This is a genomic window from Citrobacter sp. wls613 (assembly GCF_005281195.1).
GTDB lineage: Bacteria > Pseudomonadota > Gammaproteobacteria > Enterobacterales > Enterobacteriaceae > Citrobacter > Citrobacter gillenii.
Map to the genome: position 1 here is coordinate 134,008 of NZ_SZXN01000082.1, position 40,629 is coordinate 174,636.

Below are 40,629 nucleotides of genomic sequence, written 5' to 3' on the forward strand. Positions count from 1 at the left end.
TCTTTAGCCCTCGGGACGTTTGGGCTGGGCATGGCCGAGTTTGGCATCATGGGTGTGTTAACCGAGCTGGCGCGAGATGTAGGAATTTCCATTCCTGCGGCGGGCCACATGATTTCGTTTTACGCCTTCGGCGTGGTGCTGGGTGCGCCGATTATTGCGATCTTTTCCAACCGCTTTTCGCTGAAACATATTCTGCTGTTTCTGGTCACGTTGTGTGTAATAGGTAACGCCATCTTCACCCTCTCCTCATCCTATTTTATGCTGGCGGTCGGCAGGCTGGTTTCCGGTTTTCCGCACGGCGCATTCTTTGGCGTCGGGGCCATTATTCTGACTAAACTCGCACGCCCGGGGAAAGTCACCGCCGCTGTCGCTGGCATGGTCAGTGGGATGACTGTCGCCAACCTGATTGGCATTCCCGTCGGTACCTGGCTGAGTCAGGCATTTAGCTGGCGCTACACCTTTTTGCTGATCGCCGTGTTTAACATTGCAGTCATTGCGTCGATTGCCTTCTGGGTGCCTAACATCAGTGACGAAGCAAAAGGCAAACTGCGAGAGCAATTTCACTTTCTGAAAAGCCCGGCACCGTGGCTTATTTTCTCCGCTACGATGTTTGGCAACGCCGGCGTGTTCGCCTGGTTTAGCTATGTGAAGCCATACATGATGTATATCTCCGGTTTTTCTGAAGCGCTGATGACCTTCATCATGATGCTGGCTGGATTAGGCATGGTGCTGGGCAATCTGCTGAGTGGGCGGATTTCGGGCCGCTATACGCCGCTGCGCATTGCGGTGGTGACCGACTTTGTGATTGTGCTGGCCCTGGTGATGCTGTTTTTCGTCGGCGATATGAAAGCCGCGTCGCTGACCTTCGCCTTTATTTGCTGCGCGGGTCTGTTTGCGCTGTCGGCCCCGCTACAAATTTTGCTGCTGCAAAATGCGAAAGGCGGCGAACTGCTGGGTGCCGCCGGTGGGCAAATGGCCTTTAACCTCGGTAGCGCGGTTGGCGCATACTGCGGCGGCATGATGCTAACGCTGGGTTTTGCCTACAACTACGTAACCCTCCCAGCGGCCCTGCTGTCGTTTTCCGCCATGTCATCGCTGCTGCTGTATGGACGTCTGAACCGCCCTACGGGCATAAATTGTATGCCGGATAAGCGCCATCCGGCATAGCAAAATTACCCCTGCGGCCACAGCCAGGCCGCACCGCGAACCCCACTGGAATCACCGTGCAACGCCTTGCGTAAAGGCGTTGCACACTCACCGCCAAAGACGAACTGTTTAATCAATGACGGAACGGTCTGATACAACCTGTCGACATTACTCATCCCGCCCCCCAGCACGATGACGTCCGGGTCAAGGATGTTCACCACATGAGCCAACGATTTTGCCAGGCGCAATTCATAGCGGCGTAACGCCTGCTCCGCCAGCGCATCACCTTCGCTCACCAGCCGAATAATATCGCTACCTTTCAGTTTATTACCGCTCAAGCGATGATAATCCGTGGCGAACCCGGTCCCGGAGATGAAGGTTTCAATACAACCTTGCTTCCCGCAGTAACACGGTACTTCCTGCCGATAGCGCAGTTCATCTTCGTCCATCCACGGCAGCGGATTATGCCCCCACTCACCCGCAGTACCGTTGCCGCCGATATGCGCCCGACCATTGAACGCCACCCCGGAGCCGCAGCCGGTACCGATAATCACCGCGAACACCGTTTGCGCGCCCGCCGCAGCGCCGTCTACCGCTTCAGAGACCGCCAGGCAGTTAGCATCGTTAGCCAGACGGACCTCCCGGTTCAGACGCACGCTTAAGTCTTTGTCAAAAGGCTGCCCATTGAGCCAGGTTGAGTTGGCATTCTTCACCACCCCCGTGTAAGGGGAAATCGATCCGGGGATCCCCATACCAACGGTTCCGGTCTGTCCGGTGGCTTTTTCCGCCATATCCACCAGTGCGGCAATAGTTTCTATGGTTTGCCGGTAGTCATCACGCGGCGTGGGCAGGCGATGGCGGAAAAGTTGCTCCCCCGCATCACTCAGCGCGATAACTTCTGTTTTGGTACCACCTAAATCGATTCCTATACGCACACGCTGGTCCTCATTTTTTGGGAATATCAACAGAGTAGAGGCGAGCATGGTGTTAGGCAATGCACGCCCGCCGACAATTCGTTATTATGCCCGCTGAATTTAACGACAAGGCCGTGGAAATTATCATGCTGTGGTTCAAAAATTTAATGGTTTACCGTCTTAGCCGCGATGTTTCTTTGCGCGCCGAAGAGATGGAAAAACAGCTTACCTCAATGACGTTTACCCCTTGTGGTAGCCAGGATATGGCAAAAATGGGCTGGGTTCCGCCGATGGGATCGCACAGCGACGCATTGACGCATTCTAACAATGGCCAAATTATTATCTGCGCCCGCAAAGAAGAAAAAATTCTGCCGTCGCCGGTGATCAAGCAGGCGCTGGAAGCCAAAATCTTCAAGCTGGAAGCTGAGCAGGGTCGCAAACTCAAGAAGACCGAGAAAGACTCGCTGAAAGATGAAGTGTTGCACTCCTTGCTGCCGCGTGCCTTTAGCCGCTTTAGCCAGACAATGATGTGGATAGACACCGTTAATGATTTGATCATCGTCGACTGTGCGAGCGCTAAGAAAGCGGAAGATACGCTGGCACTGCTGCGTAAAAGCCTGGGCTCATTGCCGGTAGTCCCTCTGACCCTGGAAAACCCGATAGAGCTCACGCTCACTGAATGGGTCCGTTCCGGGACGACTGCGCAGGGATTCCAGTTGCTGGATGAAGCCGAACTGAAAGCTATGCTGGAAGACGGTGGTGTGATCCGGGCGAAGAAACAGGACCTGGTGAGTGATGAGATCGCCGTGCACATTGAAGCCGGAAAAGTCGTCACCAAGCTGGCTCTCGACTGGCAGCAGCGCATTCAGTTTTTGATGTGTGACGATGGCTCGATTAAGCGTCTGAAGTTCTGCGATGAGCTGCGCGACCAGAACGAAGATATCGACAGAGAAGATTACGGTCAGCGTTTTGATGCCGATTTCATCCTGATGACCGGTGAACTGGCAGCGTTGATTAAAAGCCTGGTGGAAGGATTAGGCGGCGAAGCGCAGCGCTAAGCGCACCCGTCTTGCCGGATAACGCCACAAGCGGCTTATCCGGCATATTACGCTTACAGGTAACGGCAAAGATAGGACGTCGGCTCTGCGACCTGCAGATGAAATTCACTGTGCCCAGGCACGTTAAACGTCTCCCCGGCAGCATACACTTTCCACTCAGTTTCGCCCGGCAGCAATACATTCAATGCCCCGCTCACCACCGTCATCTCTTCAGGTGCCGCCGTGCCAAAGGTGTACTCGCCTTCCACCATCACACCCACGCTGGCGCGGCCAGTACTGCTGCTGGTAAAACCAATCGATTTTACTTTGCCGGAAAAGTATTCATTACTTTGAAGCATACCACTGGCCCTATCTCGTTATTAAGTTAACAACCAATATAGGGGCCTGACGTTCCCTCTGTCACGCAAAATTACGCCAGAAGTTCCGAAGCCAGACGGGCTATCAGCACATTCGACAACAGTACCGGAACGTCGAGTGATTTTTGCAGTACATCACGATGACGCTGATTAAACCCCAGGCAGTCGAGCATAATCACGTCGGCACCTTGCTCAAGAAGTTGCTTTCCAGCATCAATCAGTTGTTGTTCAGTGCCATCAATGGGATTGGCCACGGCATAGACTGGCGGCGTTTGTAGCACCTGCCATTTCTGCGTCTGGGCGGCGAGTAATTCAGTGACGGGTACAATCACACCAACCTGATGCCCGTCGACAATCGACGCCACCAGAGGGGGAATAATACGTAAGGGCTCCAGCAGGATGCCGTTTCGGATCGTCAGACGAGTAATGACCGCAGTGCTCATCAATAAAATGACGTCAAAACCCTGATTATCCAGCACCTCAACGATACCTTGCAGCGCGCGTTCCACTTTCTGGCGCGAAACGTGCGCCAACTGTTGGTCACTGAGCAGCGTTAATAACACATCGTCGCCCGGCGAGATGGCGTACTCGGCCATCACCTCTTCCCGCCGCATCTGCCCTAGCAAACTATGGTGGGTAATGTGTTGCTCATCGATATATTCCGTCAGGAGCGGTAATACCTCACACATCGGCACAACGCCAATCGTGAGGATAGCCAACGACGTACTCATGTGTTGCTCCACCGTCTTCTTACTTTGCTGTGAATTCCCGGATAAATGCCGGGCACTGACCTGCGCTACAAATGTTCAAAAGCGTAGCAGCAGATAAGCAATACATTGTGTAAAGATTCCAAATCATTCTAATAATTTATTGTTATCGTTTACTTTTCATTTTTCGCACTCTCCAGAGACGTACGAAAAATGTGACACAGACAGCGTCCGACCTCAGGTTTTCTGCGGATCCTCATAGCGTTTTTTGGCATCCATTGCTTCCTGCGCGGACGGATGTTCGCTAATCAACGAATTCGGCTTCGGGTGGTCAGCGCGGAGTTGATACCAGGTGACCGTCTGGCCTGGCGTACCTTTTTCAACAGTAACAATCGTCGCTTTACGTGGATAAGGGGGGTTTGTCGGCATAGCGCTTCCTTTTGAATGGATAAGCGTTAAGTATAGACCCCACCCTGCAACCGCGGCGCAGCCTGGGGCATCATCGCCAGGATATCAGCCACAACCTGAGAGGGTTCGTGCGTTGCATCAACAATAAAGTGCGCCGCTTGACGATACAGCTCGTCGCGTTGCTCAAGCACTTCCTGCACCTCTTCGGTCAGCGGTTTACCGGTTAAGGTTGGGCGCAATCCTTCTTCAGGCGCGGCTTCCAGGCGACTCACCAGTACCGAGACCGGCGCGCTTAAATAAATGACCATGCCGTTATTTCGCATGTAGTGACGGTTATATTCGGTAAGAATAATGCCGCCACCGGTCGCAATAACCGTTGAGGGGCCGGTCACGGCCTGCAAAGCGGTCGTCTCCTGAGCGCGAAATCCTTCCCACCCCTCTCTTTCAACGATTTCGGCAACGGTCATTTGCACATGTGATTGCAACCAGCGATCGGTATCAACAAACTGGAAGTCGATAGCTTTCGCCAGCGCCATACCGGTTGTCGTCTTACCACACCCCCGCGGGCCAACAAGAAAAAGAGGTTGCGTCATCGAAGAAATTCCCCAGAGAGCCGCCCACAAGCGGGATCTGATGCTGTTAAAGTTATAATCATACCATCAAACTAGTACATCACAAAAACGTAAAGAATAAGTTCCACTACAGACTAAAAAGCCCATTAATTCTCACTATAACAAGATTTCACAATGATGAAAGTGTAAAAAATAAATTACAGTCGTTATTTTCTACGCTGAACTTCCAGCCACCACTTATCCAGTTCAGCAGCAAAATGCTGTCGGTCGCGCGGTGAAAGCGTGTCCGGACCTCCGGTCTGGATCCCACTGGCACGGAGTGTATCCATAAAATCACGCATCATCAGACGTTCGCGGATGGTGGCTTCGGTATAGCGTTCGCCACGAGGATTCAGCGCCGCGGCCCCTTTTTCAATCACTTCAGAAGCCAGCGGTATATCCGCCGTTACCACCAAATCGCCTGCGCTACACTGGCGCACAATCTCGTTATCGGCAACATCAAACCCGGCAGGAACACGTAATGTACGGATAAAACGCGAAGGCGGCACGCGCAAACTCTGGTTGGCGACCAAAATCAGCGGCATCTGCATACGCTCTGAAGCCCGGTACAAAATATCTTTAATCACATTCGGACACGCATCCGCATCCACCCATATTGTCATAACACCTCCTGGTTCCTGTGCAATCTCACATTGTCTCGTGCTTTTACTTTCCGGCAAAGTGCTGTTTCTCCTTCTGAACATATCCATTCCGCGCTAAGCTTAACTTTCCCAGGTATACCCTAAGTAATTCAAAAGTATGACGGGTATAAAACAATGAATATCACGCATAGGGAGTGACAAGATGGACAAGAAAATTGGTTTTATCGGCTGCGGCAATATGGGCAAAGCCATTCTTGGAGGCATGATCGCCAGTGGTCAGGTTCTCCCCGGACAAATCTGGGTCTATACCCCCTCTCCTGATAAAGTCGCCGCATTACACGACCAGTACGGCATCAACGCCGCGCAGTCGGCGCAGGAAGTCGCCCAAATTGCCGATATTGTCTTTGGTGCTGTGAAACCCGGCATCATGGTTAAAGTGCTGAGCGAAATCACCTCCAGCCTGAACAAAGATTCACTGGTCGTCTCTATTGCCGCTGGCGTCACGCTCGATCAGCTTGCCCGCGCGCTGGGTCATGACCGTAAAATTATCCGCGCGATGCCCAACACACCGTCGCTGGTTAATGCGGGCATGACCTCCGTAACGCCAAACGCGCTGGTGACGCCGGAAGATACGGCTGACGTATTAAATATTTTCCGCTGCTTTGGCGAAGCTGAAGTGATTGCGGAATCGATGATTCACCCGGTCGTCGGCGTCAGCGGTTCTGCGCCGGCCTACGTGTTTATGTTTATTGAAGCGATGGCTGATGCGGCCGTCCAGGGCGGCATGCCCCGCGCGCAGGCGTATAAATTCGCCGCACAGGCGGTGATGGGGTCAGCAAAAATGGTTCTCGAAACAGGAAAACATCCTGGAGAACTGAAGGATATGGTGTGCTCACCAGGTGGAACAACCATTGAGGCCGTGCGCGTTCTGGAGGCCCGTGGTTTCCGTTCTTCAGTCATTGAAGCGATGGTTAAGTGCATGGAACAGTCGGAAAAACTAAGCAAATCCTGAGTGGGCAACCGGACGTCAGGCCGCCGCTTCAGTGCGGTTACGTCCGGAATTCTTTGCTTTATAAAGCGCCATATCCGCCGATTTCAGCCATTCTCGATAGTGTTCCGTTTCTGAAGTCAGCGGTGCGACGCCGACGCTGATACGCAGAGCAACCTGCGGAGCACAGGACAATCGCAATAGGCTGAGTCGTTCGTGGACACGAGACATGGCGGCGATGGCGCTGCTCGCCGGGGTACCGCACATAATCACAGCAAATTCATCGCCACCAAAACGCCCTATGACATCGCTGCCGCGCAGCGTCATCTGCAACTGACGCGTTAGCGCGACAATAGCCTCATCGCCAACGTCATGGCCCCAGGTATCGTTAATACTTTTGAAGTGGTCGATATCGATAATCAGTAACGTGGCGTCGCGCTGATAACGGCGGCAGTTATCAAATTCATTGCGCAGCAAAAGCTCCCAATGACGTCGGTTATACACACCGGTCATACCATCTCGCGTGCTCATCACCTGCAACCGACGCTTGTGCTCAGCCAGTTTGATGACCGTCTTATAGCTCACCCACGCAAACAGCAGCGGATACAACACCAACACCGGCAGCGACAACATCACACTCAGTTGCGTACTGCTAAACACCACGGGGATGTCCGTCAGTTGCAGGGTGACCAGACATGAGACAATCGTCAACACCAGACCGGCGATGAATAACCGTATTCCCCCTGCGCCCATCAGGTTGATACAGATAATCATCAGTAGGGCCGTCGACGGTAGCAGGTTTACCCCCATCAGCCCTATCCACATTCCGGTCAGAATCGCATCGGCTTTTAAGTTGGTGAATTCGCTATGCATCGGGTCATCTGCTTTGCCCGCCAACTGCCATGCCAGATGCGGCCAGACAAAAGCCCATCCTACCAATAAAAGCCACCAGCCTCCGGTGATCGGCTGAGACACCAGGACCGACGCGATAGGGAAAAACATCCCGCCCAATCCCACCGCGCGCGGCAGCCTGATCCGTCGGGCAAATCGCAGTCCGGAGCGCTGATGGTCATTTTGATGAAGCGATAAAACCGCTTCATTTGGGACGACCTTTTTTTGATAGAAACTTTCATCATTCATCGTATTTAGGAACATTCTGAAACAAATTTCCCAAATTATAGAAAGGAGGACGTGCGCGGGAGTATGATATTTCGGGTGAGCGAATTTCGCTGCTCACCCTTATGTACTACGCAATTACGCTGCTTTTTTCAGGCAGGCACTCATAAATTTATTGCGATCATCACCTTTCAGCGACTGTTCCGTTGCCTGAACATTACATTCACGCATCTTCTGTTGCTGTGGCGTCAGGCTTTTTTCCTCGGGGGCCGATTTACTGTTTTTCAGGCAATCACTCATATAGCTCTTACGCGCATCCCCTTTTAAGGTCTGCGCAGTGGCCTGCTGGTTACAGGTGGTCATTCGTTGTTGTTGCGGGGTTAGCGTTTTCTCGGCGGCGCCAACAGTCGCTAAAAAAAGCAGACCAAAAAGCAACGTCATGACTAATGATATTTTCATAGCACCTTCCTTTTCTGAACGACGAGACACAGATAAGTCTGGCTGCTAACGATAAAAAAACCACCCGACAGCAAAAGTAATGCCGCCGGGCGTGTACTTATTTCAGCCCTAAGGCCGATTTCATGGTGTAGAACAAATCGGTCTGGTCGGTCAGGCCAACCACATTCGCCGCATGCGGCCCATAGGCAGCAATACGCAGTTGGCTGCCCGTATGCTCCTGAGATTCTTCTTCAGAGTTGCCGTAGCTGATGACCATCACCGCGCCATCTTTGGTGTTCAGCGCCTGAGTCAGGCCCGGCGCTTTGGTATCTGGCGCCACTATCTGGCTGGCATGCGCGTGATCGGCGGTTACCACCACCAGCGTATTACCGTCTTTCTTCGCAAAGGCCAGCGCGCGCTGTACGGCTTCGTCCAGATCAACCGTTTCGCCAATCTGCCCGCACGGGTTAGCAGCATGATCCTGTTTATCGATTGACGCGCCTTCCACCTGCAGGAAGAAGCCTTTTTCATTTTTGCTTAACAGCTCAATCGCTTTATCCGTCATCTGTGCCAGCGTAGGCACCGTGTCGTTGCGTTTGGCATTTGGCGTACAGGTCACAGCCGGCTTATCAATGTTGCCATGATACGAGGCTTTTGGTCCTTCCCAACGCACCGGCATATTACCTTCAGAGAACAACCCCAGCAGCGGTTTATCCTGACTGGCGTCAGTGATTGCCGCAAGCGATGTTGCGTCGCTCACCAACTGATAGCCGCGCATCTGCGCCTGCTTACGCAGCGTCTTGCCCTGCCATTCACCCGCAGCAGCGGTTTCAGCAAACGTTTTTGCCCCGCCCCCCAGCGTGACGTCGGCACGGGCATTCAACAATTGTTCAGTGATTGACCCTTTACCGCCGTTTTCCAGCGCATTAGTCGGGCATTTTTCACGGGTCACGCTCGGACCGTAGCATTTACGTGACGTCACATGCGCAACCAGCGCAGCCGGAGTGGCATCCTGTAATTCAGCTGTAGAAACGTTGCCGGTAGCCAGACCTACGGCTTTTGCCATTTCCAGAATCGTGGCGTGATCTTTTTCATGGATATCAACGCCCAGCGCACCATTATAGGATTTCACCCCGGTGGTCCACGCCGTTGCCGAAGCCGCTGAATCTGTCACGTAATCGGGTTTACCCGTTTTCTTATCCAGCGAATAGTGGGTGTATTGTCCAGTCAGGGGTAGCGCATCAATCCCTTTAAAAAAGCCGCCCGCGCCTTCGGCATAATTTCGCGCTGCAGTAATTTCTGAGTCACCCATACCATCGCCGATCAGCAAAATAATATTTTTAGCCGGTTTATTAATCAGTGAATCACGCAGAGCGGCCGTTTGATCGCCGGCTAATCGGCGAGCGCCACCCGGCGTGGTGATATCCCCCTGAGCGGCGCGATTATCCATAACCGGCACAGCAGATGATTCTGCATAAATAACCGGGGTAAACAGCAAAGGTAACAGGGCAATAGCGAGTGCGCTTTGTTTCACTTTATTTTCTCCATGTATAAATACGGTAAAATTAAAACAAAGCGACTATAAGTATTTGATGTGACACTTTTATGATGATTCAACGTCGTGAGGCGCTACGCAAACCTCAATACGCTTTGGGTACCCTCTCGCCGACGTCATGCAAGGTTGTTAAACAGGCTGGCATGCGGCTTACGCCTGCCAGCGCGCCCTCAATATGACGAATCAGTGTTTGCTGCTCATGCGTCGCCATCGTATGCAGCATTTCCATGATAACGCGCTCTAAGGTTTCTACCTGAGCGGCGAGGTCCTGTGACTCTTCTTCTTTTTGGGCGAGCTTAAGTAACAACTCAGTGACGAGATTTTTCATTTGTGTATTCCCTTAACAAAATATGGGTCACGGTAGCATTATGGCTCCCAACTGCCTAGAGGATGAAAGTTGTATTTTTAGCAGAAATAAAACGTTTTGCGAAAACAATCACACCGCAAAATAAGATGAATTGGGAATTACGACAGAATTATTCAATATAAAAGGGTGAGAAGCTTAATAATCACCCAGTAATATAATACAAACTTATGGATAAACCCCGCTGACAGCCAACGGGGTTTATTCGCCATTCAGCGCGTGCGACGCCGACGTCGTAACGCGACAGCCAGTTGCCAAATGTTGATCAGCACAATGCTCGCGGTCGCGATAAACACCCAGCGAAAACCCGCCATGGCCGACACGGTGGCTCCCATTAACGGTCCGGCGACGTTGCCCAGATACATAAACGACTGGTTATAGCCAAAAATACGCCCGGTTACCTGGTCGCTGGAGTATTTCACCAGTAGCGTTTGCACGGCAGGAAGCATTGCGCCATCGGCAAAGCCTAGCAGGAAACGCAATACCCCCAACTGCAACGGCGTTGTGACCCAGGACATGGCGAAAAACAGCACCACGGCAAAGATAAGCGTCGCCATGAGGATCCGTTCAGTTCCCACCCGATCGCCTAATTTGCCCAACCGGGGGGCTGAAATCAGCGCCGATATGCCAGGCACCGAGGCAATCAGCCCGCTGAGAAAGGCAATATTGCCGCTGTCTGGCACCATCGATTTAATAAACAGTGCCAGAATGGGACCGATTGATCCGTTGCACAACTGGATAACCAGGGTAGTAAAAAACAGGCTGATCACCAGCGCCGGATAAGGCAGCGAGGCGAACACAGCCTTGCCGCTTAAGCGTTCACTTTTTTTAATCGTTGGGCGCACACCCTCTTTAATGAAGAATAGCGTGACCATGAAACTGACCACCAGCAGCCCGGCGGTAATACAAAATACCGCGCGCAAGCCCACATGGTCGGCAATAAAACCGCCCATCAGCGGCCCACCAATCACCCCGCTAATCTGTGCCGTAGAGAGCGTACTTAGCGCCCAACCGCTGCGCTCACGCGGAACCTGCGACGCCACTAACGCCATCGCATTGGGGATGTATCCCGACGTTAATCCCATCACACCACGCAGCAGGAAAAGCTGCCAGACATTAGTGGCAAAGGCCTGCAATAAAATCGCAATCGCCATCCCCAGCGAGGCGCGCAGCAGCATCAGCTTACGCCCTTTACGATCGGCTAAACTGCCCCACATCGGCGAAACAATGGCGGAAATCAGAAAGGTGACGCTAAACGTTAACCCGGACCACATCGACAGCGCTTCATGCGAGGTCACCCCAAGCTGGGAAACATAGAGCGGTAAAAAAGGCAGGATTTGGCTGATCGCCAGTCCGGTAAAAAAGCACCCGAACCAAACGGAAATAAGGTTAACTCTCCAGGATTCCATAGGGACTCATAACGATAAGTAGCTGAAAACTGCGAGCAGCTTAACAAATTACGTGTCCGGACAAGGGCCCAGAGGTGCGATACCTCACAGTTTAGTATTTTATCTCCCCGCTCATCATATTTGTGATATTCATCACACATAACCCCTATTTATTGCAGGGGAATATGCTTTGAGGCTCCAGCGCAGATTTGTGAGTTTCCTTTCCCTGGCGACGCACGAAAACATTCTGCCAGAAGCCGAGGAATCCTGCGTTTTGTCGTGGTAATGTATGTGCTTTGCATTCATGGAATGGGTTTTTAAGATGGCAAAGTTGCGGGTAGGAATCGTATTTGGTGGTAAATCAGCAGAACATGAAGTGTCATTGCAATCGGCAAAAAATATTGTCGATGCCATCGACAAGACTCGCTTTGATGTTGTGCTGTTAGGTATTGATAAAGAAGGGCAATGGCACGTCAGCGATGCCAGCAACTATCTACTTAATGCCAACGACCCGGCGCGTATTGCGCTGCGTCCTTCGGCAACCAGCCTGGCGCAGGTACCGGGAAAACAAGAACACCAGTTGATTGATGCGCACAACGGTCAGCCGCTGCAAACCGTCGATGTTATTTTCCCGATTGTGCACGGTACGTTGGGCGAAGATGGTTCCCTGCAAGGTATGCTGCGCGTGGCAAATCTCCCGTTCGTCGGTTCCGACGTGCTGGGCTCAGCGGCATGCATGGATAAAGACGTGACTAAACGTCTGCTGCGCGACGCCGGATTAAACATTGCCCCCTTTATTACGCTCACCCGCGCTAATCGTAATAGCATCAGCTTCGCAGAGGTTGAATCGCGCCTGGGCCTGCCGCTGTTCGTCAAGCCGGCTAATCAGGGCTCGTCCGTTGGGGTCAGCAAAGTCACCAACGAAGCTCAATATCACCAGGCCGTGGCGCTGGCATTTGAGTTCGACCATAAAGTGGTGGTGGAACAAGGGGTCGTTGGTCGTGAGATCGAATGCGCGGTGCTGGGGAACGATCATCCGCAGGCCAGCACCTGTGGCGAGATCGTTCTGAACAGCGATTTTTACGCCTATGACACCAAGTACATTGACGATAACGGTGCCAAAGTTGTGGTCCCGGCGGCCATTGCGCCGGAGATTAACGACAAGATCCGCGAGATAGCGATCCAGGCTTACCAGACGCTGGGTTGCGCTGGCATGGCACGCGTAGATGTGTTCTTAACCGCGGAAAATGACGTGGTGATCAACGAGATCAACACGCTACCGGGCTTCACCAATATCAGTATGTATCCAAAACTGTGGCAGGCGAGCGGCTTAGGTTATACCGATTTGATCACCCGTCTGATCGAACTGGCGCTGGAGCGTCACGCGGCAAACAGCGCGCTGAAAACCAGTATGTAACCCCCCGCCAGGGTGCCCGATAGCTATTGGGCATCCTGCGTTTCGTCATCTTCCGCGCGGCGGCGGATAATCAATCCGGCAAGCCAAAAGCTAATCACCCAGGTAACCAGCCCCACCGCATAGGTTTGCCACCCCTTCGCTTCAAATCCCAGTAATCCCACCACCCCGTTGAGAATAAAGATAAGCCCAATAGCAAACGCGTAGTAGTGCCAGTCGCGGCGAAGTTTTACAGGCAGGTTCATAACAGCTCCGGGGATCACAACGTTATAAAGACGCATCCTCGCACATTTCTCTCTGGCGGTCTGTGGCGTAGGCAGAATTTCTTAGATGTAATCTAATTTCACTTAAGGTTACATATTTGTGACGACAGGCAAAAAAACGAAATCCAGGAATAATCCCTGGCTGAAATTACCATCATTCTGATATTGACAATCCCGATCACCTGTCAGACTCACTGTCAGTTACTGGCATTACGTCAAGAAAAGCAGGTTGTTGCTGGAGGTCTTTATGGCTGATTTTACGCTCTCAAAATTCCCGTTTAAGGGCAAGCATCGGGATCCCTCCTCGCTGACCGGCAACATTGTCTATGCCGTCTTTGTGCTGTTTTGCTTTTGGGTCGGGGCGCAGGTATTAACCCTACTGGCTCACGCACCCGGTATTTATGAACAGCTAATGCAACTGCAAATGCAGGAGAGCGGACGCCCGCACATCGAGATCGGGTTGGGCGTAGGAACAATTTTTGGTTTGATTCCCTTCCTGGTCGGCGGTCTGATTCTTGGCACCATCGCAGCCGTGTTGCACTGGCGCCAACGCCATCACAAAGATGACTGACCCATACATTTTGCCCGTCGCTCATCCACCCGTTTCGCAAACCACGCGGTGGTCAGATTACGGGTAATCTTTGGACTTTCGAGCTGAATACCCGGCAGCATTTCGCGGGGTAAGGTTTTGCCCGTTTTCGCTTCCGCTAGCTTATACACGTTCTTGTACAACGCGGTCTCTTCAAACGCGAGGCTGTCACCTTTTTGCAACTGCCGATGGATATCACTCTCGCTCATGTCCAGCTTCCCGGCCAGCTTACGTACCGCCAGCTCTGTTTTGCCCGGATCGTTGCTGTCGTAGCGAATCAAATCACCGTCCAACGCCAGTTTCACGCCGCTGGCCTTAGTCACCGCGTTCTGGAAAGCCGCATTACGACTGGCGTACCAGCCCGCATTAAAATCAGCGAAACGGAAGATAGGCGCACTATAGTTCGCCGGGTAATTCAGCAAATGATAGGTCCCGAACCACAGCCCACCACGACGGGTGAAGACTTCCTGACGTACCGTCCCCGCCATTTTCCACGGATAGCCTGAAGCGTGTTGTTCAGCAAACGCGATGCTGACCTGCATCGGACCGCCTGTATGCACCGGATTAAGCGAACCGAATAGCGTCTGCCCCATCGGCACCATATTGATAAAATCATCAAAAATAGCGCTAAGCTGCTTTTCCGTTTTTACCGAATCCAGACGCTCGCTGTAGGTTTTCCCGGTCGGCGAGTTAATCTTCAGCGCGGTGTGCACCACAAACAGCGGAATATGCATGCGCTCAGCGCGGCGGTCGATCTCTTTCCAGGCTATTTTATTTAAGCCCGGTACCGCCGGGTCCGCCTGATAGTTAGACTCCTGCTGCGCTACCGCCAGCACCGAACAGACATTCTCAACCGTCGGTGCCAGCTTCTGGCTTTCAAACGTCCTGGCCAGATCCTGCGCCCAGGCGTCTCTGTCCTTCACGCTGGCCGGCATCTTCTGACGGACCACGCTCGCCACATCGACGGCTTTCTCCCCTTTTTTTAACGGCTGCGAAGACTGGCTACTGCATCCCACCAGCACCAACGCCGCCAGACAAGACCAGGGGTAAAGACGGGAAACCGTCGACATAACATCTCCTTTTGTTAGCTAAGCGTATGGGTTACGGCCTGAATATCCTGACCATCCAGCTCACGTTCGAAGCTGCGCAGACGCTTATAGATAGACATTAATTCCACTAACGTCGTCCAGGAGTTAATCAGATACTGGAACGATCCGCGCACCTGACCAAACACGTTGGTGATTTGCGTCATCAGACCGAGCGTAATCGTACCGGCAACAATTGACGGAAACAGCAGGAACAAACCGAAAACGTTATCCACCTGCAGGTAAAGAATACGGGCGATATTAAAGTACATATAGTGAAAATAGAGGCGGAAATAGTTCTGACGCACCGCGTGAAACAGCTCGCGCACGGTCGGCGGCGTTGCGCGATTAGCATCATCTTCGCCGTAGACCAGTTCTTTACGGTAAGCAGCTTCCACGCGCTGGTTTTTAAACTCCAGACCCGGGAGTTTGATCCCCACCACCGCCAGCAAGCCGGTGCCCATCAACGACCAGACAATGGCAGCAATCACCAGACCATAGGGAACATGGCCAACAATCGGCAGATCAGGGACATGCGCAGACAGCGTGACCAGCACCGGTAAGAAGGCAATCAGCGTCATAATCGCATTGATAAAACTGACGCCCATATCTTCCAGCGTAGAGGCGAAGCGCATGGTGTCTTCCTGCACACGCTGCGCGGCGCCTTCGATATGACGCAGATGCTGCCAGTGCGCCATATAATGTTCGTTCATCGCGGTACGCCAGCGGAACACGTAATGGCTGACGAAGAAATTGTTCATCACCCCAATTACCACGGCAATCAGCGCGATGCCAAGGAAGATCCCCACTTCATGATAGAACTGTTCAATCTTCACCTTATGAGGAGCGCTCAGTGCGGTTTGAATCAGGTCATAGAACGGCGCATACCAGGCGTTGACGGCAACCCCGACTTCAACCAGAAACCAGGTCACAAAGATAATCAGCGACGTGCCCAATATGGACCAATACTGCCAACGGTGTGGACAGTAGATAAACCAGAACGCGGCGAACAGGCCGACGCAGAGAAGGTAATATGCATAAAAAATCAGATAATCCAGCGACCAGAACCGGGCGGCGCTGATAGGCACATCACCCGATGCGCCGGTGATATGTGCAACCCAGGCTCCCCCACCTGCCTGCCAGAATACAACGGCGACCAGTGCCCAAATAAATGCCGAAATAAAGAACGGTCCCGGCTTTGGGAAAAAAGACGTAAACATAGTGCTCTCCTGCTAACTTCTTATCGTTATGACGACTGCTGTGCATTTGCCAGCGTGCAAACGATGGCAAGACGGCTAACGCCCAATAAACACATGCTGAAACCGACAATTGTGACCAGAACCGACGCGCTTAGTTCGCTACCGGCCCTGAAGAATTGTTTCTATGGTTTTCATACCTGACAGCGTTCCGGCATATTCAGATTATCGCAGCGTGAGATCACAAAAGCGAACATCCACTCCGGGGGAAAAGGTAACGTTTACTCATCGTTACGTTTTTCACACTATGATTGGCGTAATAGCACTTTGCAATATGCCGATGAGTAGTATAAATACGCATACGCACGTCATCCTTTTTTACTACCCCTAACTCATGGACACCACCGTTGAAACGTAGTCTGCTTTTTTCTGCCGCGCTGTGTGCGGCGTCATTGACATCTGTCCAGGCGGCACAGCCTATCACCGATCCGGTCTTCGCCTCTGATATCGTCGATCGTTACGCCGATCATATCTTCTACGGCAGCGGGGCGACGGGAATGGCGCTCGTGGTCATTGACGGTAATCAGCGTGTATTTCGCAGTTTTGGCGAAACACGCCCTGGCAATAATGTTCATCCGCAGCTGGATTCGGTGATCCGCATCGCCTCAATTACCAAATTGATGACCAGTGAAATGCTGGTCAAATTACTCGATCAGGGCACGGTAAAACTGAACGATCCATTGAGTAAATATGCACCGCCCGGTGCACGAGTCCCGACCTGGCAGGGAACGCCGATCACGCTGGTGAATCTGGCGACTCATACCAGCGCCCTACCCCGCGAGCAGCCAGGCGGTGCGGCAAAACGCCCGGTATTTGTCTGGCCAACGCGCGAGCAGCGCTGGAGTTACCTCTCTACCGCCACGCTGAAAGCTGCTCCCGGATCGCAGGCCTCCTACTCGAATCTGGCGTTCGATCTACTGGCCGATGCGCTGGCAGCCGCGTCCGGTAAGCCTTATCAACAGCTGTTTGAAGAGAAAATTACCCGACCGCTCGGGATGAAAGACACCACGTTTACGCCTTCACCCGATCAGTGCAAGCGCCTGATGGTCGCCGAAAAAGGGGCCAGCCCGTGTAACAATACGCTGGCGGCTATGGGCAGCGGCGGCGTCTATTCGACGCCTGGCGATATGATGCGCTGGATGCAGCAGTATCTCTCTTCAGACTTTTATCAGCGCAGCCAGCAGGCTGACCGGATGCAGACGCTGATTTATCAGCGTACACAGTTAACCAAAGTAATTGGCATGGACGTGCCAGGCAAAGCCGATGCGCTGGGCCTGGGCTGGGTCTATATGGCACCGAAAAATGGCCGCCCGGGGATTATTCAAAAAACCGGTGGGGGTGGTGGATTCATTACCTATATGGCGATGATCCCGCAGAAAAACGTAGGGGCCTTTATTGTGGTCACCCGTTCTCCGCTGACCCGATTTACCAATATGAGCGATGGTATCAACGATCTGGTGAGTGAGTTGAGCGGAAACAAACCCCAGGTTATCCCCGCATCCTGATTTAGTACTCAAAAGGCAAACGGTTAATATTCACCAGTTTGCCTTTATTCATTTCAATGTAGCCGCCTTTACGCAGTGCTGCGAGAACCTCTGCGACGACAGAGCGTGAAATACGTGTACGTTGGTGGATATAGTTCATAACGCCAATACGAGAACGCAGTAACTCATCCCATTTCATCATGGATATCAGCGTGGCACGGATTTGCTCATAGGAGTTATTGCCAATTAATTGCAGGTCGCGTAATTCAAGCATGCAGTGCTGCCATGCTAACCAGCTAAAGGCCTCGCGCCATAGCTGACATTGTTCAATAATATTAATCGTTTGGGACGCAGGCAGATAATAACCCGTACAGTAACCTTCTGTTATTAATCTATATTGAATATCTGTTTTCATCACACCATCAGCAAGTCCCATAATAAACGGTGCCTGTGTAATGCCAACCAGTATGGTTTCTCCTCGCCTCAGCGAGACAACCCCCTTTAAAATAACAAAAGTGTCGTTTTTATTTACATCACTGGAATATATTATTTGTTTTTCATTTTCATATTCAAAACGCTCGCCATATTTCGACAAACATTTATCCAGCTTACCAAATTCCAGAAAAGGCTTATCTACAGATAACATTTACGCATTCCTTGCATAAAAGCCCGTCAAATCCTTGACGGGCTTATTGGGATTAAAATACCGAGTCCTCTAATAGGAATTCTTACCAGGTATATTTAACGCCTGCATTCGCAGACCAGTCTTGATCGACATCACCACCGCCGAGGTAGCTGGCATCGGTATATGCGCTGAAGTTTTTGGTAAAGCTGAACTGAGTACCCAGTCCAACACGTACCGCAGAACCTTCTGTACCATTGTCGATGGAATCACCGTTGACGTTAGCATCGTTACCCGCATCGTCATAAACGTACGCCAGTTTGAAGTACGGAGTCAGCGCCTGGTCATCGCTGTAAGCGAAGGTATAACCGGCATCAACACCCAGTTCATAACGCATGCTGTCATAAGACTGACCGTCAACTTTCATGTCGTTGCTCAGCTTATAGTCATCACCAGACTGGAACAGACCGGATACGCTACCGTAAGGCGTCACGTAACCTGCGTCACCCAGTTTCAGGTCATAACCCAGTTTCAGACCGAAGCCCCAGGCATCAGAAGCACTGCTACCGTCAACGTACTGACCGTTGCTCATGTTAGCAGACAGATCGTTGTTGAAATGAGAGTAGTTCAAAGAACCATCAATAAAGAGGTTGTTTGCGAAGCGAGCAGAAGAGTAGATATAGGCAGTCTGGCTATCCTGATCCACCTGTCCGCTGTTATCGCTTACGTCACCTTTCGCAAAGCCCGCTGCGGCACCGACAATCCACTGTGCATTGTTACCGTCAACTTTGGTATCAAGGCCGACCATGATGCCGTTAACGTCCTGATCGTAGTTAATGGTGCCGTTGTCACCGTTGAAGCTGCCGCCGAAGTAGCTCACCCACGCGCCACCGTTATCCGCCAGACCGTGACGTGCATTGGTCAGACGCGTACCGACAGTATCCTGTTGCAGGTTCCAGATGTTGGTATTTGCAGACGGGATGCTCAGCGCCATGTTCGCGTAATCCGTCAGTTCCATCTGCTGCAGAACAACGGTGTTACCCTGCTGCTGCGCCTGATAAGTGTAAGCACCCAGGTCAGCTTTGTTTGCCGCAGAGAAGATGGCAGTGCTGTTGGTGTCGTTAACGTAGATCAGCTCGTTGCCTTTGTAATCAGCAACAGAACCAGCGCCAGTTGCATTATCGATGCGAACTTTATAGTTACCGGTTGCCGCTGCGACGTGGTCACCGTCGTTATCAACTTCAGACTGATCGCCTGATGTGTCGGAATCGCCGTTACCGTTGATAGTCAGATGACCATCAGAGTTCATCGCGATCACGCCATAACCGTAGTTAGACTGGGTCGTATCGTTGGTGCGATCGTTAGTCAGATCAGCATTCAGTACATAGTTGGTGCTGTTGATGTCGAAAACACCGGCATTGACATTGTTGTAAGCGTCGGTGTAACTGGTCAGGTTCAGTGTATCAACTTGCAGTGCATCGCCCGTGCTGTTGCCGACATCCAGAACACCGTTGTTGGTAACGTTAATGGTATTGGCATACAGCGCAGCACTACCTACACTCCAGCCAGCAGCAACATCATCAGCAATCGTTACGGTACTGTTGTCAATAGACAGCGTATCCGTCGCAACATGCCCATCTTCGTTGATGTTCAGTGCTGAAGCACCGGTCAGAGAGATGGTGTCAGAAATCAGCGTAGAATCACCCACGTTCACAACGGAACCGCTGTTGATGCTCAGAGTATCAATCAGAGAAGTTTTAGTGGTATCCCACTGTGAAGCGCCGTTCAGCGTGACGTTAAACAGACCGCTCTGGTAGACAGAGTTGCCAACCACATGACCATTTTCGTCATAAGAGGTCGTGTCACTATCGACACCGTAGGTTGAATCAGGCCACAGGCTGTTGGCGGTGATGTCGATCAGCGTAGCGGTAGCTTCAGTGCCCGCAGAGTAGCTGTCATAAACACCATCACCATCGGAATCCACCTGGTGTACGGACATTGCCGCACCAACCCACTTGCTGCCGTTGTTCAGGGTCAGATCCAGACGGTCAGTACCATCCCAACCGTTGGTATCCAGGTCGGCATCAGTATCACGGTAAGTATCTGCGCCGTTCGGGAAGAAGTTCTCATCAAAGTTGCTAGAGAACAGCACGTCACCCATCAGCGTAGAATTATTAAACGTGGCAGTGGTCTGCATCGCGTTATCTGCATTTGGATTTGCAATAACCGCTAATGCTACATCATTAGCGTTCCAACCGTTACCATTGTAGTCGCTCGCATTGCTGGTGTTGCCAAACCAGCCGGATGTTCCTTCATCAGACCATGAACCCGAGGTCAGGGTGGAATCGGTAACCGCGATGGTGTTGTTAAACACTTCGCTGCTGTTTACGCCGGTGCTGACGGTGTTATCGTCAATGTCCTGCCACTCATAACCCTGAGTCAGGGTAATACCCGCTACGTGAGAGTTGGCGGAGATAGACAGATCAACTTCTTGATCCAGAGTGATAGCCGTACCCAGGTTGTAAACATCTACAACGTGTGAATCAACTGCGTCATTATAGCTACCGTTGTAGGTATAATGTTCGTAATTGTCATCGATAGTTGAGTTGATAACGCTCATCGCCAGACGATCGTAGTAATAATCGGTACCACTACGGTTAGTACAATCCGTCGTCATACATTCGGACGTTACCATACCGTGAATAGTGCTGTTTTTAATCGTCAGACTATTGGTATTACTGTTAGTCGAAAGACCATCATCCAGATAGTAAGTCGAAATGACACCATTAACGGTGGAGTTATTAATTACTGGGTAAATATCACCGTTATAAATACTATCCGTGTCGTAGTTATTCCAGCCAACATATCCATCATAGTAAACACCATCGCTGTAGGAAGCATCATTGTAATGATTGAACGTGGTATAGGTAGTTCCAGAGATATCAGTTGAAGCATTCGCCTGAGAAGTGATTGCCAATGTGCAGGCTAATGCTAATTGTGAGACTACGAGTTTCTTTTTCCAAGTGTGCATTTGTCATCCCTCCTCAGGGACGTAATATAGTTGATCCATCAATTATTAATGCATAGTAAACATATTATGTTTCGCCGAAAGATTATGCGGCGTCATAGATAAAAGGTTCAATTATTCTTTACTTTAAGTCCGAATGCGGACAATAAACGAAATACAAACAAAAAAAGCATAAACCCTTTACTTTCAGTAAATTATGGAGAAATTAATAAATTAAACCATACAATACAATGATAATTAAAAACAAAACCACAAGGACAGCAAATAAACACACGCACAATGAAAGGTATTTAATTAACGATTAAACAAAATCAAACCCACAGCAAAACCTATTGATATTAAAAATGATAAATTCAATAAAGTATAAATAGCGCATATTAAACTTTTAAAAATACGGTACGCGGGTGTCACTCGCATAAGGCCAACTTTCGTAAAACACCCACACACAGGTTGAGGTATACTACGGCCTTCGATTCCACAAACATCAGGCATACCATGACAGACCTAATCCAACGCCCTCGCCGCCTGCGCAAATCCCCTGCGCTGCGCGCCATGTTTGAAGAGACAACACTCAGCTTAAATGACCTGGTGTTGCCGATCTTTGTTGAAGAAGAACTCGACGATTACAAAGCCATCGAGGCCATGCCCGGCGTGATGCGCATTCCAGAGAAACATCTGGCACGCGAAATCGAACGCATTGCCAACGCCGGTATCCGCTCGGTGATGACCTTTGGTATTTCCCACCATACCGATGACACCGGCAGCGATGCCTGGAAAGAAGACGGACTGGTGGCGCGCATGTCACGCATTTGCAAGCAAACCGTGCCGGAGATGATCGTCATGTCCGACACTTGCTTCTGCGAATATACTTCGCACGGTCACTGCGGCGTATTGTGTGACCACGGCGTAGATAACGATTTAACCCTCGCGAACCTCGGTAAACAGGCAGTGGTTGCCGCCGCGGCGGGTGCCGACTTTATCGCACCGTCCGCCGCCATGGACGGTCAGGTGCAGGCTATTCGCCAGGCGCTGGACGCCGCGGGCTTCACTGATACCGCGATCATGTCCTACTCCACCAAGTTCGCCTCCTCCTTCTACGGCCCATTCCGCGAAGCCGCGGGCACCGCGCTGAAAGGCGATCGTAAAACCTACCAGATGAACCCGATGAACCGTCGTGAAGCCATTCGCGAATCACTTCTGGACGAAGCCCAGGGTGCAGACTGCCTGATGGTGAAACCGGCCGGTGCATACCTGGATATTCTACGTGATATTCGCGAACGCACCGAACTGCCGATTGGCGCCTACCAGGTCAGCGGCGAATACGCGATGATCAAATTCGCTGCCCTGGCAGGGGCAATAGATGAAGAGAAAGTCGTGCTGGAAAGTTTAGGCTCGATCAAACGCGCAGGCGCGGATCTGATCTTCAGTTACTTTGCCCTGGATCTGGCTGAGAAAAAAATTCTGCGTTAATGACGCGGTGTTGCCGGATGGCGGCTTCGCCCTGTCCGGCCTGCACGCCGGGGCCCGGTGGGCAAAGCGCCATCGGGCACGTTAGCTCGCACGATAGTAAGGTTTGTCTCCGAGAATCGTCGCCCGGTGCATAATGCGCCGCTGCGGCAGGTAGTCTGCATTGGCATAATGCTGCGTCACGCGGTTATCCCAAATCGCCACATCGTCAGGCTGCCAGCGCCAGCGTACCTGAAACTCCGGTTTGGTGATGTGGGCAAACAGAAATCCGAGCAGCGCCTCACTCTCTTTTTCCGTCACATCGACAATTCGTGTCGTGAACCCTTCATTCACAAACAGCGCCTGTTTGCCGCTCACCGGATGCGTTCGCACTACCGGATGCAGCAACGGTGGGTGCTTTGCCACCGCCTCCAGCCAACGCTGATGCTCTTCTTCGGTATTACGGTATTTGAACTCCTGAAACGATTTACGGAAATCATGTTCGGCCCGCAGGCCGCTCAGCAATTGGCGGAAAGGTTCTGAAAGCGCTTCAAAAGCGGCAATGCCGCTGGTCCACAGCGTATCGCCACCTGTTGATGGCAGCTCTTTTGCCGCCAGAATCGCCCCGGCAGGTGGCGTCTCAATAAAGGTTACATCGGTGTGCCAGTTGTCGTTATCCGGCGGATTGTCGTTGTGGGTATCGAGGACGATGATCTCCTCAACGCCCTGCGCATGCGGGTAAACCGGATGGATATGCAAGTCGCCAAAACGCAACGCCAGCGCCCGCTGCTGCTGTGGTGTGATCGCCTGCTCGCGCAGGAACACCACCTGATGACGAAGTACCGCGTGGTACAACTGTTCAAACTGGTTATCGCTCAGCGGTCGCGTCAAATCCGCCCCGGTGACCTGCGCACCTATATAGGGCCCCAGCGGGATAATGCTCAGACGTTCACTCATTGTACTTCTCCATGCCAGGGCGTCAGACGGCGCTGAAGCGCACGCAAACCCAATTCTAAAATAAAGGCGATCACGGCAATCACCATAATTCCCGCCAGCACCACATCCGTTGCCAAAAACTCACCCGCTGACTGCACCATAAACCCCAGACCTCGCGTCGCGGCAATCAGCTCCGCCGCCACTAATGTCGACCACCCCACACCCAGTCCAATCCGCAGCCCGGTAAGAATTTCCGGCAAAGCACCCGGTAAAATCACAAACCACAATACCTGTGCGCGGCTGGCCCCCAGCGACTGAGCGGCCCGCACCCGCACCTGCTGCACACTTTTGACGCCCGCCAGCGCAGACATCGCCACAGGGGCAAAAATCGCCAGATAGATCAGCAGGATCTTCGAGGTTTCGCCGATGCCAAACCAAATAACCATCAGTGGCAAATAGGCCAGCGGCGGTACCGGACGATACAGTTCGATGATCGGATCGACGATCCCGCGTACCGTCGGACTCAGCCCCATCGCGATCCCCACCGGCACGCCGAGCAGCACCGCGGCCAGCAGAGCAATGACGATACGCGTCAGGCTGGCGGCCAGATGCTGCCACAGCGTGGCATCCATAAAGCCCTGCGGTCCGGCAATGACGATAAGTTTTTGCAGTACCTGCCCCGGCGGCGGTAAAAACAGCGGGCTGATGAATTGCAGTGCCGCCACTGCCCACCACACCACCAGAAACACGCCCAATGTGCCAACACTTAACGTCATCTGACGTGAAAGCGGCCAGCGCCAGCGCAACGCACGCGGACGGGGTTTGTCGTTAATCACCACGCTCATGAGAACGCCTCCCGTTGCGCGAAAACGCGGCCTAGCACGTATTCACGCATGGCAATAAACTGCGGATCGGATTTAATGCTGCGACTCGGCTCCCCGGTCACAAAGCGGCGGGCGAAATTTAGCGGTAAGCGTTCCAGCACCCGGCCCGGTCCCGGAGACAACAGCACCAGTTCGGTCGCCATAAACACCGCCTCTTCGATATCGTGGGTAATCAGCAGCACCTGTTTGCCGGTCTCCTGCCACAGCGTCAACAGCAGGGTTTGCATCTGCTCGCGGGTAAAAGCATCCAGCGCGCCAAAAGGTTCATCCAACAGCAACAGTTGCGGATTTGCCGCCAGCGCCCGGGCAATGCCGACGCGCTGACGCTGACCACCGGAAAGCTGCCAGATAAAGCGCTTTTCCGCGCCTTCCAGCCCAACCTTCTTCAGCATGTCCTGCGCAATGCGTTGACGCTGTAACTTCTCTACACCGGCCAGTTGCAGGCCTAATCCGACGTTATCCTGCACGTTACGCCACGGCAGCAAGCCTTCGTTCTGGAACACCACGCCGCGCTCGGCCCCCGGGCCTGTCACTTTTTTACCCGCCAGCACGATGCTGCCGTGCTGATACGGCACAAACCCGGCAATCAGATTCAGAAGCGTGGTTTTGCCGCAGCCGGAAGGCCCGAGCACCACCAGCAGTTCACCGCCGTCGAGCGTCAGGTTGATGTCGTCCAGCACCGGCTTTCCGTCATAGCGGGCGGCAAGATGAGAGATTTGCAGCATCAGCGCCCCCTTATTGCACGAAGCGATCGGTAACGTACTGACTGTAATCCGTCGCCACAGCGGGCACTTTGCCCTGCTCTTTGAGGAACTGCGCGGTGTCGATAATCGCTTTATTCACCGGTCCGGTCAGCTCGGCGGTTTGCTGCTGCGGTGTCAGGTAGGTGTTACCTTTTACCAGTCCCGGAATATCCGCTTCCGGCACGCCGCTTAAGCGCGACAGCTTGCTGATGTTGTCCGGCTGCTTTAGCCATTCATCGGGATCAGTAATATAGGGCTGTTGGGCATCAATCGCGCTTTTGGCAAAGGCCTTCACCACCTCAGGATGCTGCTCGGCAAAATCTTTGCGCACGACCCACACGTCCAACGTCGGCGCGCCCCACTCACCTACTTTCTCCGAGTCGGTTAACACCTTGCCGTCTTTTTCCAGCGCGTTCACCGCCGGTGCCCAGACGTAGGCGCCGTCAATATCCCCGCGCTGCCAGGCGGCAATAATCGCTGGCGGCTGCAGGTTCACAATCTCCACCTGACCGGGCTTGATGCCCCAGTGTTTTAACGCGGCCAGCAGGCTGTAATGGGTGGTGGAGATAAACGGCACGGCAATACGTTTACCGATCAAATCCTCAGGTTTGTTGATGCTTTTCTTCACCACCAGCGCCTCGGAGTTACCGAGTTTGGACGCCAGCAGGAACACCTCAATCGGTACCTGTTGGCTGGCCGCAACCGCCAACGGGCTGGAGCCAAGATTGCCAATCTGTACGTCGCCAGACGCCAGCGCCCGGACGATGCTCGCCCCGCTGTCGAACTTACGCCAGTCAACGGTGGCCCCGCTCTCTTTAGCAAATGTGTTATCCGCCTGCGCCACTTTGGCCGGTTCAGCGGAGGTCTGATACGCGACGGTGACGTTCACCGCCTGCGCCTGAAATGCAACCACTGCCAGTACGGCAAGGAGTGTATTACGCGATGATATAGCCATGATTGTCTGCTCCCCTGTCTTGTTATGTGGGGCAGTATTTCGTTACGGCACACTTTGATAAAGGAATTAAAAATTCTGGCTAAGAACAAAGCGTTTTTAGAAAAAAAGCGGCAATAGTTAGCTATTTCGCTCATGACAGATGGAATTCGTAGGCCTGATAAGCGCAGCGCCATCAGGCACTGTTGCCGGATGGCGGCGCAAGCGCCTTATCCGGCCTACAACACCTGCAAATTATTGCGATTTTGTTACATTCGTTACATAACAGCATCCCGGTGATTGCCAGCGTAATGCGGGCAGGCATCATAGACGCCATTGTCAGACAAGAGAGCAAGAAAATGATCCATGTTGTGCTGGTGGATGACCATGTGGTGGTGCGTTCCGGCTTTGCGCAATTACTCAGTCTTGAAGATGACCTTAACGTCATCGGTCAATACAGCAGCGCGGCAGATGCCTGGCCTGCGTTACTGCGCGATGACGTCAGCGTGGCGGTGATGGACATCGCTATGCCGGATGAAAATGGTCTGAGTCTGTTAAAACGGCTGCGGGCGCAGAAACCCAACTTTCGCGCCATAATTCTCAGCATTTATGACGCGCCGACGTTTGTGCAAAGCGCGCTGGATGCCGGTGCCAGCGGCTATCTGACCAAACGCTGCGGGCCTGAGGAACTGGTACAGGCGGTACGTTCAGTGGGCATGGGTGGGCATTACCTGTGCGCTGACGCATTGCGGGCGCTACGCGGCGGCGAACAACCCGCCCAGGTGCTGGAAGTCCTCACCCCACGCGAGCGCGAAGTGTTTGATCTGCTGGTCAAAGGCGACAGCGTGAAAGAGATCGCCTTCAAACTCGACCTCAGCCACAAAACGGTCCACGTCCACCGCGCCAACGTGCTGGGTAAACTGCAATGCCACAGCACTATTGACCTGGTGCATTTTGCGCTCGACCATCAGCTACTGACGGGGCACTGATGTCGCGCTCGGCTCGCCATTGGGTGATCTCCCTGTTTATCCTGCTGGCCTGGGGCTCAGGCTGGCTGATGCTGTGGACGCTGGGATTTTACCTGACCCAAAACGGTCAGCAGGCAACGCTATTTCTGCCGCACGGCGTCTATCTCGCACTCTTGATCCTGCTGTCACGCCGCTACTGGCCCGCGCTGGTACTACCACCGGTGCTAATGCTGTTCTGGCTACACAGCGAACAATTATTAAATGGTTATATTCTGCTGGCCGCACCGTTAATTAGCCTGATCCCGGCCAGTATCGGCCAGTCTTACTGGCACCGCTTCCCACTCTACTGGCAGCGCTTAACGCTGCTACTGGCCGCCGTCACCGTCACCGCATTGCTCAATACCGCCCTCCTGTCGCCCTTTATCGAAAGCCCGGCGATGTTAATTGGCCTGGCGTCGTTTACCGGCGGCGTGCTGTTGACGCCATTTGTTTATTTGATTTACGAATTTCTGCGCCAGCAGCACCGCTATCATTTGCTCGGCCTGGACACCCGTAATCCGCCGCTGCGCACCTCGCTTATCATTTGGTGCAGTCTATTTTTTATTATCGGCATCGGCACTCAGATGGTGCTGTCACCAGACATTGAGCGCCTGCTGCTGATCGTAGTGTTTCTGCCCAACGTGGTGATGGCATGGAAGTTTGGCTGGCAGGGCGGCGTATTATCCGGGTTGCTTGGCAGCATGATGATCACCATCGCACGGCAAATCGGTGTGGGGTTCAGCAATTTACTGGAACTGGAAATTTTTCTCGCTACCCAGGCGTTGTTGGGTATTGGCCTGGGTATCGCTATCAGCCGCCAGCAGCATCTGGCGCAGAACCTGCACCACTATCGCCAGCGTCTGGAAGCCGAGCTGACGGCACGACGGGCGTTAACTGAGCAACTGATCCGCAGCGAAGAAAATACGCGCAAGAGTCTGGCGCGGGAGCTGCACGACGAAATTGGGCAAAACATTACCGCCATTCAAATCCACTCTCAGTTGGTCAAGCGAGCACAGGATCCACAGCAAACGCTGGACGCAGCGAATCAGATCAATGACCTTGCCCGGCGCATTCATCACTCCACCCGCCAGTTGCTGCGCCAGCTGCGTCCTCCCGCGCTCGATGAACTGTCCTTTCAAGACGCGCTCCATCATCTGGTGAATGAGTTTGCCTTTGCCGAACGGGGCATCCGCTGCCGGTTTGACTATCGGCTGGAAAATACGCCAGACAATGAAACGGTCCGCTTTACGCTGTACCGCCTGTTGCAGGAGTTACTCAATAACGTTTGTAAACATGCCGACGCCAGCGAGGTGTCGATTACGCTCCGCCAGCAGGAGCACAGCCTGGTTCTGCACGTTGAGGACAACGGCGTGGGCATTCTGCCAGAAAAAATCCCCGGTTTCGGTATTCAGGGAATGCGTGAACGGGTAAGCGCACTGGGTGGCGAGCTAACGCTTGAGTCGCACAACGGTACGCGGGTAATTGTTAACCTGCCCACAAATTTGCAACAAACCCATCATTAACCAGGAAAAAGTCTTAGTCACTCTGGACTTTCTCTCATCCCCTTTTGCTTTCACTTTCCTATAGTCAGCACAAATGGAGACCGCCATGCACGCACGCGCATCACGCGAAACAGATCAACGCTACCGGGCGCTACGTCCCCGGCTACTGATGTGCATGGTCATTGGCTACGCCGCGTTCTACCTGACGCGCAAAAGCGTCAACTACGTGCTCCCGGCGCTGCAAACGGATCTGGGGCTGGATAAAAGTGATATTGGCCTGCTGGGTTCGCTGTTTTATCTGACCTACGGCCTGTCAAAGTTCACCGCCGGATTATGGCATGACAGCCACGGGCAGCGGGCGTTTATGGGCATCGGCCTGTTTGCCACCGGCGTCTTAAACGTGGTGTTCGCCTTTGGCGAATCACTGACGCTGCTGCTGGTGGTGTGGACGCTCAACGGGTTTTTCCAGGGCTGGGGCTGGCCCCCCTGCGCCCGCCTGCTGACTCACTGGTATTCGCGTAACGAACGCGGTTTCTGGTGGGGCTGCTGGAATATGTCTATCAACATCGGCGGAGCCATCATTCCGCTGATTAGCGCCTTCGCCGCCCACTGGTGGGGCTGGCAGGCAGCGATGCTGACACCGGGGATAATCAGCATGGCATTAGGGATCTGGCTCACCCTGCAACTGAAAGGCACGCCCCAGGAAGAGGGATTACCGACGGTTGGAGAATGGCGGCAGGACCCGCTGGAACTGCGCCAGCAGCAGCAAAGCCCGCCGATGGGGCTGTGGCAAATGTTACGCACCACCATGCTGAAGAATCCGATGATCTGGCTGCTGGGCGTGTCATATGTGCTGGTCTATGTGATCCGCATCGCGCTTAACGACTGGGGCAACATCTGGCTGACCGAAAGCCACGGCGTGAATCTGCTCAGCGCCAACGCCACGGTGATGCTGTTTGAAGTCGGCGGCTTGCTCGGCGCGCTGTTTGCCGGATGGGGATCAGATGTGCTGTTCAGCGGTCAGCGCGCGCCGATGATCTTGCTGTTCACGCTCGGGCTGATGGTCTCTGTCGCCGCCCTATGGCTGGCACCGGTTCACCACTATGCGCTGCTGGCGGCCTGTTTCTTTAGCGTGGGCTTCTTTGTTTTTGGCCCACAGATGTTGATTGGTCTGGCCGCCGTCGAATGCGGACACAAAGCAGCCGCAGGTTCGATCACCGGTTTTCTCGGGCTGTTTGCCTATCTCGGGGCCGCGCTGGCGGGTTGGCCGCTGTCGCTGGTCATTGAACGTTATGGCTGGTCGGGAATGTTCAGTTTGCTCTCGGTTGCCGCTGTCGTTATGGGTTTATTGCTGATGCCGCTGCTTATTGCAGGCATTACCCCTTCTCTCAGTCAAAGGATAAAACAATGAAATTGACGCTTACCTCTACCCTGATTGCTTCCACCCTCGCGCTGGCGGCGTTAAGCAGCGTTGCCCAGGCTGAAGGTCGTCTGGTGGTCTACTGCAGCGCCACCAACGAAATGTGCGAAACCGAAACCAAAGCCTTCGGTGAAAAATATGATGTGAAGACCTCATTTATTCGCAACGGCTCCGGCAGTACGCTGGCGAAAGTGGATGCCGAGAAGAAAAACCCGCAGGCGGATGTCTGGTACGGTGGAACGCTGGATCCGCAGTCTCAGGCCGGAGAGATGGGCCTGCTGCAGCCGTATAAATCACCGAAACTCGATGAAATCATGGAGAAATTCCGCGATCCGGCGAAAGTGAAAGGTAACCTCTCCTCCGCCGTTTACGTCGGTATTCTGGGCTTTGGCGTCAATACCCAGCGCCTGAAAGAGAAAAACCTACCAGTGCCAAAATGCTGGAAAGATCTGACTAAACCGGAATACAAAGGCGAAATCCAGATTGCCGACCCACAAAGCTCCGGCACCGCCTACACTGCGCTGGCAACCTTCGCCCAACTGTGGGGGGAAGATCAGGCCTTTGATTACCTGAAGCAACTCAATGCCAACGTTTCTCAGTACACCAAGTCTGGTATTGCCCCAGCACGTAACGCTGCCCGTGGCGAAACGGCGATCGGCATTGGCTTCCTGCACGACTACTCGCTGGAAAAAGAACAAGGCGCCCCGCTGGAGCTGATTTCGCCGTGCGAAGGCACCGGCTATGAAATTGGCGGCGTCAGCATCCTGAAAGGCGCGCGTAACCTCGACAACGCCAAACTGTTCGTTGACTGGGTACTGTCAAAAGATGCCCAGGAACTGGCATGGAAGAAAGGCAAATCCTATCAGATCCTGACCAACACCACCGCCGAGACGTCACCGAACTCCCTGAAGCTCGACGACCTGAAGCTTATCAATTACGACATGGATAAATATGGTTCTACCGATGTTCGTAAAGCGTTGATCAATAAGTGGGTTAGCGAAGTGAAGATGGGTAAATAAAACATGATGACCTTCTTCGGATAAGGTTACGTAGGCCGGATAAGGCAACGCCGCATCCGGCAATGATCGTCACCCTGAATGCCGGATGGCGCACAAGCTTATCCGGCCTACATCAGGATTGAACACCGGAACCGCTATGTCACAGACACTTGCACTCCATCCCGTGAAAAAACGGGATGCGATATTCCTTTGGGTTTTACTCGGCTGGCTGGCGTTTGCCCTGCTGCCAAGCTGGAGCCTGGACTATGGACTGCTGGAGTCCACGCGCGAGGAAATACTCGCCGCCTACAGCTGGTCACATTTCAATATTAGCTGGTTGTGGTATCTGCTACCGAGCCTGCTGCTGGTACGTCCGTTCCAGGAAGCCAAACGCGAGCAGCGCAGCCGCCACACTCTCGACGCGAGCTGGTCGCTGTTCTGTATGGCCTTTATTGTCGCCAGCGCCACCCTTGAAGGACGCGGCCTAGGCTATGCCACCATCGTACTGTTTGTCGCGCTGGGCGCGATTATGACGCTGGCGCTCACCCGCCTAGAATGGCTGGGTGGCGACCGTTTCGTTATCGGATCGCTCACCGCCATTGTCGCGCTGATCGGGATTTTTATCGTCTGGCCGAGCATCGCGATTTTCATTCCCATGTTCACCAACGACGCCGGAGAGTTTGCCCCGCTGGCGTTTATGAATGTGCTGTCGCAGGCGCATATCATTCAGGTGATCCTCAACTCCATTATGCTGTCGATCGCCGTCGGCGTCGGCTGTACCTTCTTCGGTCTGGTGCTGGCGATTTACACCACTCGTATTGCCAGACGTAGCGCCATTATTGGCCGCATTTTCTCGATCCTGCCGATCGTGACGCCGCCGTTTGTCGTCGGCCTTGGCGTCACCTTAATGATGGGCCGTTCCGGTTACATTACCGAATTAATGGTGGACTGGTTTGGCTTAACCAACACCAACTGGCTGTACGGGTTTACCGGCATCTGGCTGGCGCAGGTGCTGGCCTTCACCCCGATGGCGTTTATGATCCTCGACGGGGCGATCAAAACCATTCATCCGTCGCTGGAAGAAGCGTCGTACACCCTGCGCGCCAGCCGCTGGCAGACCTTTAACGGCGTGTTTGTCCCGCTGCTAAAACCGGCGCTGGCAAACGCCTTTTTGATTGTCATTGTGCAGTCGCTGGCTGACTTCAGTAACCCGCTGGTACTCGGCGGTAACTTTGACGTGCTGGCGACACAAATCTACTTCTACATCACCGGTTCACAGCTCGATTACCAGGCCGCCAGCACGCTCGGTGCGTTCCTGCTGCTGTTCTCCCTGCTGGTGTTCTGCGTGCAGTACATGTGGATCGGCAAACGCTCGTACGTCACCGTTTCCGGTAAATCATACCGTGGCGACGTGCAGCCGCTGCCGGTAACGCTGGTGTGGAGCGTAGTCGCGCTGCTGGCGGTATGGATCGCCTTTAACGCCCTGCTGTATGGCAGCATTTTCTACGGCAGCTTCACCGTTAACTGGGGCGTGGACTACACCCTGACGCTGGCGAACTTTACCAAGTTGTTTGGTCAGGGGATGAGCGACGGCGCGTGGCCTTCGCTACTCGACACCCTGCTGTACGCCGGGATCGCCGCGCCGATCACCGCCATCTTCGGGCTGCTGATCGCCTGGATTGTGGTGCGCCAGCAGTTTAAAGGCAAAAAAACTATCGAGTTCACCACCATGCTGTGCTTTGCCGTTCCCGGCACCGTGGCGGGTGTCTCGTATATTCTGGCCTTTAACAGCGCCCCGGTGTACCTCACCGGGACGGCGGCCATCGTCATTATCTCAATGGTGATGCGTAACGTGCCGGTCGGCATTCGTGCAGGCATTGCGGGCTTAGGGCAAATCGATAAATCGCTGGATGAAGCCTCGCTCAGCCTGCGTGCCGGTTCGCTACGAACCATCACGCACATCCTGCTGCCGCTGCTACGCCCGGCTATCCTCTCCGCACTGATCTACAGCTTTGTGCGCGCCATTACTACCGTCAGCGCCATTGTGTTCCTCGTCACGCCAGATACCCGCGTCGCAACGGCCTACATTCTGAACCGCGTGGAAGACGGTGAATACGGCGTGGCCATTGCCTACGGTTCGATCCTGATCGTGGTGATGCTGGCGATTATTTTCATCTTTGACTGGCTGATCGGTGAATCACGTACCTCCCGTTCAAAAGCCAAAAACCCGGCGTAATGGAGCGCACTATGACTCAGAAAAATTTCGTTGAACTGCGCAACGTAACCAAACGTTTTGGCAGCAACACGGTTATCGACAACATCAATCTCACCATCCCGCAAGGGCAAATGGTGACGCTGCTTGGCCCTTCCGGCTGCGGCAAAACCACCATTTTGCGCCTGGTTGCCGGACTGGAAAAACCGAGCGAAGGACAGATTTATATTGATGGCGAAGACGTTACCCATCGTTCCATCCAGCAGCGCGATATCTGCATGGTGTTTCAGTCTTACGCCCTGTTCCCACATATGTCGTTGGGTGAAAACGTCGGCTACGGCCTGAAGATGCTCGGCGTATCGCGCAGCGAACTGAAAGCGCGGGTGAAAGAGGCGCTGGCGATGGTGGATCTGGAAGGATTCGAAGACCGCTATGTCGATCAGATCTCCGGCGGGCAGCAGCAGCGCGTGGCGCTGGCCCGGGCGCTGATCCTCAAACCGAAGGTGCTGTTATTTGATGAACCGCTGAGTAACCTCGACGCCAACCTGCGACGCAGCATGCGTGACAAGATCCGCGAACTGCAAAAGCAGTTTGATATTACCTCGCTGTACGTGACCCACGATCAGAGCGAAGCCTTCGCGGTGTCCGACACCGTACTGGTGATGAACAAGGGACATATCATGCAGATCGGCTCACCGCAGGATCTGTACCGCCAGCCCGCCTCGCGCTTTATGGCGAGCTTTATGGGCGATGCCAACCTGTTCCCGGCCGCGTTCAGCGAGGCGTTTGTCGATATTTACGGTTATCGCCTGCCAAGGCCGCTGCATTTCGCCACCCAGGGAGAAGGTACGGTTGGCGTGCGTCCGGAGGCAATTACGCTCAGCGATCGCGGCGAGGAGAGCCAGCGCTGTGTGATCCAGCACGTCGCCTATATGGGGCCACAGTATGAGGTCACGGTAGAGTGGCACGGGCAGGAAATTCTATTGCAGGTCAACGCCACGCGCTTACAGCCAAACGCTGGCGAGCAGTATTACCTCGAAATCCACCCGTACGGCATGTTTGTGTTAGCAGATACCGTGTGATTGATGCCGGGTGGCACACGTTGTAGGCCGGGTAAGGCATCAGCCGCCACCCGGCACAAATTCAGCGCTGGACGTTCAATTCAGCAATATCCGCAGGCGTGGTGCGACAGCACCCGCCAATCAACCGGGCGCCCGCCGCACGCCACTGGGGTAAATAATCCGCCAGCGTTTTACACGCTTCACCGTGAGTGTGCCAGGTTTTGCTCTGCGCATCGTAATGCTCGCCGGAGTTGGGATAGACCACCAGCGGCAGCGCCGTTAAGCCGTGTAAATGCTGCAACGCCTCGGTAGTGTTTTCCAGCGCAATGCAGTTGATACCAATAGCCAGCACCTGCGGGTAGTTTGCCAGTAACGCCACCACTTCGCGCAGCGGCGTGCCGTCGCTCAGGTGTTCGCTGTCACGTAGGGTAAACGAGAACCACGCACGCGCACGCGGGTATTCCGCCAGCAGTTCAGCCAGCGCCTTAATCTCAGTAAAATTCGGCAGCGTTTCGCAGGCTAACAGGTCAGCTCCGGCGTCCAGCAGCGCTTCAACGCGCGGTCGGTGAAACGCCTGAAACTCGTCTTTGCTGCACACGTAATCGCCACGGTATTCCGAGCCATCCGCCAGATACGCGCCATACGGTCCCACAGACCCGGCCACCAGCAATGTACCCGCCTGCGGGTTTTCCGCCAGATACGCCTCGCGCGCTTTACGCGCCAGCTCTACGCTTTTGCCAATCAGTGCCTTCGACTGCGCCTCATCCAGACCTCGGGCGGCAAAACCTGCCGGCGTGGCCTGATAGCTGGCGGTGATCGCACATTGAGCACCCGCCCGGTAGTAATCTAGATGGACTTCGCGGATAAGCTGCGGGTTTTCTACCAGCACTTTCGCTGACCACAGGCTATCGGCCAGGTTACAGCCGCGCGCCTCCAGTTCCGTCGCCATCGCACCATCCAGCAACAGGAAATCCTGTTGCTCAAGAAGGGTACGTAACGGATTATTCTGCGACATGGTGTGGCTCCTGTTTTACTTTACGGGGTTGAGTAAGGAAATAAGCACCATAGCACAACGCCACAAACGGTAACCCGCACCACAACGCAATTCTCTGCGCGGGATCGAAGGCCAGGCCGACACAGGCCATCAGGCACAGCACAAACCCCAATACGGGAACCAGCGGATACCACGGCGCACGATAATACAATTCACTCACAGCCTTTCCTTGCTGTAAGTGACGGCGGCGAAAAACAAAATGCGAAGCACAGATGCTCAGCCACACCGCCACCACCGCAAACCCGGAGATCGCCGACAGTGCCACAAATACCGTATCCGGGGCGATCACGCTGGAAAACAGCGCCAGCACGCCGCCGAGCATGCTGACCGATATGGCTGTCAACGGCACGCCGTTTTTGGTTACCCGCGCAAAACAGGCGGGCAGCGTACGTTCATTCGACAGCGACCACAGCATGCGCCCGGAAGCATACAATCCTGAATTCGCAGCCGAAAGAATGGCCGTCAGGATCACGACGTTAAAAATATCCGCCGCATATGGAATCCCCACCTTCTCAAACACCAGCACAAACGGGCTTTTCTCCACTCCCGCCTGCTGCATCGGGATCAATGCCGCCAGCACAAACACGGTGCCAATAAAGAAAATAATCAGTCGAGCGATAGTGGTACGAATCGCCACCGGAATCACCTTGCGCGGGTTTTCCGTTTCGCCTGCCGCGATGCCGATAAGCTCGGTTCCCGAGAAAGCAAAGTTCACCGCCACCATGGTCATCAGGATCGGCAGGCCGCCATGTGGAAACCAGCCTTCTGCGGTGAGATTGCTCAGCCCCGGCGCGGGTGAACCATCCTGCATCGGGATAAAGCCAAAAATGGCCGCCCCGCCGAGGATAATAAAGGCGATGATGGTGATGACTTTTACCAGCGAGAACCAGAATTCCCCTTCGGCAAAAAAGCGCGTAGAAATGACGTTCAGGCCAAAGATAACGACGCAGAAAACCACGCACCAGATCCACACCGGCACCTGTGGGAACCAGTACTGCATGCAGAAACCAGCGGCGGTAAAGCTGGAGCCAAGCGCCACGGTCCAGGTCAGCCAGTAGAGCCAGGCTACGGTGTAACCCGTCGCCGGGCCGAGGTAGCGCGCGGCATAAACGTGAAACGCGCCGGTTTCCGGCATCGCCACCGACAGTTCACCCAGACATTGCATCACTAGCCAGACCACCAGCGCGCCAATCAAATAGGCCAGCAGCGTCCCCGCCGCCCCGGTGGTGGAGATGATGTACCCGGTATTAAAGAATAACCCTGTGCCAATCACGCCACCTAAAGAGAGCATAATCAGGTGACGCGTTTTCATTGTGCGCTTCAGTGGCGCATTTTGTTGTGTTGTTTGCATATGACCTTCTAAACGTATGGACATCTAAACATCCAAATAAGGTTTGTTATACCGCGTTTGTAAACACAATGCAAAGTTAGCCCTGCACCAGACGCAGATGCCCGCGCCGGGCGCTCAACACAGGACGAGGATTAACAATAAGATACAAAAAAGGTCGCCAGGCCATAACGCCTCCGCTATCAGGGTTTATTCAACTCTGGCAACGGAGACGTCCAATGACGTTCCCCCGAAAGTAGGAACCGCGCGTCACACCTCATACGTCCGGATGAGCGCACGGTCAGGAGTCGCTGGCTTGAACCTGTATCTGTGATTTACGGCTCATCAGCACAAACACCGCCAGCCCGGCCAGCAAAATACCCGGTGCGGAGGCCGCCATCACGCCTACCGTTCCGGTGCCCAGCGCCAGCATTTTCCCCGCCAACAGTGGACCACTCATCGCCCCGAGGCGCCCAACGGCCACCGCGGTGCCTACGCCGGTGGCGCGGATGGGGGTGCTGTAAAACAGCGGAGCCAGCGCATACAGCACGCTTTGGCCGCCGGTGGCAAACATCCCTGCGACAAATCCGGCCACCAGCATACCGCTCAATGACGACACCGTACCGAGCGCCAGCAGTGAAGCCAGCATCCCAGTGTAAATCAGTAGCGACATCACCACCGGGCGCAGTTTATCCATCAATGCACCGAGGATTAACGTCCCGCTGGCCGCGCCGATTTGCAGGGCAAACATCACGCCCGCCGCCTGTGAGGGACGAAAGCCCTGTTCAACCAGCAGCATCGGCAGCCAGTTGATCAGCATATACACCACCAACAGGGTGAAGAAATAACACAGCCACAGCAGCAACGTAGCGGTCGCGGTGGCAGGGGCAAACAGCGCACGCAACGGTGCGGCGGCGGCCTGCGTTTGCTGGGCATACACATGTGATTCCGGTAGCCAACGCATCAGCAACGGCACCAGCAGCAGCGGGATCACCCCACCAACCCAGAACACAGTTTGCCAGGCGGAGGCCACACCGCTAAAACCCAGCGCCGCCGCCAGCGATGCGCCAATCGGCACCCCGCAGTACATCAGGCTCACCGCGGTGCCGCGAAAGCGCGGGCCTGCGGCTTCGGAGGTCAGCGCGATCAGGTTCGGCAACGCCGCCCCCAACCCGACACCGGTCATCAGGCGGGCAAACACCAGCGACGAGAAATCCCAGGATATCGCCGTCGCCAGCGAAAACAGGCCAAACAGCGCCACGGAGCCAATAAGGATCCGCTTGCGCCCATAGCGGTCAGCCAGCATACCGCCCACCAGCGCGCCGGGCAGTAATCCCAGAATACCGGCGCTGAAGATCCAGCCCATCTGCATTTTATCTAACGCAAAAGCCTGGGCGATGCCGACGGCAGCGATACCGGCGGCCTGTAAATCCAGCCCTTCCATCAGGGCGACTAAAAAACACAGCCCGACGGTCAGCGTCAGACGGGAGGAGGATGCGGGGGTACGGGTTGTCATGAGGTGTACCTCTGAGGTCACGATGCAGGTGAAGCGCGGCTGATACGTTGCCAGCCGCGTCATTATTTTTATTTGCTGTTGCGCAGATCCAGCGCCACGTCGACGATCATATCTTCCTGGCCGCCCACCATTCGGCGTTTGCCCAGTTCAACCAGAATATCCACCGCGCTCAGACCATAGCGCGCCGCCGCCACTTCACAATGACGCAGGAAGCTGGAATAGACCCCGGCATAACCCAGCGCCAGCGTTTCGCGATCCACCCGCACCGGGCGGTCCTGCAGCGGACGGACTAAATCGTCGGCGGCATCCATCAGCGCGTAAAGGTCGGTGCCGTGCTGCCAGCCGAGCTTATCCGCAGCGGCGATAAACACCTCCAGCGGCGCATTGCCCGCCCCTGCGCCCATGCCCGCCAGACTGGCATCAATACGGTCACAACCCTCTTCCACTGCGGCCAGGGAGTTCGCCACACCGAGGCTCAGGTTGTGGTGGGCATGCATCCCGGTTTCCGTTTCCGGCTTCAGCACCGCTTTCAGGGCGCGGAAGCGATCGCGAATGTCCGTCATGTTCATTGCCCCGCCGGAATCGACCACATAAATACAGGTCGCACCGTAGTTTTCCATCAGCTTCGCCTGCTGCGCCAGTTTCTCCGGCGTGGTCATGTGGCTCATCATCAGAAAGCCGACGGTGTCCATACCCAGCTCGCGCGCATACTGAATATGCTGGGCCGACACGTCCGCTTCGGTGCAGTGGGTCGCCACGCGCACCACCCGCGCACCGGCCTGGTATGCGTTTTTCAGGTCATGAATCGTGCCGATACCCGGCAGCAACAGCGTGGCGATTTTGGCGTGCTCCACCACGTCCGCCGCCGCTTCAATCCATTCCAGATCGCTGTGCGCGCCAAAGCCGTAGTTAAAGCTGGAGCCCTGTAACCCGTCGCCGTGCGCCACCTCAATGGAATCGACACGCGCATCGTCCAGTGCTTTAGCGATTTGGCGGACGTTTTCCAGCGAATATTGATGACGAATAGCGTGCATGCCGTCACGCAAGGTCACGTCAGAGATATAGAGTTTTTTACCGTTCATGCTGCTTCTCCTGCCTGACGCGCGAGTGACTGTGCCATCTTTTCAGCGGTCGCCAGCGCGCTGGAGGTCATAATATCGAGATTGCCCGCGTAGGCTGGCAGGTAGTGCGCCGCACCTTCCACTTCCAGATACACCGCAGTTTTCAGGCCAGAGAACTGGCCAATACCTGGCAGATTCACCGGTTTATCCTGTGGGATGACCTCAAACTGCACGCGCTGTTTCAGGCGGTAGCCCGGCACGTACGCGTGTACCGCCGCTGCCATTTGGTTAATCGACGCCTCAATTTCTGCCTGAGAAGCCTCTTCGCTCAGCACATACACCGTGTCGCGCATCATCAGCGGCGGCTCCGCTGGGTTGAGCACAATAATCGCTTTGCCTTTCTCGGCACCGCCCACCACTTCAATCGCCTTCGAGGTGGTTTCGGTAAATTCATCAATATTGGCGCGCGTACCCGGTCCCGCGGACTTGCTGGCAATAGAGGCGATAATCTCGGCGTAATACACCCGCGCCACGCGGGACACCGCCGCCACCATCGGGATGGTCGCCTGGCCGCCGCAGGTCACCATATTGACGTTCAGCCGATCCACGTTGGCCTCGAGATTCACTACCGGCACGCAGTACGGGCCAATCGCCGCCGGCGTCAGGTCGATCAGGCGGATCCCCGGCTTAACCGCGCGTAAGGCGGCGTCATTTTTCACGTGCGCACCCGCGCTGGTGGCGTCAAACACGATGTCGATATCGGCAAATTCCGGCATTGCCATCAGCCCCGTTACCCCTTCATGGGTGGTGGCGACGCCCATGCGTCTGGCGCGCGCCAGACCGTCGGATCCCGGGTCGATACCGACCATCACCGCCATCTCAAGCTGCTTGCCGTGACGCAGAATTTTAATCATCAAATCGGTGCCGATATTACCGGAGCCGATAATGGCAACTTTACGCTTACTCATGACTGACTTCCTTTTGTAACCGCCGCAGAGAACGTGGCGGCGACTGAACCAATACCCTCGATATGGGCCTCAAAACGATCGCCCGCATTTACCGCGACCATCGGGCCTAACGCCCCGGTGAGAATGATGTCTCCGGCGCGTAGCGGCTCGCCGAGGCTGGCCATTTTGCGC

The 40,629-nt window shown here is 54.2% G+C and carries 39 protein-coding genes (1 of these 39 only partly in view); 13 read left to right on the forward strand and 26 right to left on the reverse strand.

All coding sequences use genetic code 11. The features are described 5' to 3' along the window. Positions 1-1,167, forward strand: partial view of an MFS transporter AraJ gene (araJ, locus tag FDX01_RS21315; protein ID WP_137400420.1) — the 3' portion only. The gene continues 18 nt to the left of window position 1, outside the view; 1,167 of the gene's 1,185 nt are visible here — the last part of the coding sequence; its start codon lies off the left edge, out of view; it ends in the stop codon at positions 1,165-1,167. A 5-nt stretch (positions 1,168-1,172) separates the two neighbouring features. Here the strand turns inward: araJ and mak are convergent, their stop codons facing one another. Then, positions 1,173-2,081, reverse strand: coding sequence for a fructokinase (mak, locus tag FDX01_RS21320; protein WP_135912475.1), 909 nt, complete (start codon positions 2,079-2,081; stop codon positions 1,173-1,175). Between the two features lie 125 nt (positions 2,082-2,206). Here mak and rdgC point away from each other — a divergent pair, with 125 nt between their 5' ends. Next, positions 2,207-3,118, forward strand: coding sequence for a recombination-associated protein RdgC (gene rdgC / locus FDX01_RS21325; RefSeq protein ID WP_137362723.1), 912 nt, complete (start codon positions 2,207-2,209; stop codon positions 3,116-3,118). A 53-nt stretch (positions 3,119-3,171) separates the two neighbouring features. Here rdgC and ppnP read toward each other — a convergent pair whose 3' ends face one another. From ppnP to FDX01_RS21350, 5 genes are all read right to left on the reverse strand, one after another. Then, entirely contained in the window at positions 3,172-3,456 is a 285-nt protein-coding gene (gene ppnP / locus FDX01_RS21330) for a pyrimidine/purine nucleoside phosphorylase (protein ID WP_115259253.1), read from the reverse strand. A gap of 71 nt (positions 3,457-3,527) precedes the next feature. Continuing rightward, positions 3,528-4,205, reverse strand: a complete 678-nt coding sequence (locus tag FDX01_RS21335; protein ID WP_115259254.1) for an AroM family protein — start codon at positions 4,203-4,205, stop codon at positions 3,528-3,530. 213 nt (positions 4,206-4,418) lie between these two features. After that, the gene (gene yaiA / locus FDX01_RS21340; RefSeq protein ID WP_096758106.1) at positions 4,419-4,610 is read right to left on the reverse strand and encodes a protein YaiA; all 192 of its coding nucleotides are present in this window, start codon (positions 4,608-4,610) and stop codon (positions 4,419-4,421) included. A gap of 26 nt (positions 4,611-4,636) precedes the next feature. Then, positions 4,637-5,182 carry a shikimate kinase AroL gene (gene aroL, locus FDX01_RS21345; RefSeq protein WP_135912477.1) on the reverse strand — a complete coding sequence of 182 codons (546 nt, stop codon included), beginning with the start codon at positions 5,180-5,182 and terminating at the stop codon, positions 4,637-4,639. Positions 5,183-5,367: 185 nt separating this feature from the next. Continuing rightward, positions 5,368-5,823 (reverse strand): YaiI/YqxD family protein, encoded by a 456-nt coding sequence (locus FDX01_RS21350; RefSeq protein ID WP_096758108.1) that lies wholly within the window; start codon positions 5,821-5,823, stop codon positions 5,368-5,370. A gap of 181 nt (positions 5,824-6,004) precedes the next feature. Here FDX01_RS21350 and proC point away from each other — a divergent pair, with 181 nt between their 5' ends. Continuing rightward, positions 6,005-6,814, forward strand: a complete 810-nt coding sequence (gene proC, locus FDX01_RS21355) for a pyrroline-5-carboxylate reductase (protein ID WP_096758109.1) — start codon at positions 6,005-6,007, stop codon at positions 6,812-6,814. Between the two features lie 15 nt (positions 6,815-6,829). Here proC and adrA read toward each other — a convergent pair whose 3' ends face one another. From adrA to FDX01_RS21380, 5 genes are all read right to left on the reverse strand, one after another. Continuing rightward, a complete protein-coding gene (adrA, locus tag FDX01_RS21360) occupies positions 6,830-7,945 on the reverse strand; it encodes a diguanylate cyclase AdrA (protein ID WP_115259256.1) in 1,116 nt (371 codons plus the stop codon). Positions 7,946-8,044: 99 nt separating this feature from the next. Further along, positions 8,045-8,365, reverse strand: a complete 321-nt coding sequence (psiF, locus tag FDX01_RS21365) for a phosphate starvation-inducible protein PsiF (RefSeq protein WP_096758111.1) — start codon at positions 8,363-8,365, stop codon at positions 8,045-8,047. A 97-nt stretch (positions 8,366-8,462) separates the two neighbouring features. Next, the gene (gene phoA, locus FDX01_RS21370; RefSeq protein WP_137400421.1) at positions 8,463-9,878 is read right to left on the reverse strand and encodes an alkaline phosphatase; all 1,416 of its coding nucleotides are present in this window, start codon (positions 9,876-9,878) and stop codon (positions 8,463-8,465) included. A 106-nt stretch (positions 9,879-9,984) separates the two neighbouring features. Next, entirely contained in the window at positions 9,985-10,227 is a 243-nt protein-coding gene (locus FDX01_RS21375; protein WP_096758113.1) for a sigma-S stabilization anti-adapter protein IraP, read from the reverse strand. Positions 10,228-10,475: 248 nt separating this feature from the next. Next, positions 10,476-11,672 carry a multidrug efflux MFS transporter gene (locus FDX01_RS21380; RefSeq protein ID WP_096758114.1) on the reverse strand — a complete coding sequence of 399 codons (1,197 nt, stop codon included), beginning with the start codon at positions 11,670-11,672 and terminating at the stop codon, positions 10,476-10,478. 301 nt (positions 11,673-11,973) lie between these two features. Between FDX01_RS21380 and ddlA the strand changes: the two genes are divergently transcribed. Next, on the forward strand, positions 11,974-13,068 hold the full coding sequence (gene ddlA, locus FDX01_RS21385) for a D-alanine--D-alanine ligase (RefSeq protein ID WP_137400422.1): 1,095 nt from the start codon (positions 11,974-11,976) through the stop codon (positions 13,066-13,068). A 23-nt stretch (positions 13,069-13,091) separates the two neighbouring features. Here the strand turns inward: ddlA and FDX01_RS21390 are convergent, their stop codons facing one another. After that, complete coding sequence (locus tag FDX01_RS21390; protein WP_115259258.1) at positions 13,092-13,310, reverse strand: DUF2754 domain-containing protein; 219 nt, start codon at positions 13,308-13,310, stop codon at positions 13,092-13,094. A 265-nt stretch (positions 13,311-13,575) separates the two neighbouring features. On the opposite strand from FDX01_RS21390, the gene FDX01_RS21395 reads away from it, so the two are divergent. Continuing rightward, a complete protein-coding gene (locus tag FDX01_RS21395) occupies positions 13,576-13,899 on the forward strand; it encodes a DUF2755 family protein (RefSeq protein ID WP_115259259.1) in 324 nt (107 codons plus the stop codon). Here the strand turns inward: FDX01_RS21395 and FDX01_RS21400 are convergent. Further along, positions 13,884-14,987: a DUF1615 domain-containing protein gene (locus FDX01_RS21400; protein ID WP_096758117.1), complete on the reverse strand. Its 1,104-nt coding sequence runs from the start codon at positions 14,985-14,987 to the stop codon at positions 13,884-13,886. The genes FDX01_RS21395 and FDX01_RS21400 overlap by 16 nt on opposite strands. A gap of 14 nt (positions 14,988-15,001) precedes the next feature. Next, positions 15,002-16,222, reverse strand: coding sequence for a peptide antibiotic transporter SbmA (sbmA, locus tag FDX01_RS21405; RefSeq protein WP_096758118.1), 1,221 nt, complete (start codon positions 16,220-16,222; stop codon positions 15,002-15,004). A gap of 383 nt (positions 16,223-16,605) precedes the next feature. Between sbmA and ampH the strand changes: the two genes are divergently transcribed. Beyond that, positions 16,606-17,763 carry a D-alanyl-D-alanine-carboxypeptidase/endopeptidase AmpH gene (gene ampH, locus FDX01_RS21410; protein WP_096758119.1) on the forward strand — a complete coding sequence of 386 codons (1,158 nt, stop codon included), beginning with the start codon at positions 16,606-16,608 and terminating at the stop codon, positions 17,761-17,763. Between the two features lies 1 nt (position 17,764). Here ampH and iprA read toward each other — a convergent pair whose 3' ends face one another. After that, positions 17,765-18,388 carry a hydrogen peroxide resistance inhibitor IprA gene (gene iprA, locus FDX01_RS21415; protein WP_137400423.1) on the reverse strand — a complete coding sequence of 208 codons (624 nt, stop codon included), beginning with the start codon at positions 18,386-18,388 and terminating at the stop codon, positions 17,765-17,767. An 82-nt stretch (positions 18,389-18,470) separates the two neighbouring features. After that, positions 18,471-21,395 carry an autotransporter adhesin EhaB gene (gene ehaB, locus FDX01_RS21420; RefSeq protein WP_137400424.1) on the reverse strand — a complete coding sequence of 975 codons (2,925 nt, stop codon included), beginning with the start codon at positions 21,393-21,395 and terminating at the stop codon, positions 18,471-18,473. A gap of 492 nt (positions 21,396-21,887) precedes the next feature. Between ehaB and hemB the strand changes: the two genes are divergently transcribed. Continuing rightward, on the forward strand, positions 21,888-22,862 hold the full coding sequence (gene hemB / locus FDX01_RS21425; protein ID WP_117342100.1) for a porphobilinogen synthase: 975 nt from the start codon (positions 21,888-21,890) through the stop codon (positions 22,860-22,862). Positions 22,863-22,943: 81 nt separating this feature from the next. Here hemB and tauD read toward each other — a convergent pair whose 3' ends face one another. Genes tauD through tauA form a run of 4 tightly spaced genes read right to left on the reverse strand, consistent with a single transcriptional unit; the run spans position 22,944 to position 26,356 of the window. Then, positions 22,944-23,795: a taurine dioxygenase gene (gene tauD / locus FDX01_RS21430; RefSeq protein ID WP_137400425.1), complete on the reverse strand. Its 852-nt coding sequence runs from the start codon at positions 23,793-23,795 to the stop codon at positions 22,944-22,946. After that, positions 23,792-24,619, reverse strand: coding sequence for a taurine ABC transporter permease TauC (gene tauC / locus FDX01_RS21435; RefSeq protein ID WP_117342098.1), 828 nt, complete (start codon positions 24,617-24,619; stop codon positions 23,792-23,794). Before tauC ends, tauD begins: the two co-directional genes overlap by 4 nt. Then, complete coding sequence (gene tauB, locus FDX01_RS21440; RefSeq protein ID WP_137400426.1) at positions 24,616-25,383, reverse strand: taurine ABC transporter ATP-binding subunit; 768 nt, start codon at positions 25,381-25,383, stop codon at positions 24,616-24,618. The genes tauC and tauB overlap by 4 nt, the downstream gene beginning before the upstream one ends. Positions 25,384-25,393: 10 nt before the next feature. After that, on the reverse strand, positions 25,394-26,356 hold the full coding sequence (gene tauA / locus FDX01_RS21445; protein ID WP_096758125.1) for a taurine ABC transporter substrate-binding protein: 963 nt from the start codon (positions 26,354-26,356) through the stop codon (positions 25,394-25,396). Positions 26,357-26,691: 335 nt separating this feature from the next. On the opposite strand from tauA, the gene FDX01_RS21450 reads away from it, so the two are divergent. From FDX01_RS21450 to fbpC, 6 genes are all read left to right on the forward strand, one after another. Continuing rightward, positions 26,692-27,321: a response regulator transcription factor gene (locus FDX01_RS21450; protein ID WP_115259273.1), complete on the forward strand. Its 630-nt coding sequence runs from the start codon at positions 26,692-26,694 to the stop codon at positions 27,319-27,321. Then, a complete protein-coding gene (locus FDX01_RS21455; RefSeq protein WP_137400427.1) occupies positions 27,321-28,862 on the forward strand; it encodes an MASE1 domain-containing protein in 1,542 nt (513 codons plus the stop codon). The genes FDX01_RS21450 and FDX01_RS21455 overlap by 1 nt, the downstream gene beginning before the upstream one ends. 85 nt (positions 28,863-28,947) lie before the next feature. Continuing rightward, positions 28,948-30,252 carry an MFS transporter family glucose-6-phosphate receptor UhpC gene (uhpC, locus tag FDX01_RS21460; RefSeq protein ID WP_115259276.1) on the forward strand — a complete coding sequence of 435 codons (1,305 nt, stop codon included), beginning with the start codon at positions 28,948-28,950 and terminating at the stop codon, positions 30,250-30,252. Further along, a complete protein-coding gene (locus tag FDX01_RS21465) occupies positions 30,249-31,280 on the forward strand; it encodes an ABC transporter substrate-binding protein (protein WP_115259278.1) in 1,032 nt (343 codons plus the stop codon). The genes uhpC and FDX01_RS21465 overlap by 4 nt, the downstream gene beginning before the upstream one ends. 136 nt (positions 31,281-31,416) lie before the next feature. Continuing rightward, positions 31,417-33,495: an iron ABC transporter permease gene (locus tag FDX01_RS21470; RefSeq protein ID WP_117342095.1), complete on the forward strand. Its 2,079-nt coding sequence runs from the start codon at positions 31,417-31,419 to the stop codon at positions 33,493-33,495. A gap of 11 nt (positions 33,496-33,506) precedes the next feature. Further along, on the forward strand, positions 33,507-34,553 hold the full coding sequence (fbpC, locus tag FDX01_RS21475; protein WP_117342094.1) for a ferric ABC transporter ATP-binding protein: 1,047 nt from the start codon (positions 33,507-33,509) through the stop codon (positions 34,551-34,553). Positions 34,554-34,614: 61 nt separating this feature from the next. Here the strand turns inward: fbpC and mmuM are convergent, their stop codons facing one another. From mmuM to FDX01_RS24045, 6 genes are all read right to left on the reverse strand, one after another. Then, entirely contained in the window at positions 34,615-35,547 is a 933-nt protein-coding gene (gene mmuM, locus FDX01_RS21480) for a homocysteine S-methyltransferase (protein ID WP_137400428.1), read from the reverse strand. Further along, the gene (gene mmuP / locus FDX01_RS21485; protein ID WP_137400429.1) at positions 35,534-36,937 is read right to left on the reverse strand and encodes an S-methylmethionine permease; all 1,404 of its coding nucleotides are present in this window, start codon (positions 36,935-36,937) and stop codon (positions 35,534-35,536) included. The genes mmuM and mmuP overlap by 14 nt, the downstream gene beginning before the upstream one ends. Before the next feature lie 277 nt (positions 36,938-37,214). Continuing rightward, positions 37,215-38,429 carry a 3-(3-hydroxy-phenyl)propionate transporter MhpT gene (gene mhpT / locus FDX01_RS21490; protein WP_137400430.1) on the reverse strand — a complete coding sequence of 405 codons (1,215 nt, stop codon included), beginning with the start codon at positions 38,427-38,429 and terminating at the stop codon, positions 37,215-37,217. A 68-nt stretch (positions 38,430-38,497) separates the two neighbouring features. Continuing rightward, the gene (gene mhpE / locus FDX01_RS21495) at positions 38,498-39,511 is read right to left on the reverse strand and encodes a 4-hydroxy-2-oxovalerate aldolase (RefSeq protein ID WP_096758134.1); all 1,014 of its coding nucleotides are present in this window, start codon (positions 39,509-39,511) and stop codon (positions 38,498-38,500) included. Further along, complete coding sequence (mhpF, locus tag FDX01_RS21500; protein WP_096758135.1) at positions 39,508-40,458, reverse strand: acetaldehyde dehydrogenase; 951 nt, start codon at positions 40,456-40,458, stop codon at positions 39,508-39,510. The genes mhpE and mhpF overlap by 4 nt, the downstream gene beginning before the upstream one ends. After that, on the reverse strand, positions 40,455-40,629 hold a 175-nt coding region (locus tag FDX01_RS24045), incomplete at its 5' end, for a fumarylacetoacetate hydrolase family protein (RefSeq protein ID WP_249361032.1). The genes mhpF and FDX01_RS24045, both read right to left, overlap by 4 nt.

Bases quoted from the DNA above. Each gene is read 5' to 3' on its own strand.
- rdgC (WP_137362723.1), top strand. From the start codon at position 2,207: ATGCTGTGGTTCAAAAATTTAATGGTTTACCGTCTTAGCCGCGATGTT.
- ppnP (WP_115259253.1), bottom strand. From the start codon at position 3,456: ATGCTTCAAAGTAATGAATACTTTTCCGGCAAAGTAAAATCGATTGGT.
- FDX01_RS21335 (WP_115259254.1), bottom strand. From the start codon at position 4,205: ATGAGTACGTCGTTGGCTATCCTCACGATTGGCGTTGTGCCGATGTGT.
- yaiA (WP_096758106.1), bottom strand. From the start codon at position 4,610: ATGCCGACAAACCCCCCTTATCCACGTAAAGCGACGATTGTTACTGTT.
- aroL (WP_135912477.1), bottom strand. From the start codon at position 5,182: ATGACGCAACCTCTTTTTCTTGTTGGCCCGCGGGGGTGTGGTAAGACG.
- FDX01_RS21350 (WP_096758108.1), bottom strand. From the start codon at position 5,823: ATGACAATATGGGTGGATGCGGATGCGTGTCCGAATGTGATTAAAGAT.
- proC (WP_096758109.1), top strand. From the start codon at position 6,005: ATGGACAAGAAAATTGGTTTTATCGGCTGCGGCAATATGGGCAAAGCC.
- adrA (WP_115259256.1), bottom strand. From the start codon at position 7,945: ATGTTCCTAAATACGATGAATGATGAAAGTTTCTATCAAAAAAAGGTC.
- psiF (WP_096758111.1), bottom strand. From the start codon at position 8,365: ATGAAAATATCATTAGTCATGACGTTGCTTTTTGGTCTGCTTTTTTTA.
- FDX01_RS21375 (WP_096758113.1), bottom strand. From the start codon at position 10,227: ATGAAAAATCTCGTCACTGAGTTGTTACTTAAGCTCGCCCAAAAAGAA.
- FDX01_RS21380 (WP_096758114.1), bottom strand. From the start codon at position 11,672: ATGGAATCCTGGAGAGTTAACCTTATTTCCGTTTGGTTCGGGTGCTTT.
- ddlA (WP_137400422.1), top strand. From the start codon at position 11,974: ATGGCAAAGTTGCGGGTAGGAATCGTATTTGGTGGTAAATCAGCAGAA.
- FDX01_RS21390 (WP_115259258.1), bottom strand. From the start codon at position 13,310: ATGAACCTGCCTGTAAAACTTCGCCGCGACTGGCACTACTACGCGTTT.
- FDX01_RS21395 (WP_115259259.1), top strand. From the start codon at position 13,576: ATGGCTGATTTTACGCTCTCAAAATTCCCGTTTAAGGGCAAGCATCGG.
- FDX01_RS21400 (WP_096758117.1), bottom strand. From the start codon at position 14,987: ATGTCGACGGTTTCCCGTCTTTACCCCTGGTCTTGTCTGGCGGCGTTG.
- sbmA (WP_096758118.1), bottom strand. From the start codon at position 16,222: ATGTTTACGTCTTTTTTCCCAAAGCCGGGACCGTTCTTTATTTCGGCA.
- iprA (WP_137400423.1), bottom strand. From the start codon at position 18,388: ATGTTATCTGTAGATAAGCCTTTTCTGGAATTTGGTAAGCTGGATAAA.
- ehaB (WP_137400424.1), bottom strand. From the start codon at position 21,395: ATGCACACTTGGAAAAAGAAACTCGTAGTCTCACAATTAGCATTAGCC.
- hemB (WP_117342100.1), top strand. From the start codon at position 21,888: ATGACAGACCTAATCCAACGCCCTCGCCGCCTGCGCAAATCCCCTGCG.
- tauD (WP_137400425.1), bottom strand. From the start codon at position 23,795: ATGAGTGAACGTCTGAGCATTATCCCGCTGGGGCCCTATATAGGTGCG.
- tauC (WP_117342098.1), bottom strand. From the start codon at position 24,619: ATGAGCGTGGTGATTAACGACAAACCCCGTCCGCGTGCGTTGCGCTGG.
- tauB (WP_137400426.1), bottom strand. From the start codon at position 25,383: ATGCTGCAAATCTCTCATCTTGCCGCCCGCTATGACGGAAAGCCGGTG.
- tauA (WP_096758125.1), bottom strand. From the start codon at position 26,356: ATGGCTATATCATCGCGTAATACACTCCTTGCCGTACTGGCAGTGGTT.
- FDX01_RS21450 (WP_115259273.1), top strand. From the start codon at position 26,692: ATGATCCATGTTGTGCTGGTGGATGACCATGTGGTGGTGCGTTCCGGC.
- FDX01_RS21455 (WP_137400427.1), top strand. From the start codon at position 27,321: ATGTCGCGCTCGGCTCGCCATTGGGTGATCTCCCTGTTTATCCTGCTG.
- uhpC (WP_115259276.1), top strand. From the start codon at position 28,948: ATGCACGCACGCGCATCACGCGAAACAGATCAACGCTACCGGGCGCTA.
- FDX01_RS21465 (WP_115259278.1), top strand. From the start codon at position 30,249: ATGAAATTGACGCTTACCTCTACCCTGATTGCTTCCACCCTCGCGCTG.
- FDX01_RS21470 (WP_117342095.1), top strand. From the start codon at position 31,417: ATGTCACAGACACTTGCACTCCATCCCGTGAAAAAACGGGATGCGATA.
- fbpC (WP_117342094.1), top strand. From the start codon at position 33,507: ATGACTCAGAAAAATTTCGTTGAACTGCGCAACGTAACCAAACGTTTT.
- mmuM (WP_137400428.1), bottom strand. From the start codon at position 35,547: ATGTCGCAGAATAATCCGTTACGTACCCTTCTTGAGCAACAGGATTTC.
- mmuP (WP_137400429.1), bottom strand. From the start codon at position 36,937: ATGCAAACAACACAACAAAATGCGCCACTGAAGCGCACAATGAAAACG.
- mhpT (WP_137400430.1), bottom strand. From the start codon at position 38,429: ATGACAACCCGTACCCCCGCATCCTCCTCCCGTCTGACGCTGACCGTC.
- mhpE (WP_096758134.1), bottom strand. From the start codon at position 39,511: ATGAACGGTAAAAAACTCTATATCTCTGACGTGACCTTGCGTGACGGC.
- mhpF (WP_096758135.1), bottom strand. From the start codon at position 40,458: ATGAGTAAGCGTAAAGTTGCCATTATCGGCTCCGGTAATATCGGCACC.